The sequence below is a fragment of the Natronomonas salinimetallica genome (assembly GCF_013839515.1).
GTDB lineage: Archaea > Halobacteriota > Halobacteria > Halobacteriales > Haloarculaceae > Natronomonas.
In genome coordinates, this window is the sequence record NZ_JACDNQ010000013.1 from 34,506 (window position 1) to 91,514 (window position 57,009).

Annotated in this window: 51 protein-coding genes, 1 tRNA gene and 2 pseudogenes; 24 read left to right on the forward strand and 30 right to left on the reverse strand. The window is 65.0% G+C overall.

The genetic code is table 11. From position 1 onward, the window contains the following. Both HZR14_RS14230 and HZR14_RS10815 read left to right on the forward strand, forming a co-directional pair. On the forward strand, positions 1-658 hold a 658-nt coding region (locus HZR14_RS14230), incomplete at its 5' end, for a transcription initiation factor IIB (protein WP_220132540.1). A 220-nt stretch (positions 659-878) separates the two neighbouring features. Then, positions 879-1,274: a universal stress protein gene (locus HZR14_RS10815; RefSeq protein ID WP_181692880.1), complete on the forward strand. Its 396-nt coding sequence runs from the start codon at positions 879-881 to the stop codon at positions 1,272-1,274. A gap of 147 nt (positions 1,275-1,421) precedes the next feature. On the opposite strand, the gene HZR14_RS10820 is transcribed toward HZR14_RS10815, so the two are convergent. Both HZR14_RS10820 and HZR14_RS10825 read right to left on the reverse strand, forming a co-directional pair. Beyond that, positions 1,422-2,492, reverse strand: a complete 1,071-nt coding sequence (locus tag HZR14_RS10820) for an asparagine synthase C-terminal domain-containing protein (RefSeq protein ID WP_370464978.1) — start codon at positions 2,490-2,492, stop codon at positions 1,422-1,424. Positions 2,493-2,512: 20 nt separating this feature from the next. After that, a complete protein-coding gene (locus HZR14_RS10825) occupies positions 2,513-3,190 on the reverse strand; it encodes a PHP domain-containing protein (protein WP_181692935.1) in 678 nt (225 codons plus the stop codon). Between the two features lie 146 nt (positions 3,191-3,336). Between HZR14_RS10825 and purL the strand changes: the two genes are divergently transcribed. Next, positions 3,337-5,511, forward strand: coding sequence for a phosphoribosylformylglycinamidine synthase subunit PurL (gene purL / locus HZR14_RS10830; protein WP_181692882.1), 2,175 nt, complete (start codon positions 3,337-3,339; stop codon positions 5,509-5,511). Here purL and HZR14_RS10835 read toward each other — a convergent pair. The 4 genes and pseudogenes from HZR14_RS10835 to HZR14_RS10850 all read right to left on the reverse strand — a co-directional run. After that, positions 5,489-6,382, reverse strand: a complete 894-nt coding sequence (locus HZR14_RS10835; RefSeq protein WP_181692883.1) for a phosphatase PAP2 family protein — start codon at positions 6,380-6,382, stop codon at positions 5,489-5,491. The genes purL and HZR14_RS10835 overlap by 23 nt on opposite strands. After that, entirely contained in the window at positions 6,379-8,145 is a 1,767-nt protein-coding gene (locus tag HZR14_RS10840; RefSeq protein WP_181692884.1) for an ABC transporter substrate-binding protein, read from the reverse strand. The genes HZR14_RS10835 and HZR14_RS10840 overlap by 4 nt, the downstream gene beginning before the upstream one ends. Positions 8,146-8,253: 108 nt before the next feature. After that, positions 8,254-9,516, reverse strand: coding sequence for a hypothetical protein (locus tag HZR14_RS10845; protein ID WP_181692885.1), 1,263 nt, complete (start codon positions 9,514-9,516; stop codon positions 8,254-8,256). Between the two features lie 57 nt (positions 9,517-9,573). Continuing rightward, positions 9,574-9,852 (reverse strand): annotated as a pseudogene (locus HZR14_RS10850) (IS6 family transposase); the annotation flags it as partial. A 108-nt stretch (positions 9,853-9,960) separates the two neighbouring features. On the opposite strand from HZR14_RS10850, the gene HZR14_RS10855 reads away from it, so the two are divergent. Continuing rightward, the gene (locus HZR14_RS10855) at positions 9,961-10,545 is read left to right on the forward strand and encodes a diacylglycerol/polyprenol kinase family protein (protein WP_181692886.1); all 585 of its coding nucleotides are present in this window, start codon (positions 9,961-9,963) and stop codon (positions 10,543-10,545) included. Positions 10,546-10,620: 75 nt separating this feature from the next. Here HZR14_RS10855 and HZR14_RS10860 read toward each other — a convergent pair whose 3' ends face one another. From HZR14_RS10860 to HZR14_RS10870, 3 genes are all read right to left on the reverse strand, one after another. Then, positions 10,621-10,794 (reverse strand): DUF7550 family protein, encoded by a 174-nt coding sequence (locus tag HZR14_RS10860; RefSeq protein WP_181692887.1) that lies wholly within the window; start codon positions 10,792-10,794, stop codon positions 10,621-10,623. A gap of 464 nt (positions 10,795-11,258) precedes the next feature. Further along, entirely contained in the window at positions 11,259-11,690 is a 432-nt protein-coding gene (locus HZR14_RS10865) for a TRAM domain-containing protein (protein ID WP_181692888.1), read from the reverse strand. Between the two features lie 159 nt (positions 11,691-11,849). After that, positions 11,850-13,028 carry an inorganic phosphate transporter gene (locus tag HZR14_RS10870; protein ID WP_181692889.1) on the reverse strand — a complete coding sequence of 393 codons (1,179 nt, stop codon included), beginning with the start codon at positions 13,026-13,028 and terminating at the stop codon, positions 11,850-11,852. A 139-nt stretch (positions 13,029-13,167) separates the two neighbouring features. Here HZR14_RS10870 and HZR14_RS10875 point away from each other — a divergent pair, with 139 nt between their 5' ends. Next, a complete protein-coding gene (locus HZR14_RS10875; RefSeq protein ID WP_181692890.1) occupies positions 13,168-14,052 on the forward strand; it encodes a hypothetical protein in 885 nt (294 codons plus the stop codon). 93 nt (positions 14,053-14,145) lie between these two features. Here HZR14_RS10875 and sucD read toward each other — a convergent pair whose 3' ends face one another. The 3 genes from sucD to HZR14_RS10890 form a co-directional block, all read right to left on the reverse strand. Next, positions 14,146-15,015, reverse strand: coding sequence for a succinate--CoA ligase subunit alpha (gene sucD, locus HZR14_RS10880; RefSeq protein WP_181692891.1), 870 nt, complete (start codon positions 15,013-15,015; stop codon positions 14,146-14,148). Next, entirely contained in the window at positions 15,012-16,160 is a 1,149-nt protein-coding gene (sucC, locus tag HZR14_RS10885; RefSeq protein WP_181692892.1) for an ADP-forming succinate--CoA ligase subunit beta, read from the reverse strand. The genes sucD and sucC overlap by 4 nt, the downstream gene beginning before the upstream one ends. A gap of 104 nt (positions 16,161-16,264) precedes the next feature. Continuing rightward, the gene (locus tag HZR14_RS10890) at positions 16,265-16,936 is read right to left on the reverse strand and encodes a glycerophosphodiester phosphodiesterase (RefSeq protein WP_181692893.1); all 672 of its coding nucleotides are present in this window, start codon (positions 16,934-16,936) and stop codon (positions 16,265-16,267) included. 239 nt (positions 16,937-17,175) lie between these two features. Here HZR14_RS10890 and HZR14_RS10895 point away from each other — a divergent pair, with 239 nt between their 5' ends. The 4 genes from HZR14_RS10895 (at position 17,176) to HZR14_RS10910 (ending at position 21,929) form a co-directional block, all read left to right on the forward strand. Then, the gene (locus HZR14_RS10895; protein WP_370464976.1) at positions 17,176-18,720 is read left to right on the forward strand and encodes an acyl-CoA carboxylase subunit beta; all 1,545 of its coding nucleotides are present in this window, start codon (positions 17,176-17,178) and stop codon (positions 18,718-18,720) included. A gap of 2 nt (positions 18,721-18,722) precedes the next feature. Beyond that, positions 18,723-18,959, forward strand: coding sequence for a DUF8022 family protein (locus tag HZR14_RS10900; RefSeq protein WP_181692895.1), 237 nt, complete (start codon positions 18,723-18,725; stop codon positions 18,957-18,959). 162 nt (positions 18,960-19,121) lie between these two features. Beyond that, on the forward strand, positions 19,122-20,966 hold the full coding sequence (locus HZR14_RS10905) for an acetyl-CoA carboxylase biotin carboxylase subunit (protein ID WP_181692896.1): 1,845 nt from the start codon (positions 19,122-19,124) through the stop codon (positions 20,964-20,966). Between the two features lie 36 nt (positions 20,967-21,002). Continuing rightward, positions 21,003-21,929 (forward strand): biotin--[acetyl-CoA-carboxylase] ligase, encoded by a 927-nt coding sequence (locus tag HZR14_RS10910; protein WP_181692897.1) that lies wholly within the window; start codon positions 21,003-21,005, stop codon positions 21,927-21,929. A 48-nt stretch (positions 21,930-21,977) separates the two neighbouring features. Here the strand turns inward: HZR14_RS10910 and HZR14_RS10915 are convergent, their stop codons facing one another. Beyond that, positions 21,978-22,994, reverse strand: coding sequence for an amidohydrolase family protein (locus HZR14_RS10915; protein ID WP_181692898.1), 1,017 nt, complete (start codon positions 22,992-22,994; stop codon positions 21,978-21,980). Positions 22,995-23,138: 144 nt separating this feature from the next. Continuing rightward, positions 23,139-24,356, reverse strand: a complete 1,218-nt coding sequence (locus HZR14_RS10920) for an HD domain-containing protein (protein ID WP_181692899.1) — start codon at positions 24,354-24,356, stop codon at positions 23,139-23,141. A gap of 119 nt (positions 24,357-24,475) precedes the next feature. On the opposite strand from HZR14_RS10920, the gene cofD reads away from it, so the two are divergent. The 7 genes and pseudogenes from cofD (at position 24,476) to HZR14_RS10955 (ending at position 30,687) form a co-directional block, all read left to right on the forward strand. Next, complete coding sequence (cofD, locus tag HZR14_RS10925) at positions 24,476-25,480, forward strand: 2-phospho-L-lactate transferase (RefSeq protein ID WP_181692900.1); 1,005 nt, start codon at positions 24,476-24,478, stop codon at positions 25,478-25,480. Next, positions 25,480-26,262 (forward strand): tRNA-dihydrouridine synthase, encoded by a 783-nt coding sequence (locus HZR14_RS10930; protein WP_181692901.1) that lies wholly within the window; start codon positions 25,480-25,482, stop codon positions 26,260-26,262. Before cofD ends, HZR14_RS10930 begins: the two co-directional genes overlap by 1 nt. Then, a complete protein-coding gene (locus tag HZR14_RS10935; RefSeq protein WP_181692902.1) occupies positions 26,255-27,088 on the forward strand; it encodes a triphosphoribosyl-dephospho-CoA synthase in 834 nt (277 codons plus the stop codon). The genes HZR14_RS10930 and HZR14_RS10935 overlap by 8 nt, the downstream gene beginning before the upstream one ends. 1 nt (position 27,089) lies before the next feature. Next, positions 27,090-27,704, forward strand: a complete 615-nt coding sequence (locus HZR14_RS10940) for a DUF447 domain-containing protein (RefSeq protein ID WP_181692903.1) — start codon at positions 27,090-27,092, stop codon at positions 27,702-27,704. A gap of 152 nt (positions 27,705-27,856) precedes the next feature. Continuing rightward, positions 27,857-28,918 (forward strand): metal ABC transporter substrate-binding protein, encoded by a 1,062-nt coding sequence (locus HZR14_RS10945; RefSeq protein ID WP_181692904.1) that lies wholly within the window; start codon positions 27,857-27,859, stop codon positions 28,916-28,918. A gap of 120 nt (positions 28,919-29,038) precedes the next feature. Further along, a pseudogene (locus HZR14_RS10950) lies at positions 29,039-29,701 on the forward strand (metal ABC transporter ATP-binding protein); the annotation flags it as partial. After that, on the forward strand, positions 29,698-30,687 hold the full coding sequence (locus tag HZR14_RS10955) for a metal ABC transporter permease (protein ID WP_181692906.1): 990 nt from the start codon (positions 29,698-29,700) through the stop codon (positions 30,685-30,687). The pseudogene HZR14_RS10950 and the gene HZR14_RS10955, both read left to right, overlap by 4 nt. A gap of 64 nt (positions 30,688-30,751) precedes the next feature. Here the strand turns inward: HZR14_RS10955 and HZR14_RS10960 are convergent, their stop codons facing one another. Next, a complete protein-coding gene (locus HZR14_RS10960) occupies positions 30,752-30,916 on the reverse strand; it encodes a hypothetical protein (protein WP_181692907.1) in 165 nt (54 codons plus the stop codon). Between the two features lie 187 nt (positions 30,917-31,103). Here HZR14_RS10960 and HZR14_RS10965 point away from each other — a divergent pair, with 187 nt between their 5' ends. From HZR14_RS10965 to HZR14_RS10975, 3 genes are all read left to right on the forward strand, one after another. Then, positions 31,104-31,295: a 30S ribosomal protein S17e gene (locus HZR14_RS10965; protein WP_181692908.1), complete on the forward strand. Its 192-nt coding sequence runs from the start codon at positions 31,104-31,106 to the stop codon at positions 31,293-31,295. Positions 31,296-31,376: 81 nt separating this feature from the next. Further along, complete coding sequence (gene asd / locus HZR14_RS10970; RefSeq protein WP_181692909.1) at positions 31,377-32,411, forward strand: aspartate-semialdehyde dehydrogenase; 1,035 nt, start codon at positions 31,377-31,379, stop codon at positions 32,409-32,411. 145 nt (positions 32,412-32,556) lie between these two features. Further along, positions 32,557-33,213 carry a cyclase family protein gene (locus HZR14_RS10975; RefSeq protein ID WP_181692910.1) on the forward strand — a complete coding sequence of 219 codons (657 nt, stop codon included), beginning with the start codon at positions 32,557-32,559 and terminating at the stop codon, positions 33,211-33,213. Between the two features lie 19 nt (positions 33,214-33,232). On the opposite strand, the gene phoU is transcribed toward HZR14_RS10975, so the two are convergent. From phoU to HZR14_RS10990, 3 genes are all read right to left on the reverse strand, one after another. Next, the gene (phoU, locus tag HZR14_RS10980) at positions 33,233-33,913 is read right to left on the reverse strand and encodes a phosphate signaling complex protein PhoU (protein ID WP_181692911.1); all 681 of its coding nucleotides are present in this window, start codon (positions 33,911-33,913) and stop codon (positions 33,233-33,235) included. Positions 33,914-34,011: 98 nt separating this feature from the next. After that, positions 34,012-34,863: a phosphate ABC transporter ATP-binding protein PstB gene (gene pstB / locus HZR14_RS10985; RefSeq protein WP_181692912.1), complete on the reverse strand. Its 852-nt coding sequence runs from the start codon at positions 34,861-34,863 to the stop codon at positions 34,012-34,014. Positions 34,864-34,881: 18 nt separating this feature from the next. Then, positions 34,882-35,046, reverse strand: a complete 165-nt coding sequence (locus HZR14_RS10990) for a hypothetical protein (RefSeq protein ID WP_181692913.1) — start codon at positions 35,044-35,046, stop codon at positions 34,882-34,884. Positions 35,047-35,246: 200 nt separating this feature from the next. On the opposite strand from HZR14_RS10990, the gene HZR14_RS10995 reads away from it, so the two are divergent. Next, the gene (locus HZR14_RS10995) at positions 35,247-36,242 is read left to right on the forward strand and encodes a phosphate uptake regulator PhoU (RefSeq protein WP_181692914.1); all 996 of its coding nucleotides are present in this window, start codon (positions 35,247-35,249) and stop codon (positions 36,240-36,242) included. A 4-nt stretch (positions 36,243-36,246) separates the two neighbouring features. Here the strand turns inward: HZR14_RS10995 and HZR14_RS11000 are convergent, their stop codons facing one another. From HZR14_RS11000 to gpmI, 8 genes are all read right to left on the reverse strand, one after another. Continuing rightward, positions 36,247-36,576 (reverse strand): DUF7126 family protein, encoded by a 330-nt coding sequence (locus HZR14_RS11000; protein WP_181692915.1) that lies wholly within the window; start codon positions 36,574-36,576, stop codon positions 36,247-36,249. Continuing rightward, entirely contained in the window at positions 36,569-37,486 is a 918-nt protein-coding gene (gene guaA / locus HZR14_RS11005) for a glutamine-hydrolyzing GMP synthase (RefSeq protein ID WP_181692916.1), read from the reverse strand. The genes HZR14_RS11000 and guaA overlap by 8 nt, the downstream gene beginning before the upstream one ends. Further along, entirely contained in the window at positions 37,486-39,132 is a 1,647-nt protein-coding gene (gene pyrG, locus HZR14_RS11010; protein WP_181692917.1) for a CTP synthase, read from the reverse strand. The genes guaA and pyrG overlap by 1 nt, the downstream gene beginning before the upstream one ends. Before the next feature lie 304 nt (positions 39,133-39,436). Further along, positions 39,437-42,235: a TRAP transporter permease gene (locus tag HZR14_RS11015; protein ID WP_181692918.1), complete on the reverse strand. Its 2,799-nt coding sequence runs from the start codon at positions 42,233-42,235 to the stop codon at positions 39,437-39,439. Further along, entirely contained in the window at positions 42,232-42,729 is a 498-nt protein-coding gene (locus HZR14_RS11020; RefSeq protein ID WP_181692919.1) for a DUF1850 domain-containing protein, read from the reverse strand. The genes HZR14_RS11015 and HZR14_RS11020 overlap by 4 nt, the downstream gene beginning before the upstream one ends. Before the next feature lie 79 nt (positions 42,730-42,808). Next, entirely contained in the window at positions 42,809-43,843 is a 1,035-nt protein-coding gene (locus HZR14_RS11025; protein ID WP_181692920.1) for a TAXI family TRAP transporter solute-binding subunit, read from the reverse strand. A 632-nt stretch (positions 43,844-44,475) separates the two neighbouring features. After that, entirely contained in the window at positions 44,476-45,057 is a 582-nt protein-coding gene (locus HZR14_RS11030) for an alpha/beta hydrolase (RefSeq protein ID WP_181692921.1), read from the reverse strand. Then, positions 45,054-46,601 carry a 2,3-bisphosphoglycerate-independent phosphoglycerate mutase gene (gene gpmI / locus HZR14_RS11035; protein WP_181692922.1) on the reverse strand — a complete coding sequence of 516 codons (1,548 nt, stop codon included), beginning with the start codon at positions 46,599-46,601 and terminating at the stop codon, positions 45,054-45,056. The genes HZR14_RS11030 and gpmI overlap by 4 nt, the downstream gene beginning before the upstream one ends. A gap of 112 nt (positions 46,602-46,713) precedes the next feature. Between gpmI and HZR14_RS11040 the strand changes: the two genes are divergently transcribed. Both HZR14_RS11040 and HZR14_RS11045 read left to right on the forward strand, forming a co-directional pair. After that, positions 46,714-47,376 (forward strand): FxsA family protein, encoded by a 663-nt coding sequence (locus HZR14_RS11040; RefSeq protein ID WP_181692923.1) that lies wholly within the window; start codon positions 46,714-46,716, stop codon positions 47,374-47,376. A gap of 80 nt (positions 47,377-47,456) precedes the next feature. Continuing rightward, positions 47,457-47,531, forward strand: a tRNA-Ile gene (locus HZR14_RS11045). A gap of 136 nt (positions 47,532-47,667) precedes the next feature. On the opposite strand, the gene HZR14_RS11050 is transcribed toward HZR14_RS11045, so the two are convergent. From HZR14_RS11050 to HZR14_RS11060, 3 genes are all read right to left on the reverse strand, one after another. Further along, entirely contained in the window at positions 47,668-47,961 is a 294-nt protein-coding gene (locus HZR14_RS11050; protein ID WP_181692924.1) for a type II toxin-antitoxin system RelE family toxin, read from the reverse strand. Continuing rightward, complete coding sequence (locus tag HZR14_RS11055) at positions 47,954-48,148, reverse strand: antitoxin VapB family protein (protein ID WP_181692925.1); 195 nt, start codon at positions 48,146-48,148, stop codon at positions 47,954-47,956. Before HZR14_RS11055 ends, HZR14_RS11050 begins: the two co-directional genes overlap by 8 nt. 293 nt (positions 48,149-48,441) lie before the next feature. After that, positions 48,442-51,354 (reverse strand): N-6 DNA methylase, encoded by a 2,913-nt coding sequence (locus tag HZR14_RS11060; protein WP_181692926.1) that lies wholly within the window; start codon positions 51,352-51,354, stop codon positions 48,442-48,444. Positions 51,355-51,864: 510 nt separating this feature from the next. Between HZR14_RS11060 and HZR14_RS11065 the strand changes: the two genes are divergently transcribed. After that, entirely contained in the window at positions 51,865-52,992 is a 1,128-nt protein-coding gene (locus tag HZR14_RS11065) for an AbrB/MazE/SpoVT family DNA-binding domain-containing protein (protein WP_181692927.1), read from the forward strand. A gap of 656 nt (positions 52,993-53,648) precedes the next feature. Continuing rightward, positions 53,649-54,515, forward strand: a complete 867-nt coding sequence (locus HZR14_RS11070) for a sensor histidine kinase (protein WP_370464977.1) — start codon at positions 53,649-53,651, stop codon at positions 54,513-54,515. 54 nt (positions 54,516-54,569) lie between these two features. Here the strand turns inward: HZR14_RS11070 and HZR14_RS11075 are convergent, their stop codons facing one another. Continuing rightward, a complete protein-coding gene (locus HZR14_RS11075) occupies positions 54,570-56,552 on the reverse strand; it encodes a PAS domain S-box protein (RefSeq protein ID WP_181692929.1) in 1,983 nt (660 codons plus the stop codon). Between the last annotated feature and the right edge of the window lie 457 nt (positions 56,553-57,009).

Genomic DNA, 57,009 nt, shown 5'->3' on the forward strand with positions numbered 1-57,009 from the left:
GAACTCGCTGGGATCGAGACAGCGCCAGAAGATGCAGCGACTCCGCAAGTGGAACGAGCGCTTCCGGACGCGTGACTCCAAGGAACGCAACCTCAAACAGGCCCTCGGCGAAATCGATCGAATGGCCTCCGCGCTCGGCCTCCCCGAAAACGTCCGCGAAACCGCAAGCGTCATCTACCGACGCGCGCTCGACGAAAACCTCCTCCCCGGCCGCTCCATCGAGGGCGTCGCTACCGCTGCGCTGTACGCCGCCGCGAAGCAGGCCGGCACGCCGCGTAGCCTCGACGAGGTCGCGGGGGTCTCCCGCGTCGAAAAAAGCGAGATCGCCCGCACGTACCGCTACGTCGCCCGCGAACTCGGCCTCGAAATCGCACCCGCCGACCCGAAGAGCTACGTCCCGCGCTTTGCGAGCGGCCTCGACCTCTCCGAGGAGGCCGAACGGCGCGCCCGGACGCTGCTCGACGGGGCGCGCGACGCCGGGGTCCACTCGGGGAAATCGCCGGTCGGCCTCGCCGCCGCCGCCGTCTACGCCGCCTCCCTTCTCACCAACGAGAAGGTCACACAGAAGGCTGTCTCGGAGGTCGCGGACATCTCCGAGGTCACCATCCGCAACCGCTATCACGAACTGCTCGAGGTCGAACAGGAAGCGGGTCGCTGACGCCGCGGCCGGGGACCCGCCCACGGGGAGGGCGTCCCGAGGCGAGAGGACGGTCCGGGCCGCCGGACGGCGGATCGCGGAACGAAACGACAGGCCACGGAAACGAAACGACAGGCCACGGAAACGAAACGACAGGCCACGGAAACGAAACGACAGGCCACGGAAACGAAACGACAGGCCACAGGAATTAACCCACAGGGCGTGTAGGAACGACTGAGACATGACACACATCCTACTCGCCGTCGACGACAACGAGACCCGTGCCAAACTCGCCGCGGAGAACGTCGCGACCCTCGATTGGGGCGACGACGTGACCGTCACCGTCCTCCACGTCTTCACCGAGAACGTCGAGGGCGCGAACGTGAGCCAGATCGGTTCCGCCCGCGAGGCACACGACATCCTCGAAGAGTCGGGGATCGAGACGGTGTTCGCCGAGACGAGCGGTTCGCCGGCCGAGCAGATCGTTTCCTACGGCGAGGACAAAGACGCCGACGTCATCTGTCTCGCCGGTCGCAGCCGGACCCCGGCCGGGAAGGCCGTCTTCGGCAGCGTCTCACAGTCGGTCATGCTGGACAGCGACATCCCGGTTCTGTTCTGTCCCACGGAAGGAGCCTGAGACGCGAAGCCTCGACACCGCCAGCGACTCGACAGGACGAACGGCTCGACTCCATCGGAGCGAGTGGAAGGGACGGAGTCGTCCGTCGTCGCCCACGGCGGCCGTCCGTCGTCGCCCACGGCGGCCATCCGTAGCGAGCGTCGCCGCTCACTCCGATCGCATCGATTCGACGTACTGCCCGAGGTGGTCGTCCATGCGCTTTTTGAACCCGGCCTGTCGCGCCAGACGATCGAATTCCCGCGCGAGGAGGCTGCCGTACTGGACGGCTTTTTTTTCGCGCGATCGGATCGCCGTCGGCAGGAAGTCGGCCGCACGCCGGAGTGCGACCTTCCGTTCGCCGCCGCAGACGAGACACCGATCCGGCAGCCGGAGTGCGGCCTCGATCACGCGATCGGAGAGCAGCGGAACGACGGGGTCGACCCCGGCGGCCCGCAGGGCCAACACGTCGCGCTCGAGCTGTCGCGGGAGCGTCCGGACGGTCTCGCGGGCCGCACCCCGGACCGTATCGGCCTCGACGCGGTGGTCGTCGGGGGCCTTTGCGATCTTCGCGTAGCCGCCGAACAGTTCGTCGGCACCCTGCCCGAGCGCGAGGCGGTCGTGGCCGTCGGCGGCGACGGCTTCCGCGACGAGATACAGCGGGAGCGCGATCTGGAGATCCATCGGGTTCGTCCGCCCCGTCGCCTCGACGAGGGCGGGGATTCCACGCTCGATGTCGGCGTGGCTGAACTCGACGACCCGAAGCTCACGGCCGAGCGCCGCCGCGGCCGAGCGCGCGGCCTCGACGTCGTGGCTGCCCTCGAAACCACCGACGTACAGCGGCCCGTCGAGCCGCGCCGCGAGAATCGAGGAGTCGAGGCCGCCGGAGAAGCCGATCGGCGGCTCACCCTCGACGGCGTCGACCGAATCCACGACCGCCTCCCGGACGGCCGCGACAGCACGTTCGCCGTCGGCGACGGGGGCTGGATCGGGCAGCGTCCACAGTTTCGTCTCGCCCGAGCCGCCGCGGGCGTGGCCCGCCGGAACCGGCGTCGGATCGGAGAGGTCCGTCGGGTCGAAGCTCCACTCCGTCGGATCGTCGGCCTCCGAAAACAGCGGATACCGCCCCAGGACGTCCCGGACGAGTCGGCCGTCGATCTCGCCCGCGAACCCGTCGGTACCCGAAAGCGCCTCCCCGCGTTCGATGGCCGCTCGGACCGCTTGGGGGGTCGCGCCGTCGATCGGGTCGGGGCCGCCGTTGCTCACCATGGGAGCATCGACGCCAGCCGGCGTTTGACCCCGCCGCCGAACTGCTGAACGCTTATAAACCACGGCGTCCGCTTGCCGACGACGCTCGTCCGTCCGTCGACGACGGCGTCGAGGATCCCTTCCGCGCTCCGGTGGTAGGCGTCGACCTCGGTGATCGCCTGCCCGACCATCTCGGCGATGTGGGCGTCGCTGCCGGCGGTCATCGGGAGGTCGTGGTCCCCAGCGAACCGCTCGGCCTGTCGGTTGGCCCGCCCGGTGAACAGCCGGGAGTTGTACACCTCGATGGCGTCGGCCGCGACGAGTTGCCCGCGGCTGATGTGGGCGGCGACGCCGTGTCGCGAGGACTGAAACGGGTGCGGGATCACGGCGACCCCGCCCAGCGAGGCGATTCGATCGAGCGTCTCGTCGTAGCTCAGCCCCGCCGGTACGAGTTCCTCGATACCGAGGGCCAACACGTGGCCGGCGGCGCTCGAGACCTCCATACCGGGGATGCCGACGAGACCGTACTCCTCGGCCAGCGCCGCCGCCTCCAGGGAGGCGTCGATCTCGTCGTGGTCGGTGACGGCGAGGGCGTCGAGGCCGACGGCCTCGGCCTGCTCTAGGAGCAACTCGATCTGGTCGCGCCCGTCGTAGGACAGTTCCGAATGTGCGTGGAGCTCGACCGACAACACGTCATGCTCTTCGATAGCTGCGATAAAAAGTCCGCCGGTCCGAGCGCCCGCGGCCACGCCGGCCGGTGCCGGCGGCGTTGCCCGCGGGTATCCACGAACATGCATATGAAAAGCGATTTATTTCGGCGAAAGAAGCATACGGATGAATGAGTCTCCCCCCGTCGGACCGCGAACTCGTCACCGAAGCGCTGGGGCGCGATCCAACACCCACGGAGAGCGTGCTGTTCGAGAACCTCTGGAGTGAACACTGTGCGTACCGCTCCTCGCGGCCGCTGCTTTCGGCCTTCGAAAGCGAGGGTGAGCGCGTCGTCGTCGGCCCCGGTGACGACGCCGCCGTGCTCGCGTTGCCCGACCCCGAGACGGGCGAAAACAGCGACACCTACGTCACGATGGGGATCGAGAGCCACAACCACCCATCCTACGTCGACCCCTTCGACGGCGCGGCGACCGGCGTCGGCGGAATCGTCCGCGACACCCTCTCGATGGGCGCGTACCCGATCGCGCTCGCCGACAGCCTCTATTTCGGCGGGTTCGACCGCGAACACTCGAAGTACCTCCTCGAGGGCGTCGTCGAGGGCATCTCCCACTACGGCAACTGTATCGGCGTTCCGACGGTAACCGGCAGCGCGTCCTTCCACGACGGCTACGAGGGCAACCCACTGGTCAACGTCGCCTGTATCGGCGTGACAAACGGGGATCGGCTGGTGACCGCCGAGGCCAAATCGCCGGGCAACAAACTCGTCCTCGTCGGCAACGCGACCGGGCGCGACGGTCTCGGCGGTGCCTCCTTCGCTAGCGAGGACCTGAGCGAGGACGCGGAGACCGAGGACCGGCCCGCGGTACAGGTCGGCGATCCCTACGCCGAAAAGCGGCTCATCGAAGCCAACGAGGAACTGGTCGACGCCGGCTTGCTCCGTGCGTCCCGCGATTTGGGGGCGGCCGGCCTCGGCGGAGCCTCCTCGGAACTCGTCGCGAAGGGCGGCCTCGGTGCCCACATCGAACTCGACCGGGTCCACCAGCGCGAGCCGAACATGAACGCGATGGAGATCCTGCTCGCCGAGTCCCAAGAACGGATGTGTTATGAGGTCCGTCCGGACGACGTCGAGGCCGTCGAGGCCACCGCCGAAAAGTACGACCTCGGCTGCTCGGTCATCGGCGAGGTGGCCGATGGAAACTACGTCTGTACGATGGACGGCGACACCGTCGTCGACGTCGACGCCGAGTACCTCGCCGACGGTGCCCCGATGAACGACCTCGAGCACGCCGAGCCGCCGGCCCCGGAGCGCGACCGGCCCGACCCGGCGCTCGACGAGGCCTTCGAGGCGGTCGTCGGGTCGCCGAACACGGCCTCCAAGGCGTGGATATACCGGCAGTACGACCACGAGGTCGGCACCCGGACGGCGCAGAAACCGGGCGACGACGCGGCGTTGCTCGCCATCCGAAGGGACGGGATCGGACTCGCCTTTAGCTCCGGGGCCGACCCGAACTGGACGGAGGCGGCCCCGTACGAGGGCGCGCGTGCGGTCGCCCTCGAGAACGCGGTCAACCTCGCCACGACGGGGGCGACACCGCTTGCCGCGGTGGACTGTCTCAACGGCGGCAACCCCGAAAAGCCGGAGGTCTACGGCGGCTTCCGGGCGATCGTGGACGGGCTGGCGGACATGTGCGCCGATCTCGGCGTCCCCGTGGTCGGCGGCAACGTCTCGCTGTACAACGACTCGGTCGCGGGGCCGATCCCGCCGACGCCGACGCTCGCGATGGCGGGGACGAACCCCGGCTACGACGCGCCCGGAAGCGCCCTCGACGGTGGGGGCGAAAGCGAGTTGCTGGTCGTCGCGGCCGGCGAGGACCGCGCTCTCGGCGGATCGGAACTGCTCTCGCAGTTCGGCGGAACGGATCGCTTCCCCGCGGTTCCGGAGGCGGCCCCCGAACTCGTCGCGACCGTCGCGGACGTCGCCGACCTCGAGAGCACGCTCGCGGTTCACGACGTGAGCCACGGCGGGGTGGCAGTCACCCTCGCGGAGATGGTCGGCGACGTCGGGGCCGAGGTGAGCCTTCCGGGCGACGTCGGGGCCGAGGTGAGCCTTCCGGGCGACTCCGCGCTCGAGGCGCTCTTTTCGGAGGCGGCCGGCCGGGTCGTCGTCGAGACGGCCGACCCCGACGCGGTCCGCGAACAGGCTCCGGACGGCGTCTCGGTTGAGGCGATCGGCGAGACGACGGACGACGGCCGCCTCGATCTCACCGTCGGCGAGGAGACGCTCACCTACACCGCCGACCGGATCGCGACGCTGCGCGACGTCATCGCCGACGGACTGGAATAGCGTTTTTGAGGCCGTCGAGACGGTCTTTGAACCCGCTGACGGTCGGCGGTGTGGTTTCGAAGCGCCGTCCGATGGCGACGCTTACCCACCCCAGCGCGATTCCGAAGAGCACGTCGGTCGCCCAGTGGATCCCGAGATACATCGTCGAGACGACGACGCTGACGGCGAGAACGGCCGATATCGGCACCCAGATCGGGTACTCCTCGCGGGTGGTCCACGCGAGCAACGCGGCGGTCACGGCCATCGACGTGTGCAGCGACGGGAAGACGTTCGTCTCGTCGTTGACCGCGTTCGTGACGAACTGGTAGTGGGTGTACTGGGTGTACAACAGTCCCTCGGCCTGCTCGACGATGAGGTTCCGGGGGCCGTAGGCGACGAAGGCGACGTAACAGAGCACGCCGATGAGATAGTTCGCCCCGTAGGCGATCATCGTCCGACGGATCGGTTCGGGGCGCGGGAGCGAGACGTACGCGACGAGCGGGAAGACGAGCAAGAAGACGTAGCCGTAGACGTACACCAACGAGAAGTACGCCGTCAGTTCCGGGGTCGCCATCGATTGTAACCAGGCGACGACCTGTGGCGTGTCGTTCGGGTACAGCGGCCACAGCAACCGGCCGTCGACACGCCGGAGCCACCCAGTTATCCGGATCCCGACGAGCTCCGAGACCTCCGGGCCGACGTCGCGTGCGACCTTGTTCGCAACGAGGACGACCGCAAGGAGGCCGACGTACGGTACGATCGCGTCGAATCGCTCCCGGAACGTCCGGCGGGTCTCGACGAGGCGGCCGGGGCCGACGATGGTCACTGCGGCGACGGTGACGGCGACGGCGACGACGAACACTACTCGGCCGACGACGAACGCGAACGTCACGACGGGGCTCTCCTGACGAGGCGGTCCCCGTCGTACTGGTAGCCGGCCTCGCGGAACGTCTCCCGGGCGCGGTCGACGTTCAACTCGCCCTCGGTGCCGAGAAACGACAGTCTTGCCGCCCCGTCCCACTCGAGTTCGGCGGGGACCCAGCGCCCGCCGAGGGGCGTCTCGGCGGGGGTGCCGTATCCGCCGAACACGTCGTCGGTGAGGGCCGTTCGATCGAGATGTCGTGCGACCGTCCGGCGGAACCGCGGATCCGTCATCGGCGACCGCCGGCAGTTATAGCCGATATGGTAGAACTCCTCGGATCGGTCGGTCGCCAGAGAGACCTCGTCGGCCCGAACGATCCGGGGGACGACGGACGCCCCGAGTCCGTCCGCCGACGCGTCGACCTCGTCGGCGGCGAGCAGTTCGACGGCCGCGTCGTGGGAGGGGACGACGTCGAACTCGACCCGATCGAACCGCGGCGGGTCCGAGAGCCGATCGGGAATCCCGCCGGTGTCGCCGGCGTGCAGGAAGTGCTCTGGGAACTCGACGAGCGACAGCGACTCGTCGGCGGTGGCAGCCTCGAAGCGGAGGGGGCCGCTGCCAATCGCGGCCTCGTTCGGGGTGACGAGCGCCTCCGTCGTCCCGCCGACGAGGTCGATCCCGGCGATGTCGGCCGACCCCGCCCGGTCCCACCAGACGTGGGCCGGCAGTATCGGGACCGAGAGTGCCCTGTGGGCGAGTGTCCGGTTTTCGGTCGTGAACTCGATCCGTAGTTCGTCGGTCGAACGGACGTCGACGGCGTCGACGAGCGAGAGCCGGCCGCGCCGCCATGGGGTCGGCACGGGGGTGTCGAACCCGCCGATCGAGGTGTCCTTGAGGAAGCCGTACGTGAAGGCGACGTCGCGGGCGGTGAACGCTTCGCCGTCGTGCCACTTCGTCTCGCGGAGCCGGACGGTCGCGGCCGGCGATCCCTCCGGATCCCACTCGACCCGTCGGGCGAGCCACGGGATCGGGTCGGCCGGATCCCCACCAGTCCGGAGCAGCGACTCATAGAGGAGCCCCGTGAGCGCGCCCCGGTCGCGGTGTTCGGCCGCGATCGGGTTCCGATTTCGGGTGATTCGGCCGTTCCGGAGCGACAGACGGAGGGTCGATTTCCCATCGACGCGGTCGAGTCGCAGGTACGCGGTCGGGTCCGCGAGCCCGCCCTCGGGCCACGCCTCGAATTGACCGTCCCGCACCGCCCCGATTCGGTCGGGAAACCCGACGACAGTGAAGGGTTGGTGTCTGACGATCCGCCGCTGTAACTCGCCGATCACCTCGGGGCGCTCCGAGTCCGGAACCGTCCGCTGTTCGTCGAGTAGCCCGTCCGTCTCGAGGTCGCTGAACCCGAAGGGGTTCTGCCAGCCCGCCTCCTCGCCGTAGGCGGAGTACAGCATCGACCGGAGCTCGTCCGGATCGCCCCGGCTCGGGTATCTGGCGACGTACAGGTCGAAATCGTGGTTGAGAAGCGTCTCCCGGAGCAACACGTCCGGGCTCATCGGATCGACGGTCGCGGCGATCCCGGCGCGCTCGAGGTTGGCCGCAAGCCGGTTCGCGATCCGGACCGCGTAGGGGTCGTGGCTGGCCGGGACGGTCGAGATCCGAAGCGACAGCTGATCGGTCCGAGCCCGCCCGGCGAGGTTCCGCATCCCACCGAGACAGCCGCTCGCGGCCGCGATCGCACCCGTCGCGCCCGCGAGGAACGCGCGACGGTCGCCGACGCCGTCGGGAACCATCTCCCCCGATACTGGCGCGTCGACCCGTATAAACCCCTTCGTCGGAGACCGCCGGCCGGGGCGACGCGTTTCGTGGCCGCTCGCCGGTCGCCGACTGGGTAGTCGGCGTCAGAGGAGACCGAATACCGGCGCGGCGATCACGACCGCCCACGCCGCCGCCCCGACGAGAAGCGGCGGCGGCGGCCACCCCTCGGTGTCCGTGGCGTCGGCCCCGCCGACGGCGAGCAGCCCGACGGCGAGGACGACGCTCCCGCGGTGGAGCACGACGCGCAACGGCACCACCGACGTCCCCATCGCCGCGTAGTCGACGACGATCGCCCCACCGAGGCCGAGCGCGGCGAAGGCGAACGCCCAGATGGCGTCGCTGCCGCGGCCGAGCGAGTAGGCGAGCGCCGGGAGCCCGACGACGAGGACGACGTACAACGGGGCGGCGACGATCTTCGGCGAGACGGCCGGAAACAGGGATTCGCCGGCGATTCCGAGCCACCGGACGGCCGTGTAGGCCGCGAACAGCCCCGCCCCCAGTGTCACCTCGCGGCACCGATGCCGGAGGCACCGCCCCGCCGTCCGCGACGCCCGACGGGATCGGCCGAGGAGGCCGACGACGAGGAGCGAACCGACCCCGCCGACGAGGTGGATGCCGCTGGCCCACCCGTCGCCGTCGGCGGTATCGTTCCCGAACGGCACCCGGACTACGCGCCCGGTGTCAGATCGAGCCACGAACTCGCCCTCGAGGTCCCGCTGTGGCTCGCTGATCCCGGTGACCGTGTGTCTGAGGCGGAACCAATCCCAGTGTTCGGCGTGGATCTGGACGGCCGTCCACCCCCCGGCCGGATCCTCGTAGGCTCGGATGTGGGTCCGGTGGCCCAGGTACGTCCCGTCGTGGAGCTCGTAGGACGCCTCCATCCAGACGCCCGCCCCGTCGACCTCGACGTACGTGTATCGCGTCGCCCCCGTCGCGTTCGTCCAGGAGACGAGGTCCGTCACCGACGCCGCGTCGGGGTCGACGTCGATCCGTTCGTGTGAGATCGTCCCGCTGTCGGCCTCCGCGTCCCCGGGACCGTCCGCGGCGTCCAGCCCGGAGCGACCGGTCAGCGCCGCGCGGCCCCGGTCGGGATCGCCGTAGAGCACCACGTTGATCCCGAGCGTCCGGCTCCGGTACTCGCGGGCGCGGGCCGTGTAGGGCCAAAGCTTCGTTCCGCCCTCGGACGGTTCGACGAGGTGGGGGGCCTCGGGCGATTCGGGCTGGACGCCCCGAAGCGGCCACTCGGCGAGGACGACCGCGCCACCGAGCGAGGCGACGAGCACGAGCGCGACCGCGATCCATGCGGCGTCGCCCTCGAAGCCGGAAGCGCCGTCCGATCGGGTCATTGTTCCGATGTGTGTTCCGTGGGTGATATATTTGCGGTCGGTCGCGGCCGGTAGTGTTCAGATAAGCTGATTCCATGCGAAGGCGAACGATCGAAGCCACTCGTCGGCGGTGTCTGCTTCGGCGTCGCTGAAACAGTTTGAGAAGCTGGTAGTTCGCTGTTTCACCTCGCGAAAGACACGTTCGGCACTGTTCCGATTTCCATGTTTTTCGTATCTGAAATCGAGGCCATGTCGGTGACAGGCGTCTTTCAGCGGTGCAGCGCCATCGATGAGAAACACGGCGGTTTCAACGTCATGTTTCTCGCGGAGTTCGACAAAGAGCGCGTGGGCGAGAACGTTTTTATCTGAACACTACCCCGTTCGGGGACGGAGGTCGGATCGATCCGACGGGACGTCCGGGCGAATGGGCAACCGATATAACGGTTCTGGCGGTAGCGATCCCATATGGGCCTCGAGATCGGCCGTCGGCTCGTCCACGCCTCGGGAGCCGTCGTTCCGGGCGCGTACCTCCTCGACACGCGGATCCTCGAGACCGGACTCCTCACGTGGTCTGCGGTCCAGGCGCTCGCAGTCGTCGGCCTCCTCGTGATCTTCGGGCTCGAGGCGGCCCGACTGTACGGCGGGTTCGACCACCCGATCTACGAGCGGCTGGCCCGCGAGTACGAACAGGACACCGTCGCCGGCTACGCGATGTACGCACTGGGGGCGACGGTCACCGTCTTCGTCTTCGAACCGACGCTCGCCGTTCCGGCGCTTTTCATGTTGACGCTCGGCGATCCGGTCAGCGGAATGCTTTCCGGCGGCACGCTCCGCCGGATCGCTCGGTTGCGCGTTCTCGTCGGGATGTTCTCGGTCTGTCTGCTGTTGGCGTCCCCGTTCGTCCCGTTGTACGTGGCGGTCGCCGGCGCGCTCGGTGCGACCGTCGCCGACGGCGTCAAGCCGATGATAAACGGCTACGTCGTCGACGATAACCTCACTATCCCCCTGTTCGCGGGGGGCGCGATGTGGGTGGCGTTGGTGCTCGGGTGATCCGGGAGTGGTGATCGACGGGACGACGGCCGGGGGAAAACGGCGGCTGGGAAGCGTACGGATATCCGCGAATTTTTATAAAAGGACCGCCAGCGGGACGCCGAAGGTGACAGACAGGCCGAGCAACGCGATGAGTGCCCCGACGACCACGTCCCGCCCGGTGTAGTCGCTTTGGGGCGCGGTCGAGCGCGCCGACGTCGGTTCGTGTGGGTGGTGGTCGTGGTCCTCGTGGTCCGTCTCCTCGGTCATACCCCCACTCCGGACGCCCGCCACTTTGAGCTACCGCTTCGATCCGGTGGCCAGGGCGATCCATACTGTCGGACGTACCGACCTGAATCGCGGGCCAGTCTATACGCACGTTCGACCGGCGGTTTGGACATGTACCGAGTCGGATGTTCACGAACGGACGTCCGGCAGTATCAAGCGGAACACTGGACGCGATAGCCTCCGGGTGGGGGACGCCGCGGGGGAAAACCACGGGGGGAGGCCACGCCGCCGTCGGCTATCGCCGATCCTGTGGGCCCCTGAGCGCTCATCCGCTCCGGGCGGCCGACTGACGGGGGCTTTCTCACATCGATTGTCCGCCGTGTCGGACGCGTCGCGTTCGGGGATCGGTACGGCCGAAACCACCATGGAGGCCCCCCGCGCCGTCGTCGGGCGATACCCGGCTGTCCGAGGGACGTAGTCGCTCCCCGTTCACGGCACAGAGGACGTCATTCGTAATAGCTCAGCCGTTCGACGACCTCGCCGAAGGCCACGGTCTCCGCGACGTCGGTGATTTCGACGACCACCCGCTCGCCTTTGTCCGTATCGGGGACGATAACGACGAATCCGCGCTCGACGCGAGTGATGCCGTCGCCCTGTTCGCCGATGTCCTCGATCTCGACGCGCCGCTGGTCGCCCTCCTCTACGGGGGGCGCGGGCGTGTCGTACTCCTCGTCCGGTTCCGGGCGTGGTTCCGTCTCGGACGACTCGGATCCGTTCTCCGGGGACGACGGCGACGGGAGGATGGCCACGCGATAGGTGTCGTTCGCTCGTAGCCCTCCGAGTTGTACCTCCTGTTCGGGGACGTCGATGACGTAGGAGCCGTCGGCGCGCTCGATCTCGGCAGTAAACAGACATTTAAGGCGATCTGAGATCTCCATGTAGTGGCCTCGTATCCGAGGAATGGCGTTCGGGATACTTGATACTGCCGGCTATAATCAACCGTCCGAACCTCCGCTGTCTCGGGACAGCCGCGGATCAATCGCATCCGTGGCGGCCGCGGTCGAACCGACGGTCGAAGCGTACGAAACGCCCCCCGGTCACCATACGAACCGGAACAACACGGAGAACGTGACGTACGCACCGACGGTCGAGAGGAGCGGAACGACGTTCTGCATGACGATCACCCGCCCCGTCGTCGCGGGATCGAACAGATCGCCCGCGCTCGGGATGTCCTCGGGTTCTTCCTCACCGATCGCCGGTGCCTCCTCGCCGGGGGTTTCGGCCGTCAACGCGCCGATCGAGACGTTCGTCTCCTTTTCGCCCCGGACGACGTCGGGGAGGGTCGTCGTCCGGGTCGCCCGTCCCCAGCCGAGGCCGATGATCGAAGTCGTCGCGATGATCACGAACGACGCCGGAATGCCGATCGCGGAGAGGCCGATCACGATCGCCGAGGAGATGACCGCGACGACGATAGCCGCCGTCAGCGGCAGTTCGGTGATGTCGTTGCCGAGCGTATCGAGCGTGCGGCGGGCGATGGTAAACGCACCGACCGCGACGGCCCCACAGCCGAGCAGGATCATCAGATCGATGTCGACGCCGGCCCCGACGAGCGGCGCGATCGCGTTCGCGATGTTCGACGTCCCGGAGGAGAAGGCCATCAGACAGCCGATCGAGACGACGACGATGGCCCCGACGAGCTCGCGCCGGGTGGTGTTGGGGCCCGTGACGGGTCGGGGAACGACGCCGGTCCGGTCGATCTCGACCAGCGGCCCCGGCGTGGAGGTGATCGCCACCCACTCGTTGATTCGGGTATAAAAATACCGGCCGACCATCCCCGAAACCCAAAAGCCGACGATCGGGGCAACGATCCACCAGACGGCGATCTCGCCCATCACGACCCAATTCAGCGCGTCCGTCGCGACGCCGAGGCCCGCGATAGCGCCGACGGCGGTCATCGACGTCGAGGCGGGCACCCCGTAGTAGTTGCCGATGAACAGCGCCCCGCCGATGAAAAACAACACGACGATGCTGGAGTGGATCGTGAACACGCCGGGATCGGTGACGAGTTCGTTTCCCAGCGTGTCGACGACCTGCCGGCCGATCGTCCACCCACCGATCAAAAAGAAGACCGCCATTAGCCCCGCGGCTCCGGTCTTCGAGATCGCGTCCGCACCGACCGCCGGGCCGAACGCCGGCCCTGTTGTCGCCCCGCCGATATTGAATCCGACGAAGAGGGCGACGCCGACACCGACGGAGAGCAAGAGGAGTTCGAACACAGTCACAGAACACGTCGAACGATATTAAACCGATTCATCTCCCCTCGCCCCCGCAAGCGCGGATGGATGGGTTTTCCCGTCCCGAGACCGACCGTTCGGGTATGTTCTCGACGGCGTCCCACGGGGAGTGTGAGTGTCGATGAATCCGAACCGCGTCGACTTTATCGTCGACCTCGCCTACGGTGTGGCCATCCTCGCCGCGATCACGCTGATCGTCGTCGCCGGCACGGGAATCGGCATCGCGTTCGGTCTGGGTGTCATCATCTCCTACGTCATCCACATCGTCTGGAAGATGTCGCGATTCGACCCCGACTGGATGACGAGGGAGGTCGCAACCCGGGTCGAAGAAACGGTGGGCGAGGAGGTCGAAAAGGCCGTCGGCGATACCGTCGGCAAGGAGGTCGAAAAGACCGTCGGCGATTCGGTCAGTAAAGAAGTCGAAAAGGCCGTCGGCGATACCGTCGGCAAGGAGGTCGAAAAGACCGTCGGCGATACGGTCAGCAAGGAGGTCGAAAAGACCGTCGGCGATACGGTCAGCAAGGAGGTCGAAAAGACCGTCGGCGATACGGTCAGCAAGGAGGTCGAAAAGACCGTCGGCAAGGAAGTCGAAGACGTGGCCGAGGACGTCAGCGACACCGTCAGTGAAGAGGTGAGCGGAACCGTCGAGGAGGCGGTCGGCGATACGGTCAAAGAGACGGTCGAGGAGACGGTCGGTGACAAGGTTGAAGAGACGGTCGAGGAGACGGTCGGTGACAAGGTTGAAGAGACGGTCGAGGAGACGGTCGGTGACAAGGTCGAGGAGACGGTCGGTGACAAGGTTGAAGAGACGGTCGAGGAGACGGTCGCAAAGACCGTCGGCGATAAAGTCGAGGAGACGGTCGAAGAGACGGTCGGAAACAAAGTCGAAGAAACGCTCGAAGGGAGCCTAAAAGCCGCCGGCGAAGGTGACGACACCGATGCGAACGACGCTGAGGAGAGCAATGACGCTGACGGCGATAGCGCTGGCGGTGAAGCCCCCGAGTAGCGTGCCCCTCGGTTTCGGTCGGTGACCCGCTTCGGCCGACCCCGGGGCTCTCCGTCCCCGTTCTTCGAAACAAAAGAGCGCTGCCGAAACGGCCTACAGCAAGTCCTCGATGTGGTCTGCGACCTCGTTGGGCGTGTCGCCGACCGGGACGCCCGCGTCGTTCAGAGCACTGATTTTCGACTCGGCGGTGCCGGTCCCGGAACCGGAGACGATGGCACCGGCGTGGCCCATCCGCTTGCCCGGCGGGGCGGTTCGCCCGGCGATGAAGGCGGCGACGGGGGTGTCCATGTACTCGCCGATGAACGCCGCGGCCTCCTCTTCGTCCTCGCCGCCGATCTCGCCGCACATCGCGACGGCCTCCGTGTCGGGGTCGTTCTCGAAGAGTTCGAGGGCGTCGACGAAGTCGGTCCCGATGATGGGGTCACCGCCGATCCCGACCGCCGAGGTCTGGCCGATTCCGCGCTGGGTGAGGTTGTCGACGACCTGGTAGGTGAGCGTCCCGGAGCGCGAAACCAGCCCGACGTTGCCCTCCGCGAAGATGTTGCCGGGGAGGATCCCGAGTTTCGCCTCGCCGGGAGTGATGAGGCCGGGGCAGTTCGGCCCGATCAGGTGGGTGTCGGTCTCCCCGAGTTTCCGGTAGACCTTCCCCATGTCCTGTTGGGGGACGCCCTCGGTGATCGCGACGACGAGGTCGACGGGCGAGTCGAGCGCCTCGAAGAGCGCGTCGGCGGCGAACGCCGGCGGGACGAAGACGACCGAAGCGTTCGCGTCCTCCTCGCGGGCGGCCTCGTGGACGGTGTCGTAGACGGGGATGCCGTCGACGTCTTGGCCGCCGCGTCCGGGCACCGCGCCCGCGACGACGTTGGTCCCGTACTCGATCATCTGGCCGGTGTGGAACTTCCCCTCACCGCCCGTGATCCCCTGTACCACGACGCGCGTGTCGTTGTCGACTAGGATGCTCATTGTTCTTCCTCCGCGTCGGCGTATTCGACCGCACGCTGGACGGCGTCCTCCAGCGTCTCCTCGACCGTTACGAGGTCCGTGTTCAGGATCTCCATGCCCTCCTCGGCGTTGGTCCCGGCGAGTCTGACGACGACTTTCTTCGGGATTTCGTCGAACTGCTCTAGGGCCTCGTTGATGCCCATCGCGACCTCGTCACCACGGGTGATCCCCCCGAAGATGTTGAACACGACCGAGTCGACGTTCTCGTCGGAGAACACCATATCGAGGGCGTTCGTCACCCGCTCGGCCTTCGCGCCGCCGCCGATATCGAGGAAGTTGGCGGGTTCGCCGCCGTAGTAATCGACCAGATCCAGCGTCGTCATGACGAGGCCGGCACCGTTGCCGATGATGCCCGTGTTGCCCGACAGACGGACGTAATCGAAGCCGTACTCGTTGGCCTTGGCCTCGAGGTCGTCGCCCGCGGCCTCCTCCTCCATCTCGGCGAGGTCGGGGTGACGGAACAGCGCGTCCTCGTCGATGTTCATGACCGCGTCCGCGGCGATGACCTCGTCGTCGGCCGTGACCATGAGGGGGTTGACTTCGATCTCCGTGGCGTCCTTGTCGTCCCAGAGTTCGTATAGCTGGGTGAGAATCGAGGCGGCGTCGATCGCGACTTCGCGGTCGATGCCGGCCTCGAATGCCGCCTTCCGTGCCTGGTAGGGGTGCATGCCGAACGCCGGGTCGATGTGCTCGCGGACGATGGCGTCTGGCTCCTCTTCTGCGACCTCCTCGATGTTGACGCCGCCACGGGTCGACACCATCGCGACGGGCCTGCCCTCGGCGCGGTCCATCGTGACGCCGACGTAGAGCTCGTCGGTAAAGTCGACGGCCGCCTCGACGAGCACGCGGTCGACGTGGAGCCCTTTGAGGTCCATCCCAAGGATGTCGTCGGCCGCCTCGCGGGCCTCCTCGGCGTCGTCGACGAGTTCGATTCCGCCGGCTTTGCCGCGTCCACCGACCTGTACCTGCGCTTTGATCGCGACGGGGTACCCGATGTCGTCGGCCGCCGTGACGGCGTCGTCGACGGTCGAGGCAAGCGTCGAGTCCGGAACGGGGATCCCGGCGTCGGCGAACACGCCCTTCGCTTGGTATTCGTGAAGTTTCATCGCTGGTTCGGCCGAAATGTCGAACGACCTGGAGTTAGTAGTACCGAAACGGATCGGCGCGTCACCCGAAACGGATCGGCGCGTCACCCGAAACGGATCGGTCTCTACGACGCCTCCTCGGCGAGGACGTCCGGCCGGTCGGCGATCACACCGTCGACGCCGATATCAGCGAGTCGTTCCGTCTCGGTGGCCGAATCGATCGTCCAGGCCGTGACGCTCATGCCGGCGCGGTGTGCCCCGGCGACGATCCGATCCGTACACCCCTCCGCCGGGGGGTGAAAGAACTCACAGTCGAGGTCGATCGCGGCGTCGACGCCGTCCGTCCCCGCGTCGTACGTCAGGTACGCCCGTGGGACCGTCGGGTCGATGTCCCGGCAGTCCGCGAGGACGTCCCGGTGGAACGACGAGACGATCGCCTGGGGATGCTCCGAGGAGAGACAGCCGAGCGCGTCGGCTTCCGTCCCGGGCTCTTTGAGTTCGACGTTGACGCCGACGTGGTCCGGGACCGCCCGCAGGGCTTCGGCGAGCATCGGAACTCCCTCCCCGCTTTCGAGGACATCGAGCGCGCCGAGGTCGGCCCGGGTGTGGTCGGCGACGGCCCCGTGCCCGTCGGTGACTCGATCGACCGTTTCGTCGTGAATGACGACGAGTTCGCCGCTCGCACACCGGCGGACGTCGATCTCGATCCCGTCGGCGACCGCGGCGGCGGCCTCGATCGCGCGGATCGTGTTTTCCGGATACACCGAGCGAAAGCCCCGATGGGCGATGAGACGCATGCGGGACCGTTTTTTATGTATAAGTAAGTGCGTGTCGACTTCCGACCGGGCGCGGATCGGCTCACGGCCGAGTACCGGGAACGCGAACGGGCCATCCGACAGCTGAGCACGCCCGAAACACGTTGTGAGTACATCTACGCCGGATTGGCCGGCCGTGTTGGGTCCGCTCCGCGGGCCGCCACGATAGCGGAACGCCTTTTTCGTTGCTGGTCGTTTCCCGACCAAGACCCACCATGACTATGGATGACAGCATCGATGAGGTACGCGAAAAGAAGCGCGACGCCGAGCGCGGCGGGGGCGAAGAACGCATCGAAAAACAACACGAACGGGGCAAACTGACCGCTCGCGAGCGCGTCGAGTACTTCCTCGACGACGGCACCTTCGAGGAGTTCGACCAGCTGAAAACGCATCGGTGTACCAACTTCGATATGGACGACGAACAGCCCTACGGCGACGGCGTCGTCACCGGCTACGGCGAGGTCGACGGCCGGACCGTCTTCGTCTTCGCACACGACTTTACGGTCTTCGGCGGCTCGCTCGGGGAGGCCTTCGCCGAGAAGGTCTGTAAGGTGATGGACCGGGCCATAGAGACCGGCGCGCCGATCATCGGGCTCAACGACTCGGCGGGCGCGCGGATCCAGGAGGGGATCGACTCGCTGGCCGGCTACGCCGACATCTTCCACCGTAATCAGAAAGCCTCCGGCGTCGTCCCCCAGATCTCGGCGATCATGGGTCCCTGTGCCGGCGGTGCGGTCTACTCGCCGGCGATCACCGACTTCATCTACATGGTACAGGACACGAGCCACATGTTCATCACCGGCCCCGACGTCATCGAGACGGTCACCGGCGAGGAGGTCGGCTTCGAGGAGCTGGGCGGCGCGAGCACCCACACCGGCGAGTCGGGCGTGGCCCACTTCTCCGCGGCCGACGAGAAGGAGGCGCTCGACGACATCCGGTATCTGCTCTCGTATCTCCCCTCGAACAACGTCGAGGACCCGCCACGCGTCGAGCCGTGGGACGACCCCGAGCGCCGCGCCGACGACCTCGAGGAGATCGTCCCCGACCAGCCGCGAAAGCCCTACGACATCGTCGACGTGATCGACCGGATCGTCGACGACGGCTCCTTTTTCGAGGTCGCCGAGTCCTACGCCCGCAACCTCGTGACGGGGTTCGGTCGGCTCGACGGCCGCTCGGTCGGTATCGTCGCGAACCAGCCGCGCGTCAACGCCGGCACGCTCGACATCGACGCCTCGCTGAAGGGGGGTCGCTTTGTCCGCTTTTGTGATGCGTTCAACATCCCGATCGTCACGTTTGTCGACGTGCCCGGCTTTATGCCCGGCACCGATCAAGAGCACAACGGGATCATCAAACACGGCGCGAAGCTCCTCTATGCGTACAGCGAGGCGACCGTCCCGCTTCTCACGGTCATCACCCGGAAGGCCTACGGCGGTGCCTACGACGTGATGGCGTCGAAACATCTCGAAGCCGACGTCAACTACGCGTGGCCGACCGCCGAGATCGCCGTCATGGGTCCGAAGGGCGCGGTCAACGTGCTCTATCGCGACGAGTTGGCCGACGCCGACGACGTCGAGGCCCGCCGCGACCAACTCATCGAGGAGTACCGTGACACCTTCGCAAACCCCTTCACCGCCGCCGAACGCGGCTTCATCGACGACGTGCTCGAACCCACCGAGACGCGGCCACGGCTGATCCACGACCTCGAGATGCTCGAATCCAAGCGCAAGGACCAGCCCGACAAGAAACACGGGAACATCCCGCTGTAGCGATGAAACTCGATATTCCCGACGACGCCGACGGGGCGGAGGCGGCCGCGATCGCTGCCGTATTCCGAACACTCGCCGCGGAGGCCGAGGCGGCGGCGAGCAACGGGGAGACGGGGCCGTCCCGCGATCCGTGGGGGTTCACCGGCCGAATCGAGGGGCTCCAGAGTCGCGGCGTCCGCACGCCGAACGGCGCGCCGACCGACGACTGGAGCGCCGCCGGGCGGACGGATCGCTTCTAGGCCGGAGCGCCGCCGGGCGGACGGATCGACACCGTACGTCTGCGGAACGGCCCCCGGATCACGGGGGTATTTATACACTCGGCCGGATCGGCATCGATCTACCAGTCGGATCGGCATCGATCGATAGAATAAGGTACTCGCCGTCACACCGGTCGAACAATCATGTTCGATACGGTACTCGTTGCGAACCGTGGCGAGATCGCGGTCCGCGTGATGCGTGCCTGTGAGGATCTCGGCGTCGAGACCGTCGCCGTCTACAGTGACGCCGACAAACACGGCGGCCACGTCCGCTACGCGGACGAGGCGTACAACATCGGCCCGGCGCGTGCGGCCGACTCCTATCTCGATCACGACGCGGTCATCGAGGCCGCAAGGAAGGCCGACGCGGACGCGATCCACCCCGGCTACGGGTTCCTCGCGGAGAACGCGGAGTTCGCGGCCGCCGTCGAGGCGACCGACGACGTAACCTGGGTCGGCCCCTCCCCGGAAGCGATGGAACAGGCCGGCGAGAAGACGAAAGCCCGAAGCGTCATGAAGTCCGCGGACGTCCCGATCGTCCCCGGAACGACCGACCCCGTCACGGACGCCTCGGAGGTCGAGGCGTTCGGCGAGGAGTACGGCTACCCGATCGCGATCAAAGCCGAGGGCGGCGGCGGCGGCCGCGGTATGAAGATCGTCCACGGCCCCGAGGAGGTGTCCGACCAACTCGACGCCGCCAAACGGGAGGGCGAGGCGTACTTCGACAACGACTCCGTATATCTCGAACGATACCTCGAGAACCCCAGACACATCGAGGTACAGATCCTGGCCGACGAGTACGGCAACGTCCGCCACCTCGGCGAGCGGGACTGTTCGCTCCAGCGCCGACACCAGAAGGTCATCGAGGAGGGTCCCTCGCCCGCGCTCTCGGAGGAACTCCGCGAGAGGATCGGCAAAGCGGCTCGCCGGGGCGCGGACGCGGCCGACTACTACAACGCCGGCACCTTCGAGTTCCTCGTCGAGGAGGAAGACCGCGAGGACGGCGAATTGCTCGGGCCGGACGCGAACTTCTACTTCCTCGAGGTCAACACCAGGATTCAGGTCGAACACTGCGTTACCGAGGAACTGACGGGCGTCGACATCGTCAAGTGGCAGCTCAAGATCGCCGCCGGCGAGGAGATCGACTTCGCCCAGGAGGACGTCGAACTCGACGGTCACGCCATCGAGTTCCGGATCAACGCCGAGAACGCCGCCGAGGAGTTCGCCCCCGCGACGGGCGGCGAACTCGCGACCTACGACCCGCCCGGCGGGATCGGCGTCCGCGTCGACGACGCGCTCCGGCAGGGCGACGACCTCGTCACCGATTACGATTCGATGATCGGAAAGCTCATCGTCCACGCCGGGGACCGATCGGAGTGTTTCGCCCGCTCGGAGCGGGCGCTTTCGGAGTACGACGTCGAGGGGATCCCCACGGTCATCCCCTTCCACCGGCTGATGCTCGAAGACGACGCCTTCACCGCCGGCACGCACACGACGAAATACCTGGACGAACACCTCGACCCGGAGCGCGTCGAGGCGGCCCAAGAGCGGTGGGGGACGGACGCCGAGTCGACGGATACCGACGGGGACGAAGAGACCGTCGAACGGGAGTTCACCGTCGAGGTCAACGGCAAGCGCTTCGACGTCAACGTCGAGGAGAGCGGCCAGTTCGCGGCGGTGGCCGACGCGTCGGGAGCGGACTCGGAGTCGACGGCCCAGCGGCCGACCCGCGGCCGCGGCGACGACGGCGACGACGGCCCCGATGTCACGGCCGATGGCGAGGTCGTCAGCGCGGAGATGCAGGGAACGATCCTCTCGGTCGACGTCGAGGAGGGCGACTCGGTCGCCGCCGGCGACGTGATCTGCGTGCTCGAGGCGATGAAGATGGAGAACGACGTGATCGCGGAGACGGGCGGTACGGTCATCGAGATCACGTTTTCGGAGGGCGATTCAGTCGATCAGGGCGATCCGCTCGTCGTTCTCGAATGAGGCTATCTTGAAATAGCTACAGCCGAGAGTACGAGTATGCAGGAGACTCGACGGGCCGTTCTGGATGCGCTCTCGGCGGGGCCGGTGTCGGGACCGGAGTTGGCCGAGGAACTCGACGTCTCGCGGGCGGCGGTGTGGAAGCACATCGAGACGCTCCGCGAGGAGGGATTCGGCGTCGAGAGCCACGGGGACGGCTACGTGTTGGACTCGGTTCCGGAGTTCGGCGCGGGGGGCGTCGAGTATGGGCTGTCGGCCCCCTTCGAGATCGAGTATCACGACTCGATCGGGAGCACGAACGACCGCGCCCGGGAGCTGGCCGTGGCCGGCGAATCGGGGGTTGCGGTCCTCGCGGACGAACAGACCGGGGCCCGGGGACGGCTCGACCGGGAGTGGGCCTCGCCGTCGGGGGGGATCTGGCTCAGCCTCGTCTGTCGCCCCGACGTACCGCCCGCACAGGCACCGATCTACACGCTCGCCGCGGCCGCCGCGACCGCCGACGCGTTGGACGGGATCGGCGTCGACGCCGAGATCAAGTGGCCGAACGACGTCCTCGTCGGCGGAAGAAAACTCGTCGGGATCCTCACCGAGATGGCGGGCGAGGCCGACCGCGTCGCCTGGATCGTCGTCGGCATCGGGATCAACGCGAACGTCGACGGCGATGCCGTCCCGGAGACGGCGACCACGATCCGCGAACAGGTCGGCGATACAGACCGGGCGGTGCTGACACGGTCGCTTCTCGAACGGTTCGACGATCTCACCGGATCGCCGGAGGACGTGCTTCCGGCCTGGCGGAAAGCGACGAGCACGCTCGGCCGACGGGTTCGCATCGAGACGACCGACGGCGACGTCGTCGGCGAGGCGATCGACGTCGAGTTTCCGGGGACGCTCGTGGTCGCGACCGACGAGGGCGAAGAACGCGTCTCCGCGGGGGACTGCGAACACCTCAGGCCGGCCCGGAGCTGATACGGACTGGCGTCGTCGGGATCTGGGGATGTCTCCGTGCCCGGCGGATCAGCGCAATACGACGTTCTTTACGTCGTCGAGACCGGCCCGCCGGACGACCGCCCTGACCGGGTCGTGGGCCCCACGGAGGTTGTCCGAGTCGCCGTCGAGGACGACGAACCTGGCCGCCCGCCCGGGGGCTATGATGCCGCCGTTCAGGCCGGCGATCTCCGCGCCCGCGGCGGTCGCCATCCGGAGTACCTCGGGTGCGGAGACGTCACAGAGCTTCGAGACGAACTCCATCTCCCGGAACATCGACGGGCTGTTCAACATCACGTTGTCGGTACCGAGTGCGACCGTCGTCCGCTCGAGGAGGTCCGCGACCGGCGGGACCCCGACCCCCGTGACGAGGTTCGAACGTGGACAGACGACGATCGGGATCTCGCTGTCCTCGACCCGTTCTACGTGCAACGGCTCGGCGTGGACCATGTGGACGAGAAAGTCGGGGTCGAGATCGAGCGCCGGATTGATGTCGTGGGGATCGCGTTCCCCGGCGTGGATCCCGAAGGACTTTCCGCGCTCGCGAGCGGCGGCCCGCTCGGAGGCGAAGTCGTCGTCTCGCGCGCCGCTTGCGCCGTAGCCGTCGGCGACGTCGAGAACGTCCGTCTCCTCGCGGCCCATGACGACCGGCTCGATATCGAGCGCCTCGAGCGCCTCCGAGAGCGCCTCGACGCCCTCGACCCCGCCCTCGCGGAACTCGACGAACGCGCCGGTGCCGCCGTCCCGCATGAACCGGAGGGTTCGGCGCATCGACGCGACGAGTTCGGCCCGGGAGGCGTCGGCCAGTAGCCGGTGTTTGAGTCCGCCCGGCGGGGCGACGAGTTCGTCGAGCGAGAGCCCTCGACCGGCTTCCTTGGCGATCGAGTCCCCGATATGTGTGTGGGCGTTGACGAACGCCGGGCAGACGATGTCCGAGGAGGCGGTCTCGGCGCGCTCTATCGCCGCGACCTCGTCGTCTTCGACCACGACCCGACCCCGGATTGGCTCGTACTCGGCCCCGGCGAGTATCGTTCCCGACAGTTCCATACGGACGGTAGGACCGCGGCGGTTAAATCGGTTGTAGTTCGAAACGCGGGGGATGATTCGGCCCATACGGGCTGTCGTATCGCGGGATCGGCGAGCGCCCGGTCCGGGGTCGGCCCTCGCCGCCCCCGGCGACAACGAGCCATCTCAGAACTCGTCGAGCGTGGCGTTGATCCCCTTCCGTACGTCGACGACGAACGCGTCCAGATCCAGCCCGAGCGCGTCCGCAGCGGCCTCACCGACCGCGTCGGCCACGTCCGCTGGCGCATACACCCCGAGGCGCCACTGTTCGTTTTGCGCCCGCCGGAGCGCCGTCACGAGCGTCGACTGTCCTTCGAGCGCCCTGACCTCACCGTTGACGACGACGCGGCTCGTCGACTCGCTCATCCGGGGGCGCTCGGGGACGTCGAGGATGACGGTGTCGGGGGCGACGCCGGCACGGGCTGCGATTTCCCGCTCGTACTCCCGGAGCGTCTCGTGGCTGGCGTCGACGATACCGTCGGGGACGTCCCGGAGCTCGGCCCAGATGGCTCGCTTGTACAGCGAACGGGTATCGAGTCGGCGGGCGAACCCCGCCGTCTCGGGGCAGTTCCGGAGCGCAACGAGCAGCCCGGCGTCGTCCATCCGCCTGAGTTCCGAGGCTGTCGCTTCGCCGGCCTCGAGCAACCGTTCGCTCGCACGCCGGAGCATCGACTTCGAGATGCGCGCGACGTGGTGGTTGTAGACGACGGGATTCATGAGTGAGCGGGCCACGAGCAACGACTCCGCCGTCTGGACGTTTCCCTCCGCGAGCACGAGCCGTCCGTCGACGAACCGCAGCTCCCGGATCAACCGTCCGGTGTCGATCGTTCCGTATGGGACGCCGGTGTGGTGGGCGTCGCGGACGAGATAGTCCATCCGGTCGACGTCCAACTCCCCGGAGACGAGTTGGCCGAACTCGCCTCCGCCCGCGATCAGGTCCGCGACGGCGTCGGGATCGATGTCGTAAAGCGCCAGCACGCGAGCGATCTCGCCGTCACGAAGGAGGTCGTCGACCTCGTCGTGCATCCGTCCCGTCCGTCGGGCGACGAGCGCCTCCGTGTTGTGGCTGAATGGGGTGTGGCCGACGTCGTGGAGGATCGCCGCCGCCCGAAGGCGTTCGGCGCGCGGGCCGGCGATCCCAAGCTCCGAGAGCGCCATATCGGCGAGGTGGTATACCCCGAGCGAGTGCTCGAAGCGCGTGTGGTTCGCGCTCGGGTAAACGAGCCCGACGGTGCCGAGCTGTCGGAGCCGCCGGAGCCGCTGAATCGCTGGCGTGTCCAACAGCTTCGCCGCAACCCCGTCGATGGCGATGTGATCGTGAACGCTGTCCTTGATCGTGACCATCCGGGAGACCGTTCGGCGCGATCGGATAAAAACCGTCGCGCCGAGAGAGCGCTCCCGCGGGCGGCCCCGTCCACCCGACGGACGGTCAGATACAAATCCGTCGGGCCGAAACCGGTGGTATGGTTACGTTCCTCGCCGGCGGGACGGGAACGCCGAAACTGCTCCGGGGGTCGGCGTCGGTCTTCCCTCCCGCGGACACGCCGGTCGTCTGCAACACCGGCGACGACGTCGAGTTGAGCGGCGTCCTCGTCTGTCCGGACGTCGATACGGTGCTCTTTTCGGAGGGCGGTCTCCTCGACCGCGAGACGTGGTGGGGAATCGACGGCGACAGCACCGAGACACACGAGGCGGTCCACCGACTGGCCGACGACGCCGGACTCGACACCGGCCCGCGCTATCTCTCCGCGGACGCACAGACCGCGGGGCGGGAGATCTCGCGCCACCGACGTTTTTCCGGGGTCGCGGAGTTCATGCGGCTGGGTGATCGCGATCGGGCGGTCCACGTCACCCGAACCGGCCTCATCGACGAAGGCCGCACGCTCACGGCGGCGACGGCGACCCTCGCCGAGGCCCTGGCTCTCGATCGCCCCGTGTTGCCGATGAGCGACGATCCCGTCGCGACGATCGTCCACACCTCAGAGGGTGCGATGCACTTCCAGGAGTACTGGGTCGGCCACAGAGCCGGTCCCGACGTCGACCGCGTCGAGTTCCGGGGGGCGGCCGACGCCGACCCGACCGACGCCGTCCTCGACGCCCTCGATTCGCCCGTCGTCGTCGGCCCGTCGAACCCGATAACGAGCGTCGGGCCGATGCTCGCGATGGATCGGTTCCGGACGGCGCTGGAATCGACGCCCGTCGTCGCGGTCTCCCCGTTCGTCGAAGATCAGGTCTTCTCCGGGCCGGCGGCGAAGCTGTTGGCCGCCTCGGGCTATGCCCCCTCGACCGAGGGCGTCGCCGACGCCTATCCGTTCGCGGACGCGTTCGTCCTCGATACCGACGACGGGACGGATCTCGAGCGCCCGGTCGTCCGAACTGACACCGAACTCGGGACGCCGGAAGCCGGCGAGCGCGTCTGTCGAGCCGTGCGGGAGGCGCTCGAACGGGTCGGCGCGGAGGGGCCGTGATGTTCGAGCCACGCGTCGCCGCTGCCTCGCTGTCGGGGGAGGCGGACGCCGGCTGGGCGCGGGCCGCCGACCCGTTCGTCGGCTGTGCGTTCCTCGGCGGGGTGGCGCTCGACGGGCCGACGCGGGCGGCCGCCCGCCTGCTCTGTGACCGCGACCGCAACGAGTTCCTGCCCGACTCGCCGATGGCGTTCCTCGACCGTCAGCTCTCCGCGCTGACGAACGTGGACCTCCGCCCCGCGTTCAACGTCCGGAGCGCCGATCCCGAAACGGTCGGCTCGGCCGCCGCCGTCTGTGCGGACCACGGCGCGATCCTCGAAGTGAACGCCCACTGCCGACAGGCCGAGATGTGCGCGGCCGGGGCGGGCGAGTCGCTGCTCCGGGACGCCGAGCGCCTCCGCGAGCAGGTAGCGGCCGCCTCGGCGGCGGGCGCGACGGTGAGCGCCAAACTCCGGACCGAGGTCGACGGCGTCGACCTGCCGGGGCTCGCCTCGCGGCTCGTCGACGCCGGGGCGGACGTCCTCCACGTCGACGCGATGGATAGCGAGTCGGTGATCGCCGAGGTGGTCTCGGCCGCGCCGGAATCGTTCGTGATCGCCAACAACGGCGTCCGCGACCGGGCGACGGCGGCGGCGTATCTCGAGTACGGCGCGGACGCCGTCTCGGTGGGCCGTCCGTCGGACGATCCGGCGGTCCTCCGCCGCGTTCGCCGCGCCGTCGACGGGTGGTTCGACGGATCGCGCGGCGGGGCCGGGCGGGGCGGGGAGGTGACGCCGGATGCGTGACCCCGCCGAGAACGGCCAACTCGCGCTCCTGTTAGAGGTGGCCGGCACGCCCAAACCCGGCAACGTCGACCGCGAGCGCGACTACGGGGACCTCCGGTTCGAGCACTTTCTCGCCGGCGCGGTCGGCGCGCTCCCCGGCCTGCGGGCGGCGGCCGACGGCGCGCCGGTCGGCGCGGCCTTCGAGTCGGCGATCGAAGGGATGAGCGGCCAGTCGGGCGGGAACACCCAGTTCGGCGCGCTGCTCGTGACGGTGCCGCTGGTCCGGGCCGCCGCTTTCGGGCGGCTCACGCCGGACGGCGTGACGAAAACCGTCGAGGCGACGACCGTCGAGGACGCCTGCGCCTTCTACGAGGCGTTCGAGCACGTCGACGTCGCGGTCGACGACCCCCCAGAGGGACTCGATCCGCTGGACGTCCGGCGCGGCGCGGCGGCGGCCGACGCGCTCCGGGAGCGGGGACTCACGCTGTACGACGTGATGGCGCTCTCGGCGGATCGCGACGGCGTCGCCGCGGAGTGGACCTCGGGGTTCGAGCGGAGCTTCGAGGCCGCGGGGTGGCTCCTCGACGACGAGGGACCGATCTATCGCCGCACGTCGCGGGCGTTCGTTCGACTGCTCGCGGGGGAGCCCGACACCTTCGTCGCCACGCGGAACGGCGAGACGACCGCCGAGGAGGTAACGCGACGGGCGCAGGCGGTTCTCGACGGCGAGGCCGACGCCGACGCGCTTGCCGAGGAGTTCGTCGCGCGTGGCATAAACCCCGGAACGACCGCCGACGTCACGGCCGGGGGGCTCTTCGTCGCCCTCGAACGCGGCCTGGAGGTGTGACATGGGCGAAAACGGTGCCGGAACCGCCGGCGCTTCCGGGGCCGAGTGGCCCGTCGGACTCCGCGGCGTCACCGAATCGGTCGTGACGACGCTCGGGCCGAACGGCCGCTGGAACGTCGCCGCCCTCGGCCTGTTCGCCGGCGACCCCGTGACGGCCCGGACGTGGGGTCGGACGCGGACGTGGCGCAATTTCACCGAGCGCGGCGGCGGCTACGTCCAGTTCTCCGCCGACCCCGTCGACTTCGTCGACGCGGCGTGTTCGATCCGCGAGGAGGACGAGCCGGTGCTTTCGAGCGCCGACGCGTGGGCGAGAGTCGGGGTCGAGTCGGTCGACCGGGGGACCGAGGGCGACACCCGGTGGGTCGAGTGGGAGCTGACACCGGTCGAGTCGGCGGTCGAACGCGAGACCGTCCCGACGACGAACCGCGGCTACTACGCTGTCGTCGAGGCGACCGTCGCCGCCTCGCGACTCGACGTCCCCGGCTACGACTCGGCTGTCCTCCGCGACCGAATCGAATACTTCGAGAGCGTCGTCGAGCGCTGTGGCGGTCCCCGCGAGCGGGACGCCTTCGAGCGGTTCCTCGACCATACGGGGCTCGGGACGGATCGCCCGTAGCCGCCGATTCGACCGGCGTCAGCCCCCACTCGACCCACCTTCGACTGTGGCCCAGAGACCGGGTGAGCCGTCTCCGCGCCAATGGATTAGATTAGTCTAATCTTTTAATTTTGTAACACAAACTTAATGTAAGATGGTAGCTAAACACGGGTATGACACACCGAAACGGGCGCTCGTCCCGAGTCTCCCGCCGGGGACACCGAAACAAGCGCTCGCCCTGCGTCTCCCGCCGGGGGTTCCTCGCGGCGGGCGCGGCGGTCGGTTCCGCCGGCTGCCTCGGCGACGCCGGCGGAGCCGCGGCCCCCAGCGACGACGGTCCCGTCGCAGTCGCCTCGTTCTTTACGTTCTACGACTTCGCGCGGCGGGTCGCCGAGGGGACGCCGATACGAGTCGAGAACCTCGTACCGACCGGCCTCCACGGACACGGCTGGGACCCGGACCCCTCGATCACCCGGCGGATCGTCGACGCGGACGCCTTCGTCAACGTCGGGCCGGACTTCCAGCCGTGGGCGGATCGCGCCCTCCGAACCGCCCGCGACGACGGCGCGGGGACGGCCTCGATCAACGTCCGCGAGGGGATCGACCTGCTCGACCTCGCCGATACCGTCGACGAGGAAGAGGAGATCGAGGGCGGTAAGGACCCACACTTCTGGCTCGACCCGGGGCTGGCGAAACGGTCGGTCGACAACGTCGCCGAGGGGTTCGCCGAGATCGCCCCCGACCACCGGGACGCGCTCGAGGGAAACGCCGACGCGGTCCGGTCGGAACTCGACGACATCGACGCCGAGTGGGCAGCGATCTTCGAGGCCGCCGAGCGCGACGTCGTCTTCCTCGCGGCGCACAACGCCTTCGAGTACGTCGGCCGGCGGTACGGGGCGACCGTCCAGCCGCTCGTGAGGACCCTCGCCGCCGAGGGGGACGTCCGGCCGACGGATATGCAGCGCGCCCAGGATACCATCGCCGAGCACGACATCCGATACATCGGCGCGGCGGTCTTCGAGCCCCGCCGGCCGGCCAGACAGCTCCGCGGGGAGACCGGCGTCGAGGCGTACTATCCCGTGACGCCGTACGCCGGGATCACCCCACAGTGGGCCGACCGCGGGTGGGGATACGTCGACATCGCGCGCAACATCAACATGCCGACGTTCGAGGCCGTCCTCGACGCCGGGGAACCGGACGCCGGTTTCGACGCGGAGTGGCGGAACTTCGAGTGATCGTATTATGAGTCACATAGCCATCGTCGCGAGGTCCCCGTGAGCCTCGTCGAACTCGAGGGCGTCTCCTTCGGATACACTGCGACCCCCGTCGTCCGAGACGTCTCACTGGCCGTCGAGTCCGGCGAGTACGTCGGCATCGTCGGGCCAAACGGCTCCGGCAAGAGCACGCTGCTTCGGATCGTGTTGGGGCTGCACGAGCCGGATTCGGGATCGGCCCGGCTCTTCGACAGCCCCGCGGGCGCCTTCGCCGAGCGCGAACGCGTCGGCTACGTCGCCCAGGACGTCACCGGGAACGCGACGAAGATGCCGATCACCGTCGCCGAGGTCGTCCTCATGGGACGGTTCCCACACGCCGGGTTCGGCCGTATCGGCCCCGAGGATCGGGAGAAAGCCCGGGACGCGCTCGAGACGGTCGGGATCGACCGTCTCGCCGACAGACGGATCACGAAGCTCTCCGGCGGGCAACGCCAGCGCGCCTACATCGCGCGGGCGCTCGCCGGGGAGGCGGATCTGCTCGTCCTCGACGAGCCGACCGTCGGTGTCGATGCCGAGTCGGTCGATGCCTTCTTCGGGCTGCTCGACGGGCTCAACCGCGAGGGGATGACGGTCCTGCTCGTCGAACACGACATCGGGGCGGTGCTCGACCACGCCGGGCGCGTCGTCTGTCTGAACCGCGAGGTGTACTTCGACGGCCCACCCACCGAGTTCGCCGACAGTGACGCCCTCGATCGGGCCTACGGGACCACCGTCCGCCGTGACGGGGACGTGACCGTCGCATGATCGGGGGCCGCCTCGTGCCGGCCGTCGTCGGGCTTCCCGACGATGCTTTGATGTGGCTGCTCGATCGCTGGAGCGACCTTCTGTTGGCCGTCGCCGACGGATCGGGCCTCGTGATGCTCGAGTACGGTTTCATGCACCGAGCGTTTCTGGTGGGGATCCTCATCGCGGTGATGGCCCCGCTAATCGGGACGTTCCTCGTCCACCGACAGCTCGCACTGATCGGGGACGCCCTCGCGCACACGGCGTTCGCCGGCGTGGCGGTCGGGCTGTTCGTCAACGCGACCCTCGGGACGGGGATCTCGCCGTATCTCACGGCGGTCGTCGTCGCGATGATCGCCGCGCTCGCGATCGAGTTGATCTCGGAGGTGACCGACGCCTACAACGACGTCTCGATGGCGATCGTGCTCTCGACGGGCTTCGCACTGGGGGCGGTGCTTATCAGTCTCGATTCCGGCGGCCTCGCCGTCGGCGTCAACCAGTACCTCTTCGGGAACCTCTCGACGGTCACCAACGAAAACACGGTCCTTCTCGTCGGGCTGTTCTCGGTCATCACGCTCGTCGTCGGCGCGACGTACAAACAGCTCCTCTACGTCACCTTCGACGAGACGGCCGCCCGCGTCGCCGGGATCGACGTCCGCTGGTACAACCGGATCGTCGCCATGCTCACGGCGATGGTCGTCGTCGGCGCGATGCAGATCATGGGCGTCATTCTCGTCGCCGCGATGCTCGTCGTCCCCGTCGCCGGGGCCGCCCAGGTCGCCCGGAGCTTCCGGGAGGCGCTTCTCGCGTCGGTCGTCCTGGCCGAACTCGCGGTCCTCGTCGGCATCACGCTCTCGTTTTATTATGAGACGACCGCCGGCGGGACCATCGTTCTCGTCGCCGTCGGCATATATGTCGGCGCGGTCCTGCTCGGCAAACTCGGCTCGGATCCCGACGCCGTCGCCGGGGCCGGATCGACCTCCGAGGGGCGTTCGGCCGACCGATAGATGCTATCGGACGGACGGGCGATTGTTTTCGGCCGTCGGACGGACGGGCGATTGCTTTCGGCCGTCACTCCGTCGAGTCCGAGGTAGCGGTGAGTGTGCGAACGAACGCGCGGAGTCGCTCTCCATGACTCCCGAGCCCGATGCCCGCGAGGAACGCGAGCAGACCCGAGAGGACGACGAGCGTGAGATCGGAGTGTGCTGTTCCGGCGTGCAACGGTATCTCCAGCATATGGCGTCCTTCGACACGGGGTGTGGATAACGCTGCCGGATACGATACCACCGACTGGGGGCAACTACGCGCGCCGACTGGGGGCAACTACGCGCGCCGACTGGGGGCGACTCGGCGGCCCCCGCGGGTCGGCTCGGGAACCCTTTCGAACCTTTTTTAGGTACCACAGCGGTAGATGCCGGTATCAATGGCTATCAAACCCGCCTACGTGAAAAAAACCGCGACGCTGCTCATGGAACGGTACCCGAAGGCGTTCGGTGACGACTTCGAACACAACAAGGACGTCGTCGAGGAGCTGACCAACGTCGATTCCAAGGGCGTCCGCAACCGGATCGCCGGATACGTCACCCGCAAGCAGCGCGTCCCCCAGAACGCGTAGTCCAACGATCGTTCGTTTTCGGCCGGTAGCTGACGGGCGAGTTCCACAACCGTTTTCCTGTGGCTCGCCATACCACCGTCAATGTCCACCCGCGTAGGTGTCCTCGGCGCGACCGGCGCCGTCGGCCAACGACTCATCCAACTGCTCGCACCGCATCCCGAATTCGAGATCGCCACGCTCACCGCCTCGGGGGCGAGCGCCGGCCGAACGTACCGCGACGCCGCCAAGTGGCGCGTCGACTCGCCGATCCCCGAGAGCGTCGACGACATCACCGTCGTCGAGACGGATCCCGAGGAGGTCCCTGACGACGTCGAGTTGCTCTTTTCGTCTTTGCCCTCCGGCGTCGGGGCGGCGGTCGAACCCGAGTTCGTCGAAGAGGGCTACGTCGTCTCCTCGAACTCCTCGAACGGCCGGATGGACGAGGACATCCCGCTCACGATCCCCGAAATCAACGCCGACCACCTCGGGCTGATCGAGGTCCAACGCGATGAGCGCGGCTGGGACGGCGCGTTGATCAAAAACCCCAACTGCTCGACGATCACGATGGTGCCGACGCTCGCGGCCCTCGATACGTTCGGCCTCGATCGGGTCCACGTCTCGACGCTGCAGGCCGTCTCCGGGGCCGGCTACTCCGGCGTGACCTCGATGGAGATCATCGACAACGTCATCCCCCACATCGGCGGCGAAGCCGACAAGATGGAGACCGAATCCCGCAAGCTTCTCGGCTCCTTCGACGGGAGCGAAGTCAGCCTCCACGGCGCCGACGTATCGGCCTCGTGTAACCGCGTCCCGACGCTGGACGGGCATCTCGAGAACGTCTGGGCCGACCTCGCCGACGACCCCGACCCCGAAGCCGTCGTCGAGGCCTTCGAATCCTACCCGGGGATCGATCTGTACTCCTCACCGGACCAACTCATCGAGGTGTTCGAGGAACCGGATCGCCCACAGCCCCGACTCGACCGGAACCTCGGCGGCGGGATGGCCGTCGCCGCGGGCGGGGTCGAGACGACGAGCCACGGGGTCCAGTTCAACTGTCTGGCTCACAACACCATGCGCGGGGCCGCCGGCGCGAGCATCCTGAACGGCGAGTTGCTGCTCGAGGAAGGCTACCTCTAATACTGACGGACAAAAGAATGTACACACGACGCACGAGGATCACGCCGTTCGACGGAGCGAACGGCGGATCACTCGTGAGTCGGTTTCATTTGATTTCGTCCACCAGTATAAGTCCCACGGGCTGACACGGCGTTTTGTCCCCCCGATGTACCACGACCTCTCACACCCGATCGAGACCGGAATGCAGCGGTTCCCCGGCGACCCCGAGGTATCGGTCGAACCGGTCGCAACCGTCGACTCAGACGGCTACCGCGTTGCGGAGATCACCTGTGGGACCCACACCGGAACCCACATCGACGCGCCGAGCCACGTCGGTCTCGACGGCTCGATCGACGGCTTCGACGTCGGTCGGTTCGTCCTCGACGCCCGGACGGTCGACTGTACCGGCCTCGGCGCGCGAGCGCCGATCGGGCCGTCGGCGCTGCCCGACGACGACGGCGGCGAAATCCTCCTCGTCCGGACCGGGTGGGACGACCACTGGGGGACCCCTCGGTATCTCGATCACCCGTATTTGACCCCCGAGGCGGCGGACCGCTGCGTCGAGGCCGGGTGGTCGGTCGGTCTCGATACGCTGAACCCCGACCCGACGCCGGGCGGAACCACCGCCCCGGAAGAACCGACCGGGGTCCCGACACACCGCCGCCTGCTCGGAAACGATCGTCTCATCGTCGAGAACCTGACGAACCTCGAGGGGCTGGGCCGCTGTCGGCTCTTCGTCGTCCCGCTCTCGATCGCCGACGGGGACGGCTCGCCGGTTCGGGCGTTTGCCCGCGAGCACCCGGATACGGACGCCGACCGGTAAGCTGTCGGTCGGCCGCCGATCAGTAGATCAGTTCGTCGCTGTTGTCGACCATGTACAACGTCCGGGCGGCGATGTTGACGGCGTGATCGCCGACGCGTTCGAGATCCCGGATCGTAAGAAGCAGCCGTGAGACCTCGGTCATGAGCGTCTCGATCTCCTCGTCGGAGGACCCATCGTCGATCTCCGTCTCGATCAGGTCCCGGACGACGATGCTCGAAGCCCGCTCACAGAGGTCGTCGACCTCGTCGTCGCGGCCGTCGATCTCGAAACAGGCATCGACGTCCTCCTCGGCGTAGGCCGTCATGGCGCTCTCGACCATCTCGATGACCGCGTTGCCGATCCCCTGGATGTCGACGTTGGGGTACATATCCCGGGTGGCTTCCAGCGTGTAGTCGCCGAGATTCGTCGCGAGGTCGGCAACGCGCTCCAGATCCGTGATGATTTTGAACGAGGCGGCGATGAAACGGAGATCGCCCGCAACGGGCTGTTGGAGCGCAAAGAGGTCGATGCAGTTCTGTTCCAGTTCGAGGTACAGTTCGTTGATCTCGTGGTCGCCTTCGATGACCTCGTTGGCGAGCGATTCGTCCTTGGTTTCGAGAGCGTTCAGCCCGGTTCGCATCCGTTCGAGAACGATCTCGCTCATGTAGAGGACGTTCTCACGGAGTTCGACCAGTTGCCGTTGGAATCCCTTGCGTGCCATTGGATCCGCTTGTGTCTTCGCCGGTATGTCTTTTCCGGGGCGTCGGACGTGTGGCGTTCACCGCATCCACATTTATCCACCCCGGCGGCCGGTCATCACTACCCGAACTTTCCCGTGATATAGTTCTCTACGCGTTCGCTGTCGGGGTTCTCGAAGATCGCGTCGGTGTCGCCGAACTCGACGAGTTCCCCGCCGGTGAGGAAGACGGCCGTCTTATCGGAGATCCGGGCGGCCTGTTGCATGTTGTGGGTGACGATGACGACGGTGTACTCCTCGGCCAGGTCGTCGATGAGGTCCTCGATCTTCGAGGTCGCAACGGGATCGAGCGCCGAGGCGGGTTCGTCCATCAGAACCACGTCGGGGTCGGGCGCGATCGCCCGGGCGATACAGAGCCGCTGTTGTTGGCCGCCCGAGAGCGCGAGTCCCGACTCGTCGAGTTGGCCTTTGACCTCGTCCCAAAGCGCCGCCGCGCGCAGGGACTCCTCGACTCTCGCGTCGACGTCGCCGTCGTAGCCCTGGATGTTCAGCCCGTAGGCGACGTTGTCGTGAATGCTCTTGGGGAAGGGGTTCGGCTTTTGAAACACCATCCCGACCTTCCGGCGCAGCGCCACCGGGTCGACGTCGTCGTCGTAGACGTTCTTGTCGTACAGCCGGAGTTCGCCGTCGACGTGGCAGGTATCGATCAGGTCGTTCATCCGGTTGATACACCGCAGGAACGTCGATTTGCCGCAGCCGGAGGGGCCGATGAGCGCCGTCACCATTCCCTCCGGGATGTCCATCGTGATGTCCGAAAGCGCCTGTGTGTCGCCGTACCGGACGTCGATACCGCGGGCAGCGATGACCGCCCGGCCCGTGCCGCGGCGCGTCGTTGTGTCGTCTAGCCCGGCCGCGGGCGAGTCGGCGAGCGATTCGGTGTCCGTCGTCGGATCGGCCGTGTCTTCGAAGCTCATTGTCAGTTGCTCTCGTATCTACCGTGGATCACAGCCGCCGCCGCTCCGGGCGACGTTCCCGAGGCCGCTGTCCTCACCGCGAACGGGATACTCCGAGAGACCGGAGACGCCACACCCGGTGGCTGCGAGGACGCTTCGATGGGGGACCGACACGGCGGGAGTCGGCTCCCGACCTCGTGTCATTATCGTAGTGGCCACACGTAGACGTAAGTACCCAACTATGTTATTTATATAGGGATATATTTGACACTATATTTCTCACTAAATCTTCCGTCGTCCGCGCCGCGTTCGGGCCTATCCGGGCGTAAGCGGGGGCACCGTCGCATCAGTACCCGACTATATATCTCGACAGTGATTTATATCCATATCCTGTATCCGGGGATATGGAGACCCGCAAGGTCCAGGTGACGGGCGGCTCGACGTATACCGTTTCGCTTCCGAAAGAATGGGCGACCGAAAACGACGTCAGTGGCGGGAGCGTCGTCGAGTTTCATCCGGAGGGCGATACCCTGCTTTTGACTCCACAGCGCGAGGAACGGAAAGTCGAAGGGACGCTCGACATCACCGGGCTGGAGGGCGACGAGCTGATGCGTGCGGTCGTGACGATGTACGTCAGCGGCTTCGACATCGTCACGCTCGAGACCACACAGGTAACCGCCGCACAACGCCGGACGATACGGGATGCAACCCAGGGGCTCGTCGGCCTCGAGGTCATCGGCGAGACCTCGGAGCGAGTCAGGCTACAGGACCTACTCGACTCCTCGGAGCTGTCGATGCACAACGCCATTACCCGGATGCGGCTCGTCTCGACGACGATGCTCGCCGACGCCGTCGCGGCGCTTCTGGCGGACGACGACGATCTGGCAGCCGACGTCGTCCAGCGCGACGACGACGTCGATCGGCTCTGGTCTATGGTCTCGCGGGTATTTCGATCCGTGCTTAGAGACCCCTCTGCGGCCGCAGCGATCGGCCTCGACCGTGAGACGTGTTTCGACTACCACTCGAGTGCCCGCCAGCTCGAACGGGTCGGCGACCACGCGGCGAAGATCGCGACCCACGCCCAGTCGCTCGGCGCCCCGCCCGAGGACGCCGCCGAGGCCCTCGATGCGCTCCTCGAGGAATCGACAAACGTCATCGAGATGGGAATGGACGCGCTCTTAGAGGAGGACTCCGACCGCGCGACCGACCTCGCTAACGACGCCCGACAGCGCGTCGTCCGGATCGACGAACTCTCCCGGGCGGTCGACGACGAGGTCCGGGAACTAGAGTCCCAGCAGGCCCAGTTGCTCGGGTTGATCGTCGATTCGCTGTCGAGAAGCGCCGACTACGGCGGCAACGTCGCCGAGACCGCCCTCCAGAACGCGGCCCCGCGGCCCTGATCGCCTACGTCCCTCGGAGCAGTTCCTCGGCGACGGTGTCGGCGTCGAGCAGATCGGGGTCGACGATGTGGCCCGCCTGGCCCTTGATAAACTCCGGGACCGAATCGCGGGTGTAGATGACGACCCGGACGTCGGGGTTGCGGTCTATCGCGACGGGCACAGCCGTCGCCAATCCGGCATCGGTCAACACGAGCGTGTCCGCGTCCTCGATGCCCGCCGCCTCCAGCGCCGACCGGCTCGCGGTTCCCTCGGCGTACCGAACCGTCGCACCCCGTGTTTCGAGCGCCGCAGCGATCCCATCGGGGTCGCCGCCCGCGACGACGACCTCACTCATATTCGATCGTCGCCGGTGGCTTGTGCGTCACGTCATAGACGACGCGCGAGACAGTGTCGTTTTCGCCCGTGATCCGCGATTGGATGCGCTGGAGCGTCGCCCAATCGACCTTCTGGGCCCGGGCAGTCATCCCGTCGCGCGATTCGACGGACCGGACGGCGACGACCCAGCCGTGGACCCGGTTGTCGCCCTTGACGCCCGTGGCCTTTCCGAGTACGGCCGCGAGCGCTTGCCAGGGCTCGTGCTCTTCGAGTTCCTCCTCGACGACGTGGTTGGCCTCGCGGGCCACCTCGAGTTTCTCCTCGGTCACTTCCCCGAGGACGCGGACGGCGAGGCCCGGCCCGGGGAACGGCATCCGCTCGGAGACGACCTCCTCGAGGTCGAGCGCGCGGGCGACCTCCCGAACCTCGTCTTTGTAGAGATCGCGCATCGGCTCGACGATCCCTTCGAAGTCGACGACCTCGGGGAGGCCGCCGACGTTGTGGTGGGATTTGATCGTCCCCTCGCTCTCGATCCGGTCGGGGTAGATCGTCCCCTGAACGAGGAATTGGGCGTCGACCTCGCGGGCGACCGTCTCGAACTCGCGGATGAACCCCTCGCCGATGGCGTGGCGTTTCTCCTCGGGATCGGTGATCCCCGACAGCGCGTCGAGAAACCGCTCTCGGGCGTCGACGACCCGGAGACTCTCCATGTACGAGAACGTCTCTTCGATCTCCTCGGTCTCGCCTTTCCGCATCAGCCCGGTATCGACGTACACCGGCGTGAGTTGGTCGCCGATGGCCTCGTAGGCGAGCGCGGCGGCCGTCGAGGAGTCGACGCCGCCCGACAGCGCGATGACCGCGTTCGAATCGCCGATCGCCGCCTCGATCTCCGCGACCTTCTCGTCGATGAACGACTCGGAGTCGACCATCAGGCCGTCACCTCCTCGCGGTCCGTCTCGTCGGCCCCGAGGATCGTCTCGACGAACCGGACGAACGGCGGCGAGGCCCGTCCCGGCCGTGAACGGAACTCGGGGTGGAACTGCGTCCCGAAAAAGAACGGGTGTTCGGGGAGTTCGAGGATCTCCATGCGGTTGCCCGCCCGCCCGGAGAAGACGAGCCCCGCCTCCTCTAAGGCCTCGATGTACTCGGGTTTGACCTCGTATCGGTGTCGGTGGCGCTCGGTACAGGAGGTGTCCCCGTAGACGTCGTGGGCGAGCGTCCCGGGTTCGATCTCGGTCTCGTGGGCTCCGAGCCGCATCGTCCCGCCCATGTCCTCGATCTCGTACTGTTCGGGGAGGATGTCGATGACCGGGTGCGGCGTCGATTCGTCCATCTCCGCCGAGTGGGCGTCCTCGAACCCACAGACGTTCCGGGCGAACTCGACGACCGCCATCTGGAAGCCGAGACAGAGCCCGAGGAATGGAACGTCGTTCTCGCGGGCGTAGCGGGCGGCTTCGATCTTCCCGCCCATCCCACGGGCGCCGAACCCGCCGGGAACGATTACTCCGTCCGCCTCGCCGAGGCGGTCGGCGTGGGCGTCGTCCATCTCGTCGGCGTCGACCCACAGGACGTTGATATCGGTGTTGGTCTGAAAGCCGGCGTGTTTGAGCGACTCGTGAATCGAGAGGTAGGCGTCTTCCAGGGCGTACTTGCCGACGAGAGCGATGTCGATCTCGTCGGTCGCCGCCTGGGTGACGATCTCGCGCCACTCGTTTTCGCGTTCGGATTCGGGGATCGCCTCGGTCTCGAGGCCGAGTTCGGACATCACGTACTCGTCGAGCCCCTCGTCTTCGACCATCAGCGGGACGTGATAAATGTCCTCGACGTCGGGGTTCGAAAACACCGCCTCGACGGGTACGTCACAAAAGAGCGCGATCTTCTCTTTCGTCTCGGGGTCGAGTTCGTCGTCACAGCGCCCGACGAGGATGTCCGGCTGGAGGCCGATCGAGCGGAGTTCCTTGACGGAGTGTTGGGTCGGCTTCGTCTTTTGCTCGCCGTTCTTCGAGTACGGCACCAACGTGACGTGCGTAAAGAGGATGTCCTCGTCGTCCTCCTCGTGGGCGAACTGCCGCAGCGCCTCGAGATACGGCATCCCCTCGATGTCGCCGACGGTGCCGCCGACCTCGATGAGACAGACGTCGTGGCCTTCGGCGGCCTCCCGGATCCGACGCTTGATGTCGTCCGTGATGTGCGGGATGATCTGGACGGTGTTGCCCAGATAATCGCCCGCGCGCTCCTTTTCGATCACGTGGCGGTAGGTCTTGCCCGTCGTGACGTTGTGATCGAACGTCATGTCGATGTCGAGAAACCGCTCGTAGTTTCCGAGGTCGAGGTCGACCTCGCCGCCGTCTTTGAGGACGTACACCTCGCCGTGCTGGTAGGGGTTCATCGTCCCCGCGTCGACGTTGAGGTACGGATCGATCTTTACCGCCGTGACGTCGAAGCCGGCGTTCGCGAGCAGTCGTCCGGTACTCGCCGCTGTGATGCCCTTGCCGAGTCCGGACATCACACCGCCGGTAACGAAAATGAATTTGTTCCCTAGTGTGGGATCGTAGTCAGTAAGCTCCGTCGGCATACTGACGGTGCGCGAGCGTCGGACAAAACGATTTCGAACGACCTTTTTGCACGCTCCGGCGGCCGCGCGCCGAACGGCGCGCGACACGCCTCCGCGGCAAAAAGCTCGATCAAAAAGGGCCGACGACTCGGCTGGGCGGTCGGCAAGCCGACCGCCTCCCTCGTGACGGCGAAGCCGTCACGCAGGCCTCGTCGTCGGTGAAACGCCTCGCTTCGCTCGGCGTACAGCGGCGCTCCGTCGGGGTTTTATGCTGAATGTCCGGAGTGATTGTGGGTACTGGCGCCCGGTCGCACCGACGGAACGATCACGCCCGTTGGGGCGCGGGCTCCGCGTCCGCCTCGACGCCACGGTCGACCCCTCGCCTGTTCCGGAGGGCGAGCAGCGCGAACAGGGCGAACCCGACGCCGCGGAGGGCCAAATCGAGCACGAGTGCGTTGACGGAGACGGACACACCGACGAGTCCGAGGGTGTCGAAGACGGACTCGGAAAGCAGCCCCGGGGCCATCAACAGCAGCGAGCTGGCGGCGAAGCCGACCCGACTGAACCGGCCGACGCGGGTGTACAGCGTCCCGATGACGGTGGCACCGAGCGCGATCACGCCGAGGAAGACCCCGACAACGGGGACGAGAATCTCCGGAATCGAATACGACAGTTCGGCGAGGTCCTTGAACCCGACCACACGGTACCGTTCCCGAATCGGTAGCTCCGCGGCGTTCGTCTTCTCGCGCAACAGGACGATCCCCGGTGCGAGCACGAACGCGAAGGGGACGATCGCCTTGTTCAACGACAGCGAGAACGCCTTCACCCCGGTCTCGAAGGGGTCGGACTTGGCGACTCCGCTGGCGGCGTACGCGGCGACTGCCACCGGCGGCGTGATGTCGGCGATCACCCCGAAGTACAGGATGAACAGGTGGGCGGCCAAGAGCGGGATGCCGAACTCCACGAGCGGGGTCGCCAACATCGAGATGAGGATGATGTACGTCACGGTGGTTGGCATGCCCATCCCGAGAATGATGCTGGCCACGGCCGTCACGAGCAGCATGATCACGATGGAGCCCCCCGAGAGCGCGAGCAGCAACGAGGTGAGGTTCGGCCCGAGCCCCGAAACGCTGATGACGCCCGGGATGATCCCGGCTGCGGCGACCGCAACCACCACCGGGACAGCGGTGCGCGCGCCCTCGTCCATCGATTTGACGACAAAGGTGCCGAGCCGGAACGGCTGGCTGCCGCCCAGATCACGGTCGGCCCGGTCACCGACCGCGTTGGCGGTGTGCCGGACCGCCGGGTTGAGTTCGAGCAGCGACGCGTCGAGATCCGGCCGCGACAACAGCGTCAGTACGCCGGCCAGCATCGCGTACCACTCGATTCTCGAGAGCACGGCGTCGACCGCCTCGCCGGCCGGGAGCCCCGGGCCGCCGGCTCCGGTGGCGAGGCCCATAACGGACACGCCGGCGACTGCATGGCTCGCGAACTCGACACCGACGATGGCCCCGAACACGCCGAGGAGGCGAAACCGCGTCTCCTCGCTGTAGGCCGAGACGAGGGCGATCAGCGCCACGAGCGCCACGAGCGTGAACCACGCCGACCGGGAAACCGAGAGCCGCTGGACGATGAGATAATACAGCAACAGCCCAATCGGGACCAGGTAGAACCAGCCGTGTTTGAGATGGCTCACGAGGTTCACAACCTCCCCGTCGGGGACTCCGCCGATCCCCTCCTCTACGGCCTTGAGATGGACCATCACCCAGACGCCGAAGAAGAAGACAATCGCCGGGATCGTCGAGAGGATGATGATGTCCGCGAACGGCGTTGCGGTGTATTGGACCATCAAAAAGGCGGCCGCCCCCATGACCGGCGGCAGGATCTGTCCGCCGGAGGAGGCGGACGACTCGACGGCTCCCGAAAACTCGGGCGAGTAGCCCGACCGCTTCATAAGCGGGATGGTGAACGCGCCGGTCGTGACCGTGTTGGCGATCGACGATCCGGAGATCGTTCCCATGAAGCCGCTGGCGAGGATGCTCGCCTTGGCCGGACCGCCCTTGCGCCCCCCGGTGAGCGCGTACGCGAGGTCGATGAACCACTGGCCGGCCCCACTCATTTCGAGGAACGCGCCGAAGAGGATGAAGATGTAGATGAAACTCACAGAGACGGTCACCGGGATCCCGAAGACGCCGTTTTCGGTGTTGTACCAGAGGTTCTGAATGATGTCCGGCCAGGTGAGTTCCGGGATCGCGAGCAGCCCGAGGAAGGGGGTGCTCCCGCTGATGAGGTACCCCCAGCGGGCGTAGACGATGAAGGTGGCGACGATGAGCATCAGCGGGAGGCCGAGCGTCCGCCGCGTAGCCTCCAACACGAGCAGGACGCCGACAACACCGAGGACCATCGCGTAGGAGTACTCGCTCACGAACGGGACGCCGCCGAGCAGTGGCTGTAAGAACGCGTACACCTCGGTGACCGGACGGCCGGAATCGACCCCAAAGACGCGCATGTTCTGGATCTCCGAGAACTCCGTCAGAAAGTATATCGCCGAGAGAGCCGCCGCGGCGATACACAACAGATCGAAGGGAGTCACCCGTTCTCGATCGTGGTCGAGAAACGCCCACCGGAACGCCGATCGGACGCCAACGATCCCCCGGGTGATCGGATTTCCATCGCCGAGCTGTCGGGACAGCGCCGGAACGACCCGGCCGAGATTTCGCGAGACGATCCCATCTCCCATGCTCCCCGGAAAGAGCAAGAAGGTGAGCACGAGTGCGAAGGCAACGTGGATCGCGTTCGCCTGCAGAAGCTGGAGGGAAACGTCTACCGGGGAGATCGAGACGCCCGCAAACTCGACTGTCGGGAGCCAGATAGTAAACGAAAAGCTCCGGGCGGCGAGAAACAGCTGGAAGGTCGAAAACAGGATCCCGATCGTCGCGACCGCTATCGAGGCGATCCCCTGCAGCGAGCGACGGCGCTCGATCTCCTCGATCAGCTCTTCGGCCTCCTCCGGGGGGATCTCCTCGCTCGTCGCCTCATCCGGCGGGCCGTCCGGCGGGGACTCTCCCGAGGCGTCGTCGTTCGGATCGTCGATACCGCCGTCGGTTCGGTGGGGCGCGGTCATGGGATCATCTTGCGAAGCGACTGTTGTTCGATGTGTAGTCGTACGTCGTTCCCGTCGGTCGCCGCGACGAGGTCGTGCCGTTGGCCGTCGATAATAAGCGTGTGGTCGGCGATCCGGCCCGGCGAGACCGAGAGGTGCTCCAGTTCCGTGATCGGCTCATCGGGGTCGTACACGAACGTCCCGTTCTCGTTCGTGACGTTGACGCGCGCCGGAAGCCCCCAACCATAGGACTCGAACTCCATCCGGGTGTTCACGAGCGTCTCGCCGTCGACCCGATACTCGTCGTAGACGCGGGATTTCTCGACGCTATGGGTGTACTCGAGGGCCACCGTGCTCCCGTCGTCGACCGGCTCCACAAGGTAGCGCTCGCCCGTCTCGATGTCCTCGACTACGAGGACGGCCCCTACCGGGGCTGCGGCCACAGCGCCGACGAGAACGAGCACCGCGAGTGCGAGAATCGCGGCACTCACGTTCGAACGGGAATGGTGACCCATTGTTCCGAGTAATCGTTGTGGGATGGAATTTGAAACGGTTGTGAAACGGTTCGCCGACGGGCCGGTCGCGGTAATCGGGTTACGCGTCGAAGTAAGCCGCCGCCCCTTCGTGCAACTCGATGGACATCCCGTCCTGCGCGCTGTCGACCGTGATGAAGTCGGTCTTTATGCTGAGTTCACCGAGATTGTCGAAGAGAGCAGCCGTGACCGTCTCGACGGCGTCGGCCGACACGTCGGCATTCGTGGCGATCATTGCCTGCACCGCGACGGTTTCGACGTCCTCCTCGACGCCGCTGTACGTTCCGGCCGGAATCGTGTCGTCCGCAAACCAGGAGGCGTCCGCCTTGACGGCCTCGCGATTCTCGCCGCTGATCGGGACGAGTTCGACGTCGTTCGTGTTCGCGAGGTCCTCGATCGCGCCGACCGGCCAGCCGCCGACGACGAAGGCGGCGTCGATGTCGCCGTTGGCGAGTTGCTCAGACGCCTGCGAGAAGCCGGCGTTTTGTTCGCTGTAGTCGGTGATCCCGAGCGATTCGAGGATCTGCTGTGCGTTGACCTGCGTCCCCGAGCCGAGGTCGCCGGTGTTGATCGTCGCGCCGCCGAGATCCTCGACGGTGGAGATGTCGTTCCCCGCGAGCGTGACGAGCGTGATCGTCTCCGGATACAGCGTTGCGACGCCCCGGATCGTTTCGATCGCGTTGTCTTGGAAGGCATCGATGCCAGTTCCGTTCTTCGCGAACGAGGCGATATCGTTCTGGATGAGCGCGAAGTCGGCCGAGCCGTCGGCGAGGCTACCGACGTTTTCGACGCTCGCACCCGTGGACTGAACGTTCAACGAGAAGTCGGTGTTGGCCTCGACAACCGTCTTGAATTCGTTCGAGAGCGGAAAGTAGGTCCCTCCGGTTCCGCCCGCGTGCCAGGTCAGTCGGGTTCCGCCGTTGCCGTCACTGCCGCCATTGCCGTTACCGTTGCCGTCCCCACCGTTGCCATTGCCGTTGCCGTTTCCGGCGTCGCCGTTGCCCGTACATCCAGCGATGCCGACGAGGCTGGCCGCTACCGCCCCTTTCAGTAGTTTTCGCCGGTCAATAGTCTTGTCAATGGGACTGTCCGTCATATTTATATTATATATTTATCCTTTTATATAAATTGGGGTACTGTCATCGGACAGTCGCTGCCGCATCACACAGACTGTGAGGCCGCCGCCGGCGGTCCCGGGACCGTTGTTTGTAGGCCCGTGACATGACTGATCTCAGTTACTTGCGCGCAGGTGGGACTCAAATGCGTGTCCAACCGTGGTGGCGCTCTACCGACCTCCGTGGTCACCTCGCCCTCCCGTCCCCGACCACAGCACCCCGCAATCGCACCACCGAGACGGGGTTATATCACCCCTATCCTTCTTCGACGAGAGCATTCCGCCGTTCACAGTAGTTGCCGAATCAATGCTCTCTGCGATTACGTCTGAACACATGGATCGAAATGAATGTCGATGGCTCCCCCCCATCTGAATACGTGTGTACATGGATGCCACCAGCCTCCGTGATATAGTAGACATCGCAACTATGTACACATCGACCGCACTGCCGCCGTGCGATCGAGTGTGTCTTGTCTTCCGATCTCTACTATAGCTACCGGAGCTCACACGAGCTATTGGTAGTCAGCAACACTCACCCCGAGGTTCGGCAGCTACTGGAACTGGCGGGGAGGCTGTCACAATCACACACTCTGGGCGACGAAGCCGTGCCCCGTTTACAAGAGCTCGGCGACGCGAGCGCCGACCTTCGCGGTCTGGCCCACGAAGTGGTGGTCGGCGGGCAGAGTGAGGACCTCGCCGCCGCGTTCTCGGATCCGATCGGCGACCGCCTCGGCGTCGACGGTCGTGTCCCGCTCGCCGTAGACCACCGCGATCGGGCACTCGACGGCGGCGACGGCGGCGACGGCGTCGATGTCCTTGGAGAGGGCCGCGGCCGGCGACAGCGCCACGACCCCCTCGGGCGGCCTCTCGGCCACCGACTCGCGGGCAGCGGCGACCACGGCGAGACAGCCGCCGAAACTGTAGCCGAAGAGGCCGACGCGATCGTAGCTGTCTCGCGCCCACGCGAGGGCGTCGCGGGTGTCCCCGAGTTCGCCGCGGCCCCCGTCCCACGCACCGTAATCGAAGCGAAGACAGGCACACGAAAGCGACTCGCTCACCGCTTCGAGTCGGGGATCGCTCCGGCTGCCACCCATCCGTGGGTGCGGGGGACACGCGACCACACAGCGGTCGCTCTCGGGTGAATCGAGCGTCCCGCGTACCTCCCGATCCGACGGGACGACGACCGAATCGCTCATTCCAGCAGGCGCTCGCCGGTCATCGCCTCGGGTACCTCGACGCCGATTCGGGACAGAAGCGTCGGCGCGATGTCGGCGAGCGTGCCGCCGGATCGGATCGCGTACCCGCCGTCCGTGCCGTCCGGTGCGGTGTACACGAACGGTACCGGGTTGGTCGTGTGGGCGGTGTGGGGATCCTCCGGCGTCCCCATGTCGTCGGCGTTGCCGTGGTCTGCGGTCACGAAGAGGTGTCCTCCGGCCCCGTGGACCGATCCCTCGAGCCGGGCGAGCTGTGCGTCGACAGACTCGACGGCCGCGACCGCGGCGTCGAAATCGCCCGTGTGGCCGACCATGTCGGGATTGGCGTAGTTCAACACGAGGGCGTCGAGCGGGGGACTCCCCGCCGACGGCTCCTCCCCGCCGACCCCGTCCTCGATCGCCTCGATCGCGGTGTCGGTCAGTTCGGCGGCCGACATCGCCGGACGCTCGTCGTAGGTCGGGACGTCGGGGCTCGGCACGATCTCGCGGTACTCACCCTCGAAGGCGGCTTCGCGGCCGCCGTTCAAGAAGTAGGTCACGTGGGCGTATTTTTCGGACTCCGCGGCCCGAAGCTGTGTGTGTCCGGCCTCGGCGAGCGCCTCGCCGAGCGTCCGCTCCGGTTCCAGCGGCGGATAGGCGACCGGGAGCCCGAACGTCTTGTCGTACTCGGTCATCGTCACGAACTCGGCGTCGGGCGGATCGGTCTCGACGTCCCACTCGGGCTCGATGTCGGCGAGCATTCGGGTGAGCTGGCGTGCGCGATCCGCCCGGAAATTGAAGAAGACGACCGCGTCGTCGTCGGAGAGCGGCGGGCGGTCGTCTACGAGCGTCGGCTCGACGTACTCGTCCGTCTCGCCGCGCGCGTAGGACGATTCGACGGCGTCGACGGCCGAGTCGGCGACGTGGGGGGCGTCGCGGTCGACGATCGCGTCGTAGGCGCGTTTCGTACGCGCCCAGTTCTCGTCGCGGTCCATCGCGTAGTAGCGCCCACAGACCGTCGCGACGTGGCCCGTGTCGTGCTCGTCGGCCGTCGCCTCCAGATCGGCGAGGAACTCCGAGCCGCTCTCGGGGGCCGTATCCCGGCCGTCGGTGAAGGCGTGCGTGACGGCGTCGACACCGCGGTCGGCGGCGAGTTCGATCAGCGCGTGGAGATGTGCCTGATAGGAGTGGACGCCACCATCGCTGACGAGGCCGAGAAAGTGTACCCGGCCGCCGTGCTCGTCGGCGTCGGAGAACGCGTCGCCGATCGCCTCGTTGTCGGCGAAGACGCCGGCGTCGATGTCGTCCGTCACCCGCGTCGAGTCCTGTTTGACGACGCGGCCCGCGCCGATGTTGAGGTGACCGACCTCGCTGTTTCCCATCTGGCCCTCGGGGAGGCCGACGCGTCTGCCGTGGGTTTCGAGCGTCCCGAACGCGCCGTCGTCGCGGAGGCGATCGAACGTCGGGGTCCCGGCGGCGGAGACGGCGTCCCCCTCGCCACCGTCGCCGAGGCCCCAGCCGTCGAGGATGACAAGTGCGGCTTGCATACGTCCCGAAAGCGGCGGGCGGCCTAAGGCGATGTCGCTTCGGCGTCCGAGGACACGCCGGCGGGCTTCGGCTCTCGGAAACGTTTTCCCGAGGCCGGCGGTATCCGGGGGTATGTACCTGCGGCTCATCGGGCTCGCGTTGCTCGTTCCCCTCGCGGACGTCCTGTTGCTCGTCGTCCTCGCAACCGGGCTGGGGCCGGTCACGATCGGTCCGGCGGCGACGGTCGCCCTCGTCGTATTGACCGCGCTGCTCGGATTGCTCGTGGTTCGCGCCGAGGGCAGACACACCGTCCGAAAGATCCAGCGCAAACTCGCGCGGGGCGAACCGCCGACGAACGAACTGCTCGACGGCGCGTTCCTCCTCGTCGCCGGCGCGTTGATGCTCACGCCCGGCCTCGTCACCGACCTGCTCGGGCTCGTGCTCGTGTTACCGCCGACGCGGTACCCGATCCGAGTCGTCGTCAAACGGTACGTCGTCACGCCGTATCTCGACGGCAAGACCGACGGCTTCGCCACCGGGAACGTCTACGTCGGGGGCTTCCCGGGCGGCGAGGACGAGACGGGCGGATTCGAGGGGGGATTCCCCGGTGACGGAGGGGCGGGTCCCGGAGCGGGGCCGGGTCCCGATACCTCCGAACGCGACGGCGGGACGGTCGAGATGGGCGAGGACGAATACGAGTTCGAGGACGTCTCCGGAGCCGACCGGTCCGGCGATACCGCGGGTGATGGGGCGTCGGCGAGCGAGGAGAACGGCGGCGACTCGCGGGACCGATAGCCGTGGGAGGATCCGACGAAGGGCGACCGAAAAGAAACGTTTAAACGAACCACGGCGCTACGGTGAAACGCGCCTACATCGGGCCAATAGCTCAGCTAGGTATGAGCGCTCGGCTGATAACCGGGAGGTCCTCGGTTCAAATCCGAGTTGGCCCACTCGGTTTCCGCACGGTCCTTGGCCGTCGGAAATCGGTGGCCAAACTCCCGTAGGCGTCTCATTTCGGACGATACCGACTTGATAGCTCTTGCTGTAGACGGTACACATACGTAGGCCAGGCGCATATCTGTTCAATTAGAAGCCGTACCGCTTGTGCGCGTCGTCGATGGGGACGATCTCCAGCACACGCACCTCGTTCTCGTCCTCCAGGACCGTGTAGATAGCCGTGTAGGTCCGAGAGGTGTGAATCCGGTAGCGGTCGCGGCGGCCGTCGATGGGGCGTTTCTCCTTGTCCCCACGACCACGGCCCGGATACGGGCTCTCCGCCAGATACCCGAGTTTCTCCTTGCAGACCCGCTCGGTCTTCTCGTCGGCGACGTCGAGGAACTCGCAGGCGTCGTCACCGAGCAGGACGGCGTGCTTAGACATCCGAGATGAGCGTCAACTCGTCGCGGTCCGTCTCCTCTAACTCCTGGAAGCGCTGTTCCAGGTCCTGCCGCCGGCGCTGTTGAGCCAGCTCCTTCAGGAGGTCGTCGTAGGTCTGGCCGGGCTCCTTCAGCTTGTGAAGCTCCTTCCGCGTCTCTTCGGTCACCGGGATGCGTTTGTCGGCGGGCATCGTCTGTATAGACGTATAGGGCTGACAGTCTTAACAGTTCTCCCGTGGTACGGCACACCATTCTTTTTAACTGGGATTTCAACTTTCGTATCAGCCCAGTAGTCCAACGATCGGACACCCGTCACGTCCCGTGGTTAGCGTAAGCTAAAACTCCAGGGCATTTAAAAAACCTATCAGATCAGCAAACGGTGTGGGGTCATCGCACGACCCGTTACGATCCCCCGGATTTTGTACGATGTGTATCGTCTGATCCTCGCACTCAAACGAAAAATAGCACTCGTCCAACTGATCTATTAACCGCTAAAACTAGAGAGCCCCTCTTGTCGACCGGAATCATCCTCAAACGACATATCAATGTGGCCTTCCAAATCATCCAGTTCCTTAACCAAAGTCTCGACCTGTTGACCCTTTTCACGTCTGGTACGCTTCAATGTCTCTGCGATATCTTGGAGCTCGTCAACTGTCGTGTCAAGCTCAAGAATATCAATGGCCACCGCATCAAGGTCGTCTCTGGCATCCTCATCGCCAGCAACTAGTCGATTGAAGGCGTTTTTCACCAGCTCTTTTTGTTCGTCCGAAAGCTGACCGGGGTCGATAATACGAAGCGTGCGCAGGTCACTTCCGGATAGATTTACTGCGCCACCGCCGGTAATTCGACCGTGGCTCTCGATAATGATCTTCGTGAGACTCGAGTTCAGCAGTCCGAGCAACAGGTCAGGATTGACGGCGTTCGGCTGTACGAGTAGGAATCGGTTGCTTGCCACAACATCGCTGTCGGTTCTTATGAACAGCCTGTGAGTATCCATCGCCTGTGGACAGACTATCGGAGATTTTTTTGAATCGAGGCTACCCATATTGAACCACGGGTCGTAGGTATTGAGGGACTTGTTACTGCTTGACGATTGCTTCTCGGCCCACTTGATATATGAAAGGACACCATCGTAGCCGTCAGCGCGGAGTGAGGACTTTATTCGGTCTGCTGTGTCGCTAGTATCACCGATACCAGACATTGAGGTCACCTCCTCGACATAGTCGTGCATATCCAGCATCCATTTCTTTGCGTCCGAGGGAGCGTGTTCGTAGCCATCAACTTCCTTGATACTTTTTATCGCTGGAGTGGTGAACTCCTGTTCAATGTTCCGAGATCTTACATCGTCTTCATCAAGGATAAAGACGGGGTTAGCGCCTGTCTTCTTTCCTCGGGTGATATTCGCAATGTTGGAGAGCTCCACCGTGCGGCTGTCTTCAAGGACAGCGGTATAGAGAGCGGGTGCGTTAATGTAGTGGTGTAGCTTGTCGCCAACATTCTCCATTAAATAGGACTGCCGGACAGAGATTGTACGGTAGTTTGGTCGACTGTGAATCTTCAAATAAGATTCCTTGGGGATATTGTACCCACGGTCTATGACACGGATGATGTCATCAGGATCCATCTTCTCATTTATTCGGATGAAATTAGTCTCCGTGTTTTTCCGCTCGGCGATATCATCACACCGCTCCATCATCAACAACACCGTGTCGACAAGAGCATCCTGAAACACACGCTTCCGGAAGCCGACTACTGCCTCCAATTTATAATGGCCATACATGAACTGTTGGAGCGATGGGCCGTAGTCTGCCACCATCCACTTTGTCGGTACAATCCACGCGAGTTTACCCCCTAGCTCAAGAAATTGTGTAACGTGTGTTATGAAATAGCAATAAAGATCACTTCTGCCGTCAACCTGCTTATTTCCATCGTAGTACGGTGATTTTGAGCTTGGGCCAAACCGTTTCAGATGTTTGCGGTACATTTCACGATTTGGATATAGGTGTTCTTGCCGGACATACGGCGGGTTAGCCGCGGTGGCGTCAAATGTACCGATAGCTTGGCCTTTGTCCGGCGTATTATTGCTGGTGCCTCCAACTCCGAGTCGGTGACTATTACGCCGCTTCGTATCTGGATCGAGGTGAAAAAAATCCTCGTAGTACGCAAACAGTTCATTGGTGGGCTGATGTATATTCCGAGTCGCGAGGTTTAATGCAGTCAGATGAAGTGGGAACTTGTTGATATCGACAGCCGTGATGCGGCGAATGGTTTCCTGATGCGATAGCCCATTCAAATCATCGAACTGCTTGTAAGCCTCGACTGTAATAGATCCAGAGCCGCTACAAGGGTCAATAAACCGGTCATCTGTCGAGTCGATGGCCCATCGGGCGAGGATTTGCCCGATTTCTCTTGGCGTGTAGAACTGCCCGAGTTCCTTCCGTTCGGCTGTCGGAATGAGCTCTTGATAGATCTGCCCGACAACGTCTGAATTGATGTCTCGGAGTGGCTCCTGTTCAATACTTTTTGTGAAGGTATGGAGACGACGCTTCGTGTGTTCATCTTCCGGAATCTCTTTGAAGAACCCGCTGTCGTCCTTGAAGATAGCCTCATAATCAATCTCCTCCATTATTGACTCAAAACAGTTCGACAAGTGCTCATCCAATTTCTCAACGGTTACACCATTATATATTGGGTCCATTGGGAGGCCGCTCTTTGTTTCCACATTTTGACCCCGGACTAGTTCGTAGAATACTATCCGGTTCATCAAAATGTAGGCGTACTGTTGAGCGGCGATTCGGAAGGTGTCCTCAACGTCAGGGTAGTCATGTGGGTAGTCGTTTTCCCTTGCCCATTTGACAAGGAGCGATTGGAAATCATCATCCCCGTCGAATGTCTTACTAATCATATTCTCGTATATTGGGTAGATACTAGTATGGAAACTGCGCAGGCGACTAATGATGAGCTCATCGAAGTCGAACACTTCCCCCTCTCCTTGTTGTATGCTAACTACATCGTCAAGAAATTCATCAATAAAATCGGGCAACGACATCTTCCGCAGATCGTAGTGCCGGCGTTCAAGTTCGGTGAGGCTTGTCGAGGTCTCCGTGCGCCGGAATAAGAAAACGTCATTCTGATTTGCAGTAGCGAATAGAGATATACCCTTGTCCCTCGCGTATCTGTGACCCTGTTTAATAACATCAATTGAGTGCGGGTCAATGCTTGCCTTTTTGACCTCGATAGCAACACCCTCACGAACCAGCGAAGGAAGATATATATCTACTGCCCCTGAACTAGTTTGTTCCTCTCCCCGGGGCGAACCAAATTCGGAGTCATTCGCTTCAATATAGTCCTCTAGGGCCCCAAAGAGACGCGCTTGAAATTCAAACTCTGCAGGCATGTATCTCGAAACAGAGCCTTCGTAATTGAATCTTGCCCCAGCTGCTGCGGTAGTATTCACTCCAGAATCGAGCAGCTGAGATGCGAGACGGCGAGACCGAATAACCCCCACCCGAATGCGGGGGAGGGGCAATCCCTCACGCCCAGTCGTGATGGTCAAGGCCTTCGTAGTGCTTCAGGCGACTGTCGATCTCCCACGCCTCTCAGCCACACTCGTAGTAAGGATGTCGGCGAGTTTGTCGAAATTGCTCTTGTCGAGTTCGATACCACGGTTTCCGCGGTAGGTCAGAGGACTGCTCGGACGATCTCTTTCAGACCGGTAGCGCGGGCAACAGAGGACCTCGCGGCGCTCGCCTCCGAACGCAGCAATTCAAATGGGGACATTGCATTCGGGTGATGCTGCCGCGTCACTCTTGCCCGCTACGCTTTCACAGCGCCAGCTCTACCCGAGCAACAATCTGCTTCCGAAGAGCGTTTATGGTATATGAACCTACCGATAACTGGCTATACAATGCCTAAGCAAAATAAAGTCGGACAAGATAATTCAGTGGTGATACCTGCAAACATCCGAGAACAGCTGGGAATAGAACCAGGTGACATGGTTGAATGGAAAATAAAAAGGGAATCTGCGACGATTAAATGCAAAGATGAGGGACATAGTGTGGTCAATAAAAAAGATATTAGAGTTTCAAGAAAAGATCTGCTGAAAATACTCGCTGGATCCATTGGAACTATTGGAACCATCGCAGCAGGGCCTGTGTCAGATGCTATGGAAGTTAGTGAAACGCTTGATCCACATCTTCCAGAGATGTCAACCAAGTCTGTCTATTCCAGGCTATTATGGTTTGCAGATGATATATCTATTACCCCCGGCCATGGCTCCTCGAAGCTCGCTAATTTAGGTGAAATTGACCTTCGTGCTCAAGCCGAGCTTACCAGTGCTATTTTGAATTCAACCGAGGATGTTGAACCCAAAATGGTAACTGAGCCTGACATAGATGAGACAGGGCATATCGGAACCACTGCTGGCCCACTCGGCTCAGAGTTTGTGGCATTAAGTATGGGATATAACCCAGATTCTGTCGGAGATTACCAGGGGAGATTACCTTATATATTCGATCTATCTCCCTCAGAGGACTATCATGGAATGTCTCTTGCCGAAGTACGAAAAAACCAAACAAACTGGCCGATCGTGAAATCATACGCCGATGAACCACCGGTTGAGCCTGTAGAGAGGTCCGACGGGTCTACGCTCGGGAACTCTAATCGGCCAAAATACAGAATCGATTATGGCATGGTTGTGGCTAAGCGAGTTAATGAGGGATGGGAGCGATACGATGAGTATGAAGACTACTCTTCGCTCACCGAGTACCAAGACAATATGCACTTCATTGTTGCTGGATGTCACGGTGAAGGGACACTTGCCGCAACGAAAGCACTCGGTGATGAAGGTCTGTTGAGACAACTGGAACAGGAAATCCCATCTGAAAAAGGAAGGTATCAGGCGGTTTTTTCGGCACACATTGATCAATACAAAAAAGAAAAAGACAGAAACGGCGACACAATCTATATCCCGGATTTTCAGCAGATATCTGTCTATGACGCAATCCCCCTCCCAGAAGCAGAACAAATCTATTAGAGCACTATTTCATAAATATCGTCAATTGAGTCGAGAGAGCGCCCGCCGATTTTCATCGCTCGCTCGGCGGCACCTATACGGGACCGTACACACGAGCGAGCGTATGCGTATCCGAACCGACGAGGACAAAACGTATTTGAGTTCGTCGTTTTATAGTAGAGATCGGAAGACAAGACACACTCGACCGCACGGCGGCAGTGCGATCGATGTGTACATAGTTGCGATGTCTACTATAGTTGCGATGTTCACTATAACTCGATACAACCACTATCGCTGCTGAGGCGGTCGGATTCTGTCATAGACACTCAGAACTCGCCCGCCTCATCCTCTAAGTTAAGCGACCGACAGTCCCGGCTCAACAATTAAGTACGACGGCTGATCACGTAAATGAGATGGGTTCTACTCTATCACGGATCGATACGTCTTTGTTTCTACTCGGTCTGGTCTTCGTTTCGATCGTGGGCGGCGAAGTATTGTATATACTATTTGTTGCAAATCCGCTCGGGATACTGTGGGTCTCCGGGTTCGTGACGAGTCTGCCTTTCATACTCGTGCCCTTTTATATCGGATATTGGCTTCCGGACAGTTCCGTGTCCGTCGATCGGTACACCCGGGTGTACTATTGGTCTCTGGCTGGGCTATGCGTGTTTCTTCTGATGAACGTCGTCATCATGACCGCCCTCCGGCCGACCAGCACGCTGGAACTGGTCTCGTGGGTGCGGTGGGCGAGTACGATCGGAGCGGGAGGCGGGCTGATCATCGGCGCTTTCGAAGCCCGCGGGCTCGAGCGGGCGGTCAAGACCGAACGGGCACGTGTTCGCGCAGAGGAGGCCGAGACCAGAACGAGTCAGCTCACGTATCTCAATTCCATCCTTCGACACGAAGTGCTCAACACGGCGACCGTGATCCAGGGGAACGCGAAACTCGCCGCCGTGGACTGTGACAGTGATACGATAGTCTCGGAGCGATTGGACACCATCACGACCCACGCACGGGAACTAGAGGCCGTCATCGACGATATCCGAATATTGCTCGACGCGTCCGGGGAGGACCTCGATTCGGCCCGAGTGGACGTCGTCGGGCTGTTGGCCTCGGAGGTGGCGACGGTCCGGGAGGCCGAAGGGACCGTCGAGATCGAGACGTCGATGCCGGATGAAGCGATCGTTCCGGCGAATCAGGCTCTCCGACGGGCGTTTAGAAACATCCTTCGGAACGCGGTCGAACACAACACCAGCGAAACGCCCCGGATTGTCGTGACCGTAGAACGGGGCGACGAGACGGTCGTCGTTCGGGTCGCCGACAACGGCCCGGGCGTCCCTGCGGCCAAACGGGAGAAACTGTTCGAACAGGAGGTCGGCGACGATCACGGACACGGACTGGGACTCCTACTGACGGGGACGCTCATCGAGAGCTTCGATGGGACGATCGAACTAGCGGAAACCGGACCCGATGGGACGGTATTCAGGATCGAATTACCCGGGGAAGCACGGAGCACGCGAGAAGCGGTCACGTCACCGTCTTGATGCCGTGGCGGACGGGAACGCGGCCGGAGAGCGTCGCCGTTCGGGTGGATATGGCTACGACGATCCAGACCGGCGGTTCTTCGCCGATTCCGTTTTATGCCGGGATTTCTGGCCGCGTTCGACCCGCCCGGAGATATCCCGAAAGACCCCGTATGTGACGGGGCCATCGGGAAGTGAGATCGTGTTGACGCTGATTTCGAGCGGGACGGTTTTATTCTCGGCCGTCACCAGTTCAGGACGTGACCCATCCGGTAGCGTCTGAACCGTTGTCTGTTTCCCCGTGACTCTATTGAATAAATCCCGGTACAGCTCCTCGTCCGCCGCCGGATGCAGTGTCGTCTGATGGCGGCCAACGATCCGGTCTCGGGACTCCCCCATTAGCGCTTCGGCGGCCTCATTCACCTCGATTATGTTTCCCGTCTCGGTATCCGCAACGAATACCGGGTCCGGTGCAGCCTCGAGTAACGTCTCGTACCGTCGTTTCAACGCGGTCAGTTTCTCTTCACGCTCCTTGCGGTCGGTGACGTCCCGCAGTATCGAGAGGTGTTCACCGGGGACGATGTTCGGAGTCGCGGCGTACTCTACGACTCGCTCGGATCCGTCCGGACGCACGAGTCGAACGGTCCCGCGTTCGCCATCCGAGGATCGGAGCTGTTGCCACATCGATTCGGTATCGAACCCGTCGGGCGAGAAGTCGGCGATCGACTGTCCGAGGAGTGCCTCCCGGGACACTCCGAACAGGTCGGCAGCGCTCTCGTTGGCCTCGACGTATCGTCCGCCGTCCTCGGTGATGACCATCGCGTCGCTCGCCTCTTCGAAGATCGCTCTGTACTTGTCACGCGACCGTGTGAGCTCCGTCAGTCGTTGCCGTACGTCGACAGCGGGCTTTCGGGGGATAGACACTCTCATCGTCGTCCCGTCTTCCGTGACCATCGGGTCGATGGAGCCGTCGTGGCTGGTTACGATCCAGTAGGCCAGCCACAGGCCTAACCCGGTGCCGTGCGCGAGCGGCGTCTCCTCCCCCCGGTTGAGGAGCTCGGCCTCGTGGTCAGGGAGGCCGGGGCCATCGTCGCTGATTTGAACCTCGACGGCGTTCGGGACGGCCTCGATAGCGACGGTGACGGTCGGGCTCTCACCGCTGTGTTTGACGGCGTTCTCGATGAGTTCCTCGACAGCCTGCTCGAAGTTCTCGAATATCCCTACGTATATTTCGGCGTCGTATTCGACGGAAATCGATGCTTCCGGATATTCTTTCGTGATCGTATCCACGACCCCCTCGATGAGGGATCCGATCTCCGTGTACTGTCTCTCGGAGTTCGTGGTGATAACCGCTTCAAGCTCGCGGGCCTTCCGGCTCAACTGAATGAGATCATCGATGTGGCCGAGGACAGCCTCGGCGGCGGGCTCATCGTCCAGCTGTTCGGCCATAAGCTCCGTGTACCCGCGGATGACGGAGATATCGTTTCGGATGTTGTGTCGAAGAACCCGATTGAGGACCGTAGCGAGGGTGGTCTGAGTCGAGAGTTCGGTCTCGACGTGTGCCCGTTCGAGTTCACGTTCGAGCAGCCGCGTAAGGTGTTCTGCGAACCGCGTCTCGGCATCGCTGAACGGTTCCGACCGCGGTTCCTTGGCGACGAAACAGACCGTCCCGTAGGTGCCGTCGTCGACGACGAGCGGGACTCCGAGGTAGGTATGGAGCCCGTGGACTTCGAAGGCCGGATCGTCGGCCCACCCCTGGCCGGGTGCATCGTGGAGTACGACGGGGGTATCGTCCTCGATCGCCTCACGGCAGTACGTTTCTCTGAGCTCTAGTTCCCGTTCCGGAGGGGTCCATCCGTCCGCCGTCTCGGTCGTGATCGCAGCCTCCCAGTAGTCGCTCTCCCCGTCGATTCGGGCGAGGTATCCGTCGTCCACTCCGAGACACTGTGTGCCGAGCTCCAATGCGGTACGCGCTTTTCGATCGAACGGGGTATTCTGCCGGAGGACCTCATAGAGCCGTTGTCGGGCGTCTTCGATGGATGACACGGCCTCCGTCATCTACCGAGCACCTACACGGACGAAAGGCGTTCGTCGGCACGATCGGTTGCCCTCATGCATATGTATTTCCCCCCTCCAAACCATGCCATTTAATACCACGCACCGATCGTAAATAAAATTTGTTCTTTCAGCATCTTTCGAGGCGGAGCCCCCGGCCTCAAGTCGTGAGGGATCAGTGATCCCTCTGACCGTCCGAACGGACCTGCGGTCCGTGAGGAGAGAGCGAGGGCTTCCGATTGGTCGGAAGCACGAAGCGAGTAGGCCGGGGAGGAAGCCGACATGACGGGACAAAAATAATGCGGCTTCTGCCATCTGACTCGCTATCCCATACACTTTTTTCGGGGGCCGCCGTACCAATAATCAGTGATACCGCCGCACACGTCGCCGGTATCACGGGCCGCAGTAGCCCGGCCCCCGAATGGTGGGGATGCCGACCCCGAAGGTCGTTCGGTACGGG

Bases quoted from the DNA above. Each gene is read 5' to 3' on its own strand.
- HZR14_RS11065 (WP_181692927.1), top strand. From the start codon at position 51,865: ATGCCTAAGCAAAATAAAGTCGGACAAGATAATTCAGTGGTGATACCT.
- HZR14_RS10890 (WP_181692893.1), bottom strand. From the start codon at position 16,936: ATGCGTCTCATCGCCCATCGGGGCTTTCGCTCGGTGTATCCGGAAAAC.
- HZR14_RS10960 (WP_181692907.1), bottom strand. From the start codon at position 30,916: ATGCTGGAGATACCGTTGCACGCCGGAACAGCACACTCCGATCTCACG.
- HZR14_RS11070 (WP_370464977.1), top strand. From the start codon at position 53,649: ATGAACGTCGTCATCATGACCGCCCTCCGGCCGACCAGCACGCTGGAA.
- HZR14_RS10915 (WP_181692898.1), bottom strand. From the start codon at position 22,994: ATGGAACTGTCGGGAACGATACTCGCCGGGGCCGAGTACGAGCCAATC.
- HZR14_RS10865 (WP_181692888.1), bottom strand. From the start codon at position 11,690: ATGGAGATCTCAGATCGCCTTAAATGTCTGTTTACTGCCGAGATCGAG.
- HZR14_RS11030 (WP_181692921.1), bottom strand. From the start codon at position 45,057: ATGAGCGATTCGGTCGTCGTCCCGTCGGATCGGGAGGTACGCGGGACG.
- HZR14_RS10815 (WP_181692880.1), top strand. From the start codon at position 879: ATGACACACATCCTACTCGCCGTCGACGACAACGAGACCCGTGCCAAA.
- HZR14_RS11040 (WP_181692923.1), top strand. From the start codon at position 46,714: ATGTACCTGCGGCTCATCGGGCTCGCGTTGCTCGTTCCCCTCGCGGAC.
- HZR14_RS11020 (WP_181692919.1), bottom strand. From the start codon at position 42,729: ATGGGTCACCATTCCCGTTCGAACGTGAGTGCCGCGATTCTCGCACTC.
- HZR14_RS10905 (WP_181692896.1), top strand. From the start codon at position 19,122: ATGTTCGATACGGTACTCGTTGCGAACCGTGGCGAGATCGCGGTCCGC.
- HZR14_RS10930 (WP_181692901.1), top strand. From the start codon at position 25,480: ATGTTCGAGCCACGCGTCGCCGCTGCCTCGCTGTCGGGGGAGGCGGAC.
- HZR14_RS11075 (WP_181692929.1), bottom strand. From the start codon at position 56,552: ATGACGGAGGCCGTGTCATCCATCGAAGACGCCCGACAACGGCTCTAT.
- HZR14_RS10935 (WP_181692902.1), top strand. From the start codon at position 26,255: ATGCGTGACCCCGCCGAGAACGGCCAACTCGCGCTCCTGTTAGAGGTG.
- cofD (WP_181692900.1), top strand. From the start codon at position 24,476: ATGGTTACGTTCCTCGCCGGCGGGACGGGAACGCCGAAACTGCTCCGG.
- HZR14_RS10860 (WP_181692887.1), bottom strand. From the start codon at position 10,794: ATGACCGAGGAGACGGACCACGAGGACCACGACCACCACCCACACGAA.
- pyrG (WP_181692917.1), bottom strand. From the start codon at position 39,132: ATGCCGACGGAGCTTACTGACTACGATCCCACACTAGGGAACAAATTC.
- HZR14_RS10910 (WP_181692897.1), top strand. From the start codon at position 21,003: ATGCAGGAGACTCGACGGGCCGTTCTGGATGCGCTCTCGGCGGGGCCG.
- HZR14_RS10920 (WP_181692899.1), bottom strand. From the start codon at position 24,356: ATGGTCACGATCAAGGACAGCGTTCACGATCACATCGCCATCGACGGG.
- HZR14_RS10975 (WP_181692910.1), top strand. From the start codon at position 32,557: ATGTACCACGACCTCTCACACCCGATCGAGACCGGAATGCAGCGGTTC.
- phoU (WP_181692911.1), bottom strand. From the start codon at position 33,913: ATGGCACGCAAGGGATTCCAACGGCAACTGGTCGAACTCCGTGAGAAC.
- HZR14_RS11015 (WP_181692918.1), bottom strand. From the start codon at position 42,235: ATGACCGCGCCCCACCGAACCGACGGCGGTATCGACGATCCGAACGAC.
- HZR14_RS11060 (WP_181692926.1), bottom strand. From the start codon at position 51,354: ATGCCTGCAGAGTTTGAATTTCAAGCGCGTCTCTTTGGGGCCCTAGAG.
- HZR14_RS10875 (WP_181692890.1), top strand. From the start codon at position 13,168: ATGAATCCGAACCGCGTCGACTTTATCGTCGACCTCGCCTACGGTGTG.
- HZR14_RS11055 (WP_181692925.1), bottom strand. From the start codon at position 48,148: ATGCCCGCCGACAAACGCATCCCGGTGACCGAAGAGACGCGGAAGGAG.
- asd (WP_181692909.1), top strand. From the start codon at position 31,377: ATGTCCACCCGCGTAGGTGTCCTCGGCGCGACCGGCGCCGTCGGCCAA.
- purL (WP_181692882.1), top strand. From the start codon at position 3,337: ATGAGTCTCCCCCCGTCGGACCGCGAACTCGTCACCGAAGCGCTGGGG.
- HZR14_RS10900 (WP_181692895.1), top strand. From the start codon at position 18,723: ATGAAACTCGATATTCCCGACGACGCCGACGGGGCGGAGGCGGCCGCG.
- HZR14_RS10995 (WP_181692914.1), top strand. From the start codon at position 35,247: ATGGAGACCCGCAAGGTCCAGGTGACGGGCGGCTCGACGTATACCGTT.
- HZR14_RS10895 (WP_370464976.1), top strand. From the start codon at position 17,176: ATGGATGACAGCATCGATGAGGTACGCGAAAAGAAGCGCGACGCCGAG.
- sucD (WP_181692891.1), bottom strand. From the start codon at position 15,015: ATGAGCATCCTAGTCGACAACGACACGCGCGTCGTGGTACAGGGGATC.
- HZR14_RS10955 (WP_181692906.1), top strand. From the start codon at position 29,698: ATGATCGGGGGCCGCCTCGTGCCGGCCGTCGTCGGGCTTCCCGACGAT.
- HZR14_RS10965 (WP_181692908.1), top strand. From the start codon at position 31,104: ATGGCTATCAAACCCGCCTACGTGAAAAAAACCGCGACGCTGCTCATG.
- HZR14_RS10840 (WP_181692884.1), bottom strand. From the start codon at position 8,145: ATGGTTCCCGACGGCGTCGGCGACCGTCGCGCGTTCCTCGCGGGCGCG.
- HZR14_RS10945 (WP_181692904.1), top strand. From the start codon at position 27,857: ATGACACACCGAAACGGGCGCTCGTCCCGAGTCTCCCGCCGGGGACAC.
- HZR14_RS11050 (WP_181692924.1), bottom strand. From the start codon at position 47,961: ATGTCTAAGCACGCCGTCCTGCTCGGTGACGACGCCTGCGAGTTCCTC.
- HZR14_RS11000 (WP_181692915.1), bottom strand. From the start codon at position 36,576: ATGAGTGAGGTCGTCGTCGCGGGCGGCGACCCCGATGGGATCGCTGCG.
- gpmI (WP_181692922.1), bottom strand. From the start codon at position 46,601: ATGCAAGCCGCACTTGTCATCCTCGACGGCTGGGGCCTCGGCGACGGT.
- HZR14_RS10845 (WP_181692885.1), bottom strand. From the start codon at position 9,516: ATGACCCGATCGGACGGCGCTTCCGGCTTCGAGGGCGACGCCGCATGG.
- HZR14_RS10990 (WP_181692913.1), bottom strand. From the start codon at position 35,046: ATGACACGAGGTCGGGAGCCGACTCCCGCCGTGTCGGTCCCCCATCGA.
- HZR14_RS11025 (WP_181692920.1), bottom strand. From the start codon at position 43,843: ATGACGGACAGTCCCATTGACAAGACTATTGACCGGCGAAAACTACTG.
- HZR14_RS10940 (WP_181692903.1), top strand. From the start codon at position 27,090: ATGGGCGAAAACGGTGCCGGAACCGCCGGCGCTTCCGGGGCCGAGTGG.
- sucC (WP_181692892.1), bottom strand. From the start codon at position 16,160: ATGAAACTTCACGAATACCAAGCGAAGGGCGTGTTCGCCGACGCCGGG.
- HZR14_RS10855 (WP_181692886.1), top strand. From the start codon at position 9,961: ATGGGCCTCGAGATCGGCCGTCGGCTCGTCCACGCCTCGGGAGCCGTC.
- guaA (WP_181692916.1), bottom strand. From the start codon at position 37,486: ATGGTCGACTCCGAGTCGTTCATCGACGAGAAGGTCGCGGAGATCGAG.
- pstB (WP_181692912.1), bottom strand. From the start codon at position 34,863: ATGAGCTTCGAAGACACGGCCGATCCGACGACGGACACCGAATCGCTC.